Below are 57,671 nucleotides of genomic sequence, written 5' to 3' on the forward strand. Positions count from 1 at the left end.
CGTTTTCCGCATCGACAATGGTCTGCATACGCTCTACAATCGCTTGATTGGTAATTGGCTTAAAATCAAAGCGCTGACAGCGAGAAATAATGGTAAGTGGAATCTTATGCGGTTCTGTTGTTGCCAAAATAAAAACAACATGCTTTGGAGGCTCTTCCAATGTCTTTAATAATGCATTAAATGCATTAACAGAAATCATATGCACCTCGTCAATAATATACACCTTATAAGGTACAACACTGGATGCATATTTGACATTATCACGAATCTCACGAATGTCATCTACACTTGTATTAGAAGCAGCATCTATTTCAATAACATCTGATATCGTACCATCCTGTATACCACGGCAAGCTGCACATTCATTACATGGTTCTTTTACAGGAGCATGCTCACAATTAATTGTCTTGGCAAAAATTTTGGCAGCACTCGTTTTCCCTGTTCCTCGGGGACCAGAAAATAAATAAGCATGTGAAAATTTTTGTTGGACAATGGCATTTTGTAATGTTCGAGTAATATGACTTTGTCCTACTACATCCTGAAAAGTTTGCGGACGCCATACGCGATACAATGCTTGATAGCTCATAATGGAATTCCCCTCTTTAATATCTATTTAATTATACCGATTTTACAGGTTAATGTGAATGATAATGAAAAAAAGAATGAAAAGAATGATGAATAGTTCCATACGAATGAAAAGAAGATGAATTGTATGGAGGTTATAAGACGAGGTACAACAAAACCTCTTGTAGGACACAAGAGGTTTATCGCTATTATGTATGCCGTGCACCCACCGTCGATGAAGTAACCCCATGCGTTACTCAAGTTCATGGCTCGGTTTAGGTGACCCTGCGGCACACAGAAATGACCACTTACTGCTGCTTCCTTCCGGACCTGACAGGGTTCGTGGGTTTCTATTGCGCAGGACCTAAACGTCAACACCAATTCCTTGAGGCAGACCACACGGTCACCCACCTCGTGATGGGAATTCGGCCTCGCTATAGCGGATTGCGAGTACAGGGCACCGCTACCTCCCCGCTTAGCACGGTAATATTCATTATAACACGATGCTAAAAAAAATCAAAGAGCATGACGGTGAGATATTTTGGAAGAACTACTGTTTTTTTCTCGTTCGTAGCTCCTTAAAAAAATTCGAAAGTAATGAACTACACTTCTCCTCTAATACACCTCTTGTAACCGCCACCTGATGATTAAATCGTTTTTCATCCAACAAGTTCATAAGGGTTCCCGCACATCCTGCCTTTGGATCAGAGGCACCAAATACGACTCGTTTTATTCTAGATTGAACAATGGCTCCTGCACACATCGGACAAGGTTCCAATGTCACATATAAGGTACAATCCTCTAGTCTCCAGCTTCCTACTTTTTTATTTGCTTCACGAATAGCAATCAACTCCGCATGGGATAATGTTTCCTGCGAGGTTTCACGGATATTGAATCCAGTAGCGATTACTTCATCCTGAAAAACAATAATCGCACCGATAGGAACTTCATTCCTTTGAGATGCCTTTTCAGCTTCATTAATTGCCAATTGCATATAATACGCATCGTTCATTTTTTCCAGCTCACTTTAACTTTGGGATTTTCTATTTTTTAATACGATTCACGATTTATAAGCCTTCTTTGGGGTTATCTTAGGCGGATCATCGTATAAAGGATACCATGGTTGTTTTGTTTTAATTAATGATTCTATTTTTATGAAGGGGATAGTTATTGGCACATACGGAAGAGATTATATTTACTATTATCAAGTTTCTTATTGTTAATAAACACAAAAAGTATAGGAATGATGATTACCGACTTTGATCTGACCCCAATCATTATTAATGATAATAATCATATGGTGGAAAAGCTAAGAACCATATAAGATGACTACTTTCTCATTAAACCATAGCATTCTGCTCTTTTTCAAATTCCTTTAATAATCCCTTTACACAATCTAGAAGTAATACACATTATCTGCTGGGTTTTCAGGGGATAGTTGTGTTTTATTGACTGCAAAGGATGTATATGTGTGAAATTACGATGCATACCCTAAAAACTGTACAGCCTTAAGAGAAGAAGGATGTTGGTTGGCATACTCTTATCTTCTGCATTCCTAGATGAAAGTAACAATTGACCCAATCTAGACATAACGTACATGCCCCTCTTCATAAAGTTTTATATAGATAGACATATAGTGTTCAGGTAATCTGACGGACTTTAAGGAGGGAGTTTATGCAAATCCACGTTGTCGTACAGGGTGATTCTTTATTTTCTATTGCCAATAGATATGGCACAACCATAGATGCTCTTACAAATGCAAATGAGCTAGATGCCCCTAGTCAATTGGTGGTAGGGCAAGCATTAGTGATACCAATTGTAGGACAGTTTTATTTTGTTCGGCCCGGTGATACGTTATTTTCGATTGCGCAACGATTTGGTATTAGCTATCAGGAGTTAGCTAGGATTAATAATATTTCTGTTAATGCAACGCTTCAAACTGGATTTCGATTATATATTCCACAACAACCAAAACGAGATATCCTCGTTAATGCTTATGTAGAGCCTACGGGGGGCACTGTTTCCCAAACCCTAGAAAATGCCACTAGAGATACCGCTCCATATTTATCCTATCTTGCTCCATTTAGTTACCAAGTGAATCGAGATGGAAGTTTAACAGCCCCACCACTTAATAACTTCAAGGAAATTGCCGATGCCAATAACGCTAATTTAATGCTAGTAGTTACCACCCTTGAAGAGGGAGCTTTTAGTACGGAGCTTGGACATATCATCTTAACCGTTCAGGCCGTACAAAATAAATTGCTGGATAATATAATCAACACAGCACAGCAAGTTGGTTTTACCGATGTTCACTTTGATTTTGAGTATTTACCACCAGAAGATCGGGATGCTTATAACACCTTTTTACGAAAGGCAAAAGATCGACTGTCACAGGAAGGGTTACTTTTGTCAACAGCTCTCGCTCCAAAGGTAAGTGCAGAACAGCAAGGTGGGTTGTATGGAGCTCACGACTATCGTGCACATGGTGAAATAGTTGATTTAGTTGTATTAATGACATATGAATGGGGCTATAGTGGTGGACCTCCTATGGCTGTTTCACCGATTGATCAAGTACGACGAGTAGTGGATTATGCTCTGACAGTAATACCAGCCAATAAAATTTTATTAGGTCAAAATTTATACGGTTATGATTGGACATTACCATTTGTTCAAGGAGGACCATTAGCAAAGGCAGTAAGTCCACAGCAAGCAATAACACTTGCTAGAGAGCATAATGTAGCAATCCAATATGATATAACTGCACAAGCACCATTTTTCCGTTACAGGGATGCTCAAGGTAAGGACCATGAGGTCTGGTTTGAAGATGCCCGCTCCATCCAGGCAAAGTTTGATTTAATTAAAGAAAAAAGTCTTCGAGGAATCAGTTATTGGAAGCTAGGACTATCCTTCCCGCAGAATTGGTTGTTGCTGAGGGATAACTTTAATATTGTGAAGTTTGGATGAGTTGGGTTTGGCTTTGGATTCAAAATGTTATATTTGACGCTTTTGAGCTAAGGGGGCCTATGGAAGGGAGCTATAGGACTATAAGGGCTTGGATTTTGGGTTAGCTGGCTATTAGGGTGGTGCTATTGGACTGAAAGTACCTAATTTCCGCATTAACTGTCTATTAGAGCAGTTCTATTAGACTAAAATGCATGATTTCTGTGTTAACTGTCTATTAGAACTGTTCTATTGGACTGAAAGTGACTAATTTCTGCGTGAACTGTCTATTAACGCAGTTCTATTAGACTAAAATGCATGATTTCTGTGTTAACTGTCTATTAACGCAGTTCTATTAGACTGAAAGTACCTAATTTCCGCATTCACTGTCTATTAGCGCAGTTCTATTGGACTGAAACTGCCTAATTTCTGCGTGAACTGTCTATTAGAGCAGTTCTATTAGACTAAAATGCATGATTTCTGCATTAACTGTCTATTAGAACTGTTCTATTGGACTGACAGTGCATGATTTCTGCGTGAACTGTCTATTAGAGTGGTTCTATTAGACTGAAAGTACCTAATTTCTGCATTAACTGTCTATTAGAACCATTCTATTGGACTAAAATGCATGATTCCCACGTTAACTGTCTATTAGAGCAGTTCTATTAGACTGAGAATGTTGGATTTCGAGTTAGCTGTCTATTAGAGTGGCTCTATTGCACGATGAAGGACCAATTCCAGGTTACTTGTCAAATAGAGCATATTCGATTGACTACAGAAGCATGAACTATATGAGGAACACGTCTATCAAAGCAGTTTTACTCATCAAAGAATACGCAAGTAAAGTTCTTTATTAAAAATCCCCCTCCAGCACTCACACAACACTGGAGGGGGGTTCTTATTATTCTTCTAATGTTGAGGTGTCACCAGTCGGTAGTCCAAGCTCCCAAGATTTCAAAAGGCGACGCATGATTTTGCCGCTTCTTGTTTTTGGAATTGAGTCACGCACCTCTATTTCACGTGGTGCAGCGTGTGCGGCTAACTCTGTTTTAACGAATTTTCGTATGTCTTCCAGTAGCTCTGATGATTCCTCGTAGCCAGGATTCAAGGTAATAAATGCCTTGATGATTTCTCCGCGCTGTGGATCTGGTTTACCAATGACACCGGCTTCTGCAACTGCAGGGTGTTCGATTAATTTACTCTCGACCTCAAATGGACCCACGCGTTCTCCAGATGTATTGATGACATCATCTAGGCGGCCTTGAAACCAGAAATAACCATCTTCATCTCGGTAGGCGCTGTCACCTGAGACATACCACCCATTAATAAAATAGCTTTCGTATTTACCTGGGTTATTCCAAATCTGACGCATCATAGATGGCCAGCCTGCTTTAATTGCAAGATTTCCCATTTGGTTCGGTGGGATTTCATTTCCTTCATTATCAACTATCGTTGCTTCAATACCTGGTATTGGTTTGCCCATAGAACCTGGACGGATTTCCTCTGACGGTAGGTTGACAATTAACTGAGCGCCTGTTTCAGTCATCCACCATGTATCGTGAATTCGTAGATCAAATGCCTTTAATCCCCATGTGATGACCTCCGGATTTAAGGGTTCACCAACACTCATAATATGACGAAGTGAAGATAGGTCGAACGTTTTCACTAGGTCCTCTCCTGCACTCACTAGCATCCGTAATGCGGTTGGTGCAGTATACCAGACCGTTACCTTATTTTTGGCTAAGGTTTCATACCAATCTTCTGGTGTGAAGCGTCCACCACGAATGACATTGGTTACACCATGTAGCCACGGAGCAAAAATTCCATAGCTTGTTCCAGTCACCCAGCCTGGGTCAGCAGTACACCAATAGATATCATCCTCTTTTAAATCTAGGACCCATTCACCTGTTGCATAATGTTGGATCATGGCATTATGGACATGGTACACACCCTTAGGTTTACCCGTGGACCCAGAGGTGTAATGGAGAAGCATACCATCCTCTAAGTCAACCCATTCGATATCAAAGGCATCACTTGCATCAGCCATTTCCTTTGTAAAATCAATATATTTACCGGAATCCTCTAGATTCCCACCAACAAGTACAATTTTTTCTAAATTAGGTAATTCATCTTGTGGAACCCGTTCTAATAATTCTGGAGTAGTGATAAGCATTCTAGCTTCACTATCCTGCAAGCGATCACGTACTGCTTGCTCCATAAATGCTTCAAACAATGGACCTGCAATGGCACCAGTTTTTAATATACCGAAGAAGGTAACATAAAACTCTGGACTTCTTGGCATAAATAAAAAAACGCGGTCTCCCTTATTCACTCCATACTTTTTCAATACATTAGCAAATTGATTACTTTGTTTACTAATTTCCTCAAAAGTCAGTGTTTCTTCTCTTCCAGGTGCAGAGTATAATAGAGCAATTTGATCCTTTTTCAACGGATTTTCCGCATGACGATCAATAGCTTCATAGGCAATGTTTACCTTTCCCGTTTCATTCCAGGAAAATTTTTGATGAATATCCTCCCACTTAAAGCTAGCCCGCATTTCCTCATACTGTCTTAAATTGTGATTCCCTTTTCTTGCTGGAATTCGTTGCATGTCCATCGTATCACCTCATACATCAAGATTTTGAAACCGATTACATTTCTTAATTGTGAAATATTTAAGTATTATTTTAAAACATTTTATGACAATTTAAAAGAGTTTATTACTAATTTAATAGAATGTTTTATCAATTAGCTTTATTTAACAAAAAAATCCTCTCTAGTAAAATACTAAAGAGGTGTAATACGTTTTCCATTTAATTGATGATTAAAATAGCAATTTGCTGATAGCTCATCTGTGAATTTAGTAGATATGTACCGGGACGGATGATTGTTTGAAAATTATGTTCCCCTAAATAATCATTAAAGGCTTCGGCATCATCAACAATGCCATATTTATAAAGAATGTCAGCTACTTCTTGTGAAATCATTCCTTTTTCAATAACGAGTTTATATTCTTTTATGGTCTCTTTTTGGTTGTTTCCAGTTTGTTTATTGTCCTCTTGACTTTCCCCTGATTTAGCCGATTCATCCGGTGTATTGGACTCTACCTTATTATCTTTTTTAATAACCTCATAATCTTGCTTTTGTAAATAAGTGATTGCATCTTCTATTGTGTATTCCTTTTCTACTACATTTGTCTTTGGGGAATTTGTGTAATAGGCATATGCTAGTATTCCTGTAGCAAATAAAACGCCTATGGAGATACCACGTAATAAATCTCTCATTCTTCATACTCCACTAATAATTCTTCTTCCAAAGCCTTTAGCCGCTTATTTATTTTATAAAATTCTACGGTTTGACTCGTACTTAATTCTTCATAGCTTGCTTCCGCATCAAACTTTTTAACTCTAAACGATACTAGGAATACAAGAATCGCAAAAACGATTAAACAAATGATTGCTATTGTCATGTACACACCTCAATTTTCCCATAATAAAAAGCACCGAATTCGAACCACTCCGGTGCTTTTAGTATACAACAATTATTCGTGAGGGTATAAAGGATTTTGAATCGTTAACTAATCTTATTGAATTATAATGTACTCTCGGCTGCATTCAAATCTATGATACACGGTTAAACGGAAGGATTAAAATGAACAATTCTCTTCTTTATGGACAGGATTTAAACAGTATTCTTATCGTGTAGAGAAAAAGCCTAACCCATTTTTTGTTAGTTCTTAAATGGACTGATACAATAAGTAATAAACGAGGTATCTATTGACAAAATGATTAACCTAAATTAATAGATGAAAGAGAGATGTGAAAAGTATCTCTTTGTAAGAAGGATTTCAAAACAGATAAGTCAGAGATATTTAATACTGTGTTTTCTAGTTGTTATATGTTTGGTATATGATATCTACAGTCGAGGAGGGAAAAAGTGAACGAACGTATACTCATTATTGAAGACGAAGTAGGACTAATTAAAATGCTAAAACGGTTGTTAGATAAGGAAGGATTTCAAGAGATATACCAGGCTGAGTCCGGTGCTGAAGCATTGAGAACGGTACAGGAGAAAAAGATTGATCTGATATTGCTCGATGTCATGCTGCCAGATACAAACGGTTTTGATTTGTGTCAACAAATTAGAGAAATATCAGACGTACCCATTATCTTTTTGACAGCGCGAACGACGGATATTGACAAATTAACCGGCTTTTCTATGGGTGGCGATGACTATATAACAAAACCTTTTAATCCCCTCGAAGTAGCTGCCCGAATCAAAGCCATTCTACATCGTCAAAGGAAAGCAATAAAAGAGATCCCTCAGCTATTTGAAACAGAGCGTTTCGTGTTGCATTATGACCAAGCAAGGTTGATTGTGGAAGGAAAAGAGGTAAATTGCCCAGCTAAGGAGTTCCAATTACTAAAATTTATGTGCCAACATCCCAATCAAGTTTTTAGTGTAGACCATTTATATGAAAGAGTTTGGGGAGATTATAGTATTGTGGGGAAAGAAAATACGGTCATGGTCCATATTAGTCGCCTACGCCAAAAAATCGAACAGGATCCTAAACATCCAGAGTATTTAAAAAATGTGAGAGGATTGGGCTACATGCTAAGTAATGAAAATCAAAGGAGTCTCCAATGAAATTAGAAACCAAGATTTCATTGATATTAATTATCATTTTTTTAACCACTGGTGTTATTTTTTTTATTACCGGTTTTTCAGTCCTTTCACTATTGAATATCCCTTTAGGAATGAATGGATTGGTGACATATATTTTATTCCCAATACTATTGATTGGAATACTTATTCTGATCGGTCTGATTATCGACCGTCAAATCAGAAAGCCTCTTTTCTTTTTTATACGCTGGATTGATCAATTATCCCTTGGGATCTTTAAAAAGCCTGATACGATTAAGAATTTTTCTTTAAACAAGATAAGGTTTCGTCCATTTTTGGAACTTACATCAAAGCTCGATGGTCTAACACAACAACTCAATGCAGCAGAGAAAGAACGACAAGAACTTGAGGAAACAAGGAAGAACTGGACCTCTGGAGTGACACATGACTTAAAAACGCCGTTATCCTACATTAAAGGTTATGCAGCTATGCTCCGCTCCGAGCATAAATGGAGTGAAGAAGAAATGAAGGATTTTGCTAAAATTATTGAAGAAAAATCATTATATATGGAACAGTTAATTGATGATTTAAGTGTTATGTATGAGTTTGATAAAATGCAAATCCCATTAGATTTTCGTACTATCAATCTAGCTACTTTTATAAAAAATGTCTTGGACGATCTTCGTCAGTACCCAATGGCTATTGACTATCCTATTCATTTAAATGTTAAGGATGAAGACGATATTTTATTATCTATTGATCAGACATTATTAAAAAGAGCATTAGAAAATTTCATTATGAATGCTATTTATCATAATCCCCGTGAAACAACGATTACTGTCTCTATAGAAAAATTAGAAGGATCAACTTTAATAGAAATTAAAGACGATGGCATCGGTATGGATGATAAAACAATCCAACAATTATTTAATCAATATTACCGAGGGACAAGGACAGACAAGTCCCATCTCGGGTCAGGGTTGGGAATGTCCATTGCTAAACAGTTTATTGAAAAACAAGGAGGGCATATTAAAGTCGAAAGTGAGCGCAATAAAGGAACGAAGATAAAGATATCATTTCCTTTCAAAAATTAAGATTCTGTTAAGACACCATTTCAATGGTGTTTATTTTTTTGTTCTATATTACGTATAGAAACGAATTATTCGTGACGAGCCATCCATTACTGAGTTGAAAGGAATGAACCAAATGAAGAAAGACTTATTTAGTCAAAAAATGAAAGACTTGAATCAAACGGTCAAAGTAATGTTTACTATGCTAGCAATTGACGTCAAATTTGATGGGTGGTGCAAATGTTAATTGAAGCTCAAGATATTACAGTAGCAATTGGTGGGCGCCTTGTACTTGATGGTGAGTCGGTTCATTGTAAGCCCGGTACCATCACTGCACTCGTGGGCGCGAGTGGGTCGGGAAAAACTACACTCCTTCACTCCCTAGGATTATTGCTCCCAGTAAATAAGGGCAGCATACGAATTAATGGGAACGATGTCACAAGGTATAGCACCACCGCACGACGTCGATTTTGGCGAGATCATGCGGCCTTCGTACTTCAGGATTATGGCATTATGGATGAGGAGTCAGTTGCCTTCAATGTCACTATGCAGGCGAGCATCATTGGAAGGCGTGTCTCTGGAAATAAAGAACAGTTGATACAATCACTTGAAGAAACGGGTCTTACAGGTAGAGAAAATGAGTTGGCCGGACATCTAAGTGGAGGCGAGAAGCAGCGGCTTGCCCTGGCCCGTGCTATTTACAAGGATGCTGATGTCCTGTTTGTTGATGAGCCAACTGCTTCGCTTGATGCCGGTAATCGGCGGATGGTCATCAAACTGCTTACGGACTTCGCTCTGCGTGGTCAGACAGTCATTGTGTCAACACATGATTCCGAGATGATTGATGCGTGCAATGTTTTGCATCAGGTCGGTTCCAAAGCTCGTTTCATTAAAGAAGACAAGGAGGATAATTATGAAAACAACTTCTAAAATTATTATCGGTATTGGTTTAGTACTGGTAGTAGGATCCTTTTCTTTTCTTAACGGTTGGATACCGGTAGCGCCAAAGGACACGCATCCGCCATGTGACCAACTGCCGACCGTTGCAGAGGTAATGGCTGCTTTGGACAATCACGAAAAGCTCGCCAAAGAAATAGAAAATCTAGGAGATGGGATTAAAGTAGAATTGGGTAAGCCTTGTCCAAATAATCCGGAACGGGGACTCGTCTTGGTTAGCTACAATTCAAAATCGGAGCGTGATGCCATAGACAAACTGTTCTCCACCAGTGAAGGATTTGGGGCTCCGGTTCTTTTGGAGAAACGCTAACCCTAGCTTCAACTAGTTAGCCTTAACCTTAAACATTTTCTCTCGCATGGAAAAAGAAAAGGGGGAAAGAGAGATGAATATGTACAAACGTATCATAGTAGCCGTTTCGGCAGCGTTGTTTACTTTACTTGCACTGCTGGCTGCAATCATTACCGACCTATATGATCGAGAATTTCCACAAGCTATTGGGAGCGACAGTAGGCTAACTATTAGCTTCAAGGAATCAAGTTTCTCTATCTCTGAAGCATTTTTAAAGCTAGAAGAACTCGATACACGGCTAAAGCTTGGACTAGTCAAGGTTGCCCCAGATCTGGCCAAGGAGGGAGATGGCAAGATTTTTGCAATGCTTAACGATGGAACTTTGCCTGATGCGTTTACTTGGTTCAACGGTAACGATACAGGTCAAATTGTTGGCAAAGATCAGCTTGCCAATTCCTACCCTGATGGGTTATATCTCGTGACTGGCAGTACAGATCGTTTGGGTGAACTTGAGGACACTCTGAGGGATGCGGGTGTAGATGTTAGCCGCAGGGATGCCTCAATCTTGGATAGTCTTGTATTCGTGGTGCAGGAAAAGGGATTTACAACCGTAATTCTTGCCTCGCTTGTGCTGATTTCATCACTAGCACTGTTTTGGCTGTCAGTGAGGGCGCGAGGACGTGCACTTCGGGTTCTGGGTGGGTCTCCAACTAAACGAATTCTGATGCAGGACCTTACAGCGTTTGGTGGGGCATTATTTATTTCCGCTGGGACTGTAGCTATAGTTGCAGCAGGCTATGTGGGTGTTTTTCATGGCTGGATGTACGTTAGCGTCTTCCTCAAAGTACTGATTAGTCTGCAAGTCATAGTTATTGCCATTTCCCTATTTGTTGCATTTATTATGTCTGCATCGACATGGCCAAGTGCTGTCATGCTCGCTACTAGACAACCAACTGTTAAAAGCCTCCGTTCGATGGCGATTCTGATCCAGGCTCTAACATTCGTTTTAGTGGTAGCTACGGTGACCCCTGCTTGGTCTGCATATCAACACTCATCTGCTAAGGCGGCTGAAATGGCACAGTGGAAGAGACTGGCAGACCAAGTATCGATTGTGTTCGCAACAGACAATGACGAAATGGATCACATGGAAGCAATGATTGGCAACATGGTAAAGGATGCCGAATCTATTCAATCAGTGGCACTTTCTTATACTTTCACGAAGGAAATGTGGCCATCCGTTGATTTCGGTGAGTACTCCGCCGTCTCTTTCGTAAACCAGCGTTGGCTTGACTTAGTTACTTTAGGTGAGAAACAACCGATTGTAGCGCCTATTTCGCACCACAACATTTCAGAAGATCTTGTTCATGAAGTCCAAGAACAGATTAATATTTTATCGCGAGAAGATCATCCCACAAATCTATTGGAACAATTAATATTCCTCCATCCGGTCAAGGAATCCCAACTTCCAGTGGCACAAGGGGGAGGGGGGGGAAGTCTCTACTTTGGAGATGATGTCCTATTCGCTGTCGTTCCCTCACTGTATGAAACCTTTAATGATTCTACCTTAACATCCATGATCTCAAGTAACAACATCGTGTTCACTGGTGTAACAGCTACGCAACATTTATTAGAACGACACAGCCTTGATGCACAGGCGCTACGCAATCGCGGCATTAAAGGAGAACTGGAGGTTGTTTATATTGCTGAAGAGGGAATACTACATGCACAGTTTGCCGCATACCTTGTGTGGTTACAGTTCCTTTCTCTGCTTGTACTGGCGGTTGCTTTCAGTGTTGCTACTGCAATCCGTGCATTGATCACTGCAACATTACAGGCGAAGCGTGACTTCCCATTGCGGTTGGCAGGACAGTCGTGGATGCGAATCCTACAGAGTCGCGTGATCAAGGAACTGCTTGTAGGGATAATACTCGTAATGATCGTCGTCGCCCTACAAAAACCTGACGCAATAGGAATTCTTCTTGTGACTACAGCATATGGATTGCTTCTTGTTCTACTGTCCCATCTGTTTGCCGTCCAATGGTGTTTCCATGGAGTCAGTAAGCGGAGGATTTGATTGAAGATGAGCATAATTTCCATGGATTTCCCTACGTAGGAAACACTATCATCACTTTTCATGCTCTACTTTAGAAGGAAAAGCCATAGAACCTATTGGTCTATCCGAAAAAGGGATTAACCACTGCATAAAAATAAGTAGTAATTATCTGTTAGGGCATCTCCTTTATGAAAATGGGCTAAATATAAAACATTTAGGAAAAGTTAAGAAAAGCAAGAAATATCACATGTCCTATTCGTATTTTCGAAATTCAAGAGGAATTAGATTATGTTAAACGAATTAAAAGTAAAATAAAAGATTTTTCTCCGAAAAATAAAGGGAGTGGCTAGTTGACATGAAGAAGTCTATTTTTTTCTCTGGAATTGGTATGCTAGCTATTAGTGGGATTTTGTTCACCTTCGAAAGGTTTTATCAATTTTGGTGTTTGCGATTTATAGTTTTGATGAGCGGAAAAGTGAGTTTCCAATAGAACCTGCTATGCCTGGGATTTTTGATAACTTTTATGTGTGGTTTTTCTTGATAATTGGGCTCGTCTTCGTTTTGTTCTCTTTTTCTGTTAGACTTAAAGAAAGATAAATATAATATATTAGTAAGATTAACACGTATAACAGGACGTGTTTTTCTTTTTATAGATGCATATCCCAAGACAAGCTTCTTGTAAAGGAAAAAGGGTCTTTTTATACTTATAAACAAAATGAATTCTAAATGTTTCAATAACCTTTTTAAGTATTAATTGGTCCCGATTAATAGAAAGTCTAATTTTACTTACAAAATAAAACAAAAAACCTTGCCACAGCAAGGTTTTCATAATGCCCTCGGCAGGATTCGAACCTGCGACACACGGTTTAGGAAACCGATGCTCTATCCCCTGAGCTACGAAGGCATAAAATAAAAGGACATAAATCATTATACAGAACCTGTAAAATAAATTCAAAAATAAAATATTCTCTAGAATGAATACCAAATATTACTGCCTGGCCTTTTCAATACGATATAGAAGACTTTTGTCGATTATGATAAAATTATAAGATATTATATGCTGTAAGTAGTATTTTGATTGGGGGAACTAGGATGGCTGAGGTGCCATTTATCGCCATTGAAGGACCAATTGGGATTGGTAAAACATCATTAGCAAATAAGCTATCAGATCATTTTAATTTTCATTTATTACGAGAAATTGTAGAGGAGAACCCATTTCTTGGGAAGTTCTATGATGATATTGACGAGTGGAGCTTTCAAACAGAAATGTTTTTTCTTTGTAATCGATTCAAGCAGCTGGAGGATATAGAAAAGAAGTATTTAAAACAAAATAAGGCTGTGATATCCGATTATCATATTTCTAAAAATATGATTTTCGCAAGACGTACACTTCAAAAAGATAAGTTTGATAAATATGAACAAATTTATCACATTTTAACACAAGATATGCCTGTACCAAATATGATGATATATTTACATGCCAGTCTTGATACCATTTTAAAACGGATTAAGATGCGGGGTAGGGAAATTGAGCAAAATATAAAACCATCATACTTAGCTCAGCTCGCTCAAGATTATGAGTCATATATGAATGAATTTGAAATTATGCACCCGGAAATACCAGTAATTCGTATTAATGGGGATGAAATAGATTTTGTGAAGTATCAAAATGATTTAGATGCTATTATTTCACAGGTTCAAAATCAGCTAAATCATTTTACTACCATATCTAAATAGTACTGTTCTTATAAGTAACTAACTCTTAAAGGAGATTAAGGATGAATTTACGAGAAAAATATAATATTCCTAATGATGCTGTTATCACAATTGCTGGTACTGTTGGGGTTGGTAAATCAACCATGACGAAAGCATTAGCAGATGCTTTAAATTTTAAGACTTCCTTTGAAAAGGTGGATACAAACCCATATCTTGAAAAATTCTATGCAGATTTTGAGCGCTGGAGCTTTCATTTGCAAATTTACTTCCTTGCAGAGCGATTCAAAGAACAGAAGAGAATTTTCGAATATGGTGGCGGATTTATTCAAGACCGCTCTATTTATGAAGATACCGGTATTTTTGCAAAGATGCATTATGAAAAAGGCACCATGTCACCTACCGATTATGAAACCTATACAAGTTTATTCGAATCGATGGTCATGACACCTTATTTTCCACATCCTGATTTATTAATTTACTTAGAGGGTTCATTTGAAGAAGTACTCAAACGGATTCAAGAACGTGGCCGTGAAATGGAGAAAAGCACACCAATTTCCTATTGGGAAGAAATGTTTAAACGCTACGAAAACTGGATTAATAACTTTAATGCATGCCCTATCCTAAGAATTAACATCTCCGATTATGATCTTATGGACGAGGAAACATCCATCGAACCGATCTTACAAAAAATTGGACACTTCATTCAGCAGTCCAGACGCTGGGAAACGAGAGAATTAATAAAATAAGAGAAAGATGATATATCATTTTGGTATATCATCTTTTTATTTTAGCTCTATTTAAAGGTGAATATTGATAATTGATACATGATGAAAAGCTTTATACGAAAAAGATTCACAGTTCACTATTTATGATTGAATATCATTATGCTCTAGACTTATTTCAAACTGAGCATCCTAGCCAAAATGATGCTTAGAACACCACTATGTTTCATTTCACTTCGTATTCCAATCCAAAATGACGTTAAGAACTCGCCTAAGTTTCATTTCATTCCGTATTCCAATCCAAAATGACGCCTAGAACACCTCTACACTTTATTTCATTCCGCATTCCAATCCAAAATGATGCCTAGAACACCTCTACACTTCATTTCATTCTGTAATTCCATTCAAAATGACGTTTAGGGCACCTCTATGCTTCATTTCATTCTACATTCCAATCCAAAATGACGTTTAGAACACCTCTATGCTTCATTTCATTCTGCAATTCCATTCAAAATGACGTTTAGACCACCTCTATGCTTCATTTCACTCCACATTCCAATCCAAAATGACGCCTAGAACACCTCTATGCTTCATTTCATTTCCACATTCCATTTCAAAATGACGTTTACAGCACCTCTATGCTTCATTCCACTCCACATTCCAATCCAAAATGACGTTTAGACCACCTCTATGCTTCATTTCACTCTGCAATCCAATCCAAAATGACGCCTAGAGCACCTCTATGCTTCATTTCATTCTGCAATCCAATCCAAAATGACGCTTATAACTATAATTCAATTTACAGCCCTAAAAATCTCCATAAATCTAATTCCAAATAAAAAAACCGCTACTAAAGTAACGGTCTTTCATATCTCCAATATTTATGCGCTTTTAATGGAGGAGGTAGAGGGATTCGAACCCCCGCGCGGTTTGACCCGCCTGTCGGTTTTCAAGACCGATCCCTTCAGCCAGACTTGGGTATACCTCCATCACAACAAATAATAATATACAGGAATTAAATTTCATTGTCAATGAGATTTGCCCACTTTTTTCGCCAAATAAAAATAAAAAATTGTTTCGATAATTTTTAAAATAGAGAGGGGAAAACCCCCCTCTATTATTGAATGACTTCTTTACCACCCATATAAGGAATTAATACTTCTGGTACCTTGACACTTCCGTCTTCCTGTTGGTAATTTTCTAGAATTGCTGCCACTGTACGACCAATTGCTAATCCTGATCCATTTAGGGTATGAACAAATTCAGGCTTACCATTTGCTTCTCTTCTAAAGCGAATACCAGCACGTCTTGCTTGGAAGGCTTCAAAATTAGAGCAAGAGGAAATTTCACGGTACGTGTTTTGACTAGGAATCCAAACCTCAATATCATACTTTTTAGCTGCTGTGAAGCCTAAATCACCTGTGCACATGCTCATGACACGATATGGTAATTTTAATAGCTGTAATACCTTCTCTGCATGTCCTGTTAGCTCTTCCAACACTTGGTAAGAGTCCTCAGGCTTAACAAATTGTACAAGCTCTACTTTATTAAATTGATGCTGTCTAATTAACCCACGAGTGTCACGTCCAGCAGAACCAGCCTCTGAACGGAAGCTACCGCTAAATGCTACATATTTAGTTGGGAGATCTTCAGCATTTAGAATCTCATCGCGATGGTAGTTCGTTACCGGTACTTCTGCTGTCGGAACCATAAAGTAGTCCCAATCCTCTAATTTGAATGCATCCTCTTCAAACTTTGGTAGCTGTCCTGTTCCAGTCATGCTAGTACGATTAACTATCGTTGGTGGTAGCATCTCGACATAACCATGCTCTTCGGAATGAAGATCCATCATAAAGCTCCATAGTGCACGTTCTAGTCTTGCTCCAAGGCCTTTATAGAACACAAATCTGCTACCTGTTACCTTTCCAGCTCTTTCAAAATCAAGAATATCTAAATTAGTGGCAATATCCCAGTGTGCCTGAGCATCAAAGCTAAAGCTAGGAACCTCTCCCCATTTCCTTGCTTCGATATTATCCTCTTCATCCTCACCAACTGGAACGCTTTCGTGTGGAATGTTAGGAATAGATAGCATGACTGTTTCTAACGTAGCTTCAATATCTCGTAACTCATCATCATATTCCTTAATCTTGTCACCAACCTCACGCATTTCCTTAATAGCCGCATCAGCATCCTTCTTTTCCTTCTTCAGCTGGGAAATTTGTTTGGTTACTTCATTTCGCTGAGCCTTTAAAGCTTCTGTCTTCGTAATTAACTCCCTGCGTCTTTCATCCAGTTCACCGAATCGATCAAGCTCTGATAAATCTTCACCACGATGAGTTAATTTCGCTTTAACCTCTGCAAAATTATTACGTAAATACTTCATGTCTAACATGATCATTTCCTCCTTTAAATTATTACAAAATAACAAAAAAACCCTCATCCCAAAATAGGGACGAGAGTTTATATTCCCGCGTTGCCACCCTTGTTGAAGAGAAATCTCTTCCGGCTCTATTCGTGTTAACGGTACGAATCCGGGTTTACTTACTATGGTTCGGTAAACCAGTTCAAGGATGGATTCATAGTATACCTACATCGATTTTCACCAACCATCGACTCTCTTTTGGTAAGCAACACTATTACTATTTCCTATCATAACTTTTATTTCATTTTGATTAAGATATATCATAGCTAATTTTTTGCTAAGATGCAAGTTTTCATACGAAAATTTTAATAATTAGGAGAACCAACCTTTTACTGTGTCCACGATGCTTGAGAAGATTCCACTAAAGAAATCACCGATTGCACCCAGTGTAAGCATAAACCAGTTTGATTTCTCCACTGACTCATCTGCAACTAAATCTACTGATAAATGATCACTATTAAAGATATAACCGTAATCACTATCACCAGTGTACACGAGTTCAGCAGTACCAATTTTCTCACCTTTTTTAACTGGTGCCACGACTTGTCCATCTTTATTTAGCTTATCTTTATTTATTTTATATTCAACTTTATAGAGCTCTTCATCCCCATTATTAATCGGTAAGGAGAATCCCTCTTTAAGTGAAATATTTACTGTTTTTTCCTTGCCCTTCGCTACTGGAAGTGTCTCTTGCTTTTTCAATTGGTAACCAGCAGGGAAAAGCTCCTTATTTGTAAATTGACCAAAGCCATAATCCATTAGCTTTGCAGTTTGTTCAAAACGAGCTGCTTTACTATCTGTACGCATAACAACAGAGATTAAACGTGTTCCATTGCGTTCAGCAGTTCCTGTAAATGTATAGCCAGCTAAACCTGTATAGCCTGTCTTCAATCCATCCATGCCTTCATAATAAAATTGTTTGAGATAGGTTGCCTTATGCGGAAGCATCCAGTTTAAATTCTCTACTTTATAGCCTTCAAAATCATCCTCAATTCTACTTGAAATATCAAGTGCATGTGGAAAATCGTTAATTAAATTGTAGGCTAGAAGCGCAAGTGATCTTGCTGATAAAAGATCTGTTCCATTCGGATCTGTACCTTCTGGATGGTTTTCACCAAGGGAGCTATTATCTAGTCCCGTGGAATTTACAAATTTATAATCTGGAAGGCCCATTTCTTCAGCCTTCTTATTCATGCGCTTAACAAATTCTCCCTCAGAACCGGAAACTAATTCAGCAAGTGCGATCGTTGTCCCATTATCAGAGAAAATAGCCATCGCTTCATATAGTTCTTTTACGCTATAGTTTTTGTCCTGCGTTAATCCGATTCCGGAAAACTCTGGATTAGCAGAAATGCTATACGCATAATCACTAATTTGGGTTGTGGTTTCCCAAGTAATTTCCCCATTTTCAATTGCTTCCAACACAAGGTATTCTGACATCATCTTTGTCATACTTGCTGGTGGAAGGGCGATATCAGGGTCTTTCGCATATAAGACCTTCCCCGTTTTTGCATCAACTAAAATGGCTGACTCAGCATCTAATTCTAATTCAGCTGCTTGTGTAAGTATTGGTTGTCTAATTAACGATGCTGTTGTGACTAGTACAACAAGTAACGCCATAAATAATTTTGAATAGATCTGTTTCACCTTTTTTAAACCTCCACCCCTGTATTTACATTCATTATGTCTGTTTTTAGAACACCTTTAGTATTTTATCATAGATTAGTATAAAAAAATAGACGGGCAAATTGCCCATCCTTATAGAATTATTTGGTAAATTTAGCTTTCTATGGAGTAGTTCGGTGCTTCTTTCGTTATTTGTACGTCATGTGGATGACTTTCTCTTAATCCAGCATTTGTAATACGGATAAATTGTGCTTCTGTACGTAGTGCCTCAATTGTCGGTGCTCCGCAATACCCCATTCCTGAGCGTAAGCCTCCAATTAATTGATGAACCGTATCTGCTAATGGTCCCTTATAGGCAACTCTTCCTTCAATTCCTTCAGGTACTAGCTTCTTCGTATCCTCAGCATCTTGGAAATAGCGATCCTTTGATCCAGCTTTCATTGCTGCTACAGATCCCATTCCCCGATATACCTTGTAACGTCTTCCTTGGAAAATCTCTGTTTCGCCTGGGCTTTCCGATACCCCAGCAAAAAGACTTCCTAGCATAACAGCATGTGCTCCTGCAGCAATTGCCTTCGTAATATCTCCAGAATACTTAATACCACCATCAGCGATTACTGGTACACCATATTCCTTCGCAGCAATTGCACAATCATAAATGGCTGTTATTTGCGGTACACCAACTCCAGCGACAACACGGGTTGTACAAATCGACCCTGGACCAATTCCGACCTTAACAATGGTTGCTCCAGCTTCGATTAATGCCTTTGTAGCCTCAGCGGTAGCTACATTCCCAGCTATAATATCTAGTTCTGGATATGCAGCTCGTACCTTTTTAACCTGCTCTATTACACCCTGTGAATGACCATGTGCTGTATCAATGACAATTACGTCTACACCAGCAGTTACTAATGCTTCTATTCGTTTCATCGAATCTCCTGTCACACCAACAGCTGCGCCAACAAGTAGACGTCCTTGTGCATCCTTTGCTGCATTTGGAAATTCAATCACCTTTTCAATATCTTTTATCGTAATTAAGCCTTTTAAAACACCTTTTTCATTTACTAAAGGTAGCTTTTCAATTTTATACTTTTGTAAGATTTTCTCTGCTTCTTCCAGTGTCGTTCCAACTGGTGCTGTTACAAGATCTTCACTTGTCATCACATCTGCAATAGCAATCGAATAATCCTGGATAAAGCGTAAATCCCGATTCGTAATAATTCCTACTAGCTTTTTCTCATCCTCATTGTTCACAATAGGAACACCAGAAATGCGATATTTTCCCATTAAATGCTCTGCAGCAAATACTTGATGCTCTGGTGTTAAAAAGAATGGATTGGTAATTACGCCACTTTCTGAGCGTTTTACCCGATCAACCTGCTCTGCCTGTTCTTCAATGGACATATTTTTATGAATAATACCTAGGCCACCCTGTCTTGCCATAGCAATAGCCATTGTCGCTTCTGTCACAGTATCCATTCCAGCACTTATTATAGGCGCATTCAGCTTTAAATTCGGACTTAAAATAGTGCTAACACTTACTTCACGAGGTAAAACTTCTGACTTCGCTGGTAATAGTAATACATCATCAAAGGTTAACCCTTCTTTTGCAAACTTATCTGTTCTCATTTTATATCCTCCTTTATTGTGATCGTAGGTAACAGTTACAGAATAATTCTTTTCTAGATGGAAAAGCTATAAGTCATATCTATTGTTTTCTACAATACGCCAACCTATTAAGTATTTCAATAAGGGATAATTGAAAAAATGAAGTTGTTATTTTCTAATTTTTCGGTAAAAGAGAAGGGTTATTTTATGTTCGTTAACGATGATATTGCTTCCATCTATACTTATTTGCAATCACAGCAGACAGCACAAAATTATTTGTATCAATGCTATCAAAAAATCAATCCAATGGATGCAGAAAAAAAAAGCTATGAGAATTGTAATGTATTTATGTATTGCCTCGATCATGGATTAAGATATTATGCGGCTGGTGAAAAATTAGATCCGGTCCTACAGCCTGTCATGTTTTTTTATGGGATGACACATTTATTAAAAGCTTTGCTACTAACGAAACGACCAAATTACCCAGAGTCAACGACTGTTTTAGCACATGGTGTATCAGCAAGAAAGCGAAAGAAAAAGAATTATAGCTTTCTGGAGGATGAAGTTAAAATCCAACATAATGGCTTATTTCCCTATTTTTCTGAGCACCTTTTTCAGATTAAAAAAATTCCCTTTGAAAAAGTATCAATGAAGTCACTTCTTAGCCTAATTCCTGAGCTTACCCAATATTTTCATTTTGAGAAGATCATTAATCTAACGAAAATAGGTACAACAGAGAGTGCCATATTACGGTTACCCAAAAATATATGTGATGCCTATCATCTAACAGAGAATGCACTGATTACTAAATTAGCTAAATACTTGCCTACCATTATTCATACAAAATTCACCCCGGAACAAATCATTATTGAGCTGAAAGAACCGTTAACAGGACGATCAGGACCATTTCAAATTGGTATGGATAACGCTATCTTCCTACCAACAGACCGTAACCTTTTCTTTCCAATATCCGAAGTAATGGTTCATTATTTAATTTTATATAATCTCAGTATGCTATCCCGTTATGAAGCAGAATGGTGGGGAGAACTACTTACCACCAAACCGGATATTGATTTTCCTTTTATAACCGGCTTTTTAACGATTACCCAAAGAAAAATACCTTCTATCATTGGTACACATTTACTAAAAGGATGATATGTAAAGTTATGGTTAGAAGGTATATAGAAAAAGAGTCCAATTCCTTGCTGCTATACAGCATCCTTACAAGGAATTAAACCCTATTACAAAATTTCACTGATAAACAATGAAAGACTATTGCTTAATGTAATAATTTCATCATTCTCCAGTCTTACAATTGGCCTTGTAGGGTTATTTTGTTCAATAAAGACAATTTCCCCCACCTGGTTATTCGATAATAAAACCTTCGTGCCAATGGAAAAGTTAGCTATTGCATCAACGAATACTTGTACAACCCTAGGATCAATTTTACTAAACTGCTCCTTTTGAAGCTCTTCGATAACTTTGAAAGGAGACTGCTTTTTTCGATAGCTACGTTCACACGTCATCGCATGATAAATATCACTAACAGCTATAATTCTAGCATATCGGTGAATTTTTTCATTGGAAAGACCTAGTGGGTATCCGCTTCCATCCATGCGCTCATGATGCTGTAATACAGCTAGTTTAACGGAATATGGGATCGATGCAATATGTTCAACCATTCGATACGAAAAGGTTGGATGATTTCTAATTTCCAGTTTTTCCTCATCTGTTAGCTGCCCTTCTTTGTAAAAAGCAAAGTCCCCCAGTTTAGCCATTCCTACATCACTTAGTAATCCCGCTAACCCAATTTGGTACCATTCGCCTTTTGAATAGCCCATTTTTTTACCTAAATAGGCACTTAAAATAGAGACGGATACACTATGATGGTAAAAATAATCCTGTTTATTTGCAAAGTGATGAAGTGTATACACTGCAGATGCAATGTCTTCCATACGATCAATTAATGGCAGGATTAAATTTCGAACAGCAAAATTATTTATCGGTAAATTACGCTTCCAAGAATCAAATAGTTTTTTATACTCTTCCACCACATATAAATAATGGTCCTTGAACGGTAGTATCGAAACTAACGTATTGGCTTCTATTTCTTTTTCTTCTAATGGTTCACTTTCTATTCTTTCTTCTGGCTTATACATGCTACCATTTTCCAATCGCTCTGAAACCTCTACCTGATCTACTAGAAATTTATCAAGGATGAAAATATGTTCTTCGGTTAACACTGTCTTATGTGGGATAATTGGTCGATTTGTCTTCCCTATAACATCACGTAAAAGGATACAGCCTGGTACTAATTGTGATGGTGATACACGCATTTTCTACCCCTCCGTTTAAGAAATAGCAGCTGAGACATAAAAACGATTAACTAAAGAAGCGAATAATCTTCTGTTAGCGGATGAAAAATAGGTAGACTCCTTGATAAAAACTTTTTCTCTCGAAAGTGAAATCGCTATCAATGTAGTCCTTGATTTTCGGTAGAACAGGTATCAGTAAAACCGCGAAGTGAAGCCTTGCTTCTACCGAGTAAGCAATAAGTTGCGAGGTGTAAAACTTCCCTGAAGTAATTTGCAGCACGACAAGCATACAGCACGAGGAGGCTCACCAATCGTCCAGCGGTAAAGCAGACACGACGATGATCCTCTCGAGCAGATATTGCCCCTATACTGGAAGTAAAAGCATAGTATTTTTCCAGAGTGGGTTTTGCTCCAAGTTAATTGTTCGGATTATTGATTAGTACTACCCCGTTTGTTCCAGCCATTTTATTATTTCTCAATACTCTATTCGATTTCTTCTGTATCCGTTTCAACGGATTCATAAGCAATCTCTTCTACATCAGCAGATTCTTCTTCATCCTTTTCACGCTCAATTTTTGCAACAGTCGCCACTTCTTCATCATCTTGAAGACGAATTAAGCGAACACCACGAGTATTTCTACCAGTTTGCGAAATACCTTCTACAGGAATTCGAATTAGTACACCGGCTGCTGTAATTAGCATGATATCTTCTTCTCCAGTTACTGCTTTAACGGCTACAATATGACCTGTCTCTTCTGAGAGCTTGGCTGTAAATATTCCCTTACCTCCACGATTCGTAATTCGATATTGATCCTCTGGTGAGCGTTTTCCAATACCTTTATTCGTTACATGAAGGATTTGTAAGCCTTCCTCGAGAATTTCCATAGAAACTACTTCATCATCGCCACGTAAGGAAATACCACGAACACCCGCAGCAGTTCTCCCCATCAATCTAACCTGCTCTTCAGGGAAACGAATCAAATAGCCATTCTTTGTTGCAATCATAATATCTTTTGTACCGTCTGTTAATCGTACAGAAATTAGTTCATCATCATCACGTAATCCAAGTGCGATTAATCCACCTTTACGAATGTTAGCGAATTGAGAAAGGGAAGTACGTTTAGAAATTCCTCTTCTTGTTGTAAAGAAGAAATTCCAATCCTCTCTAAACTCGTTAACAGAAATTACTGCATTAATCCACTCTTCTTTTTCAATTTGTAATAGATTAATGATTGGAAGACCTTTCGCCGTACGGCTATATTCTGGTATTTCATAGCCCTTCACCTTGTAAACTTTTCCTTTGTTCGTAAAGAATAAAATCGTATCGTGAGTAGAGGTCGAAACGAGATGTTCTACAAAGTCATCCTCATGTGTACCCATTCCCTGAATTCCACGTCCACCACGCTTTTGTACACGGTATGTTGATGAAGGTAGTCGTTTAATATAGCCCTTATGTGTAAGCGAAATGATAATATTCTCTTCTGGGATTAAATCCTCATCTTCAAATAAATCGGCTCCACCAATCGTTATTTCAGTTCTTCTTTCATCTCCGTATTTTTCTTTAATCTCTGTTAGTTCTTCACGGATGATTTCTAGAACCTTTTCTTCATCAGCTAGAATAGCTTTTAATTCTTCAATTAGCTGTAAAAGCTCATTGTATTCATTTTCAATCTTCTCACGTTCTAATCCAGTTAAGCGCTGTAGTCTCATGTCCAAAATAGCCTGTGCCTGCTTTTCTGATAAATTAAAGCGCGTCATTAGACCGTCACGGGCAATATCTGCCGTTTTCGAATTACGGATTAGTGAAATAACCTCGTCCAAATGATCAAGGGCAATTCGTAATCCCTCTAAAATATGAGCACGGGCTTCTGCTTTTCTTAATTCAAAGGCTGTGCGTCGCTTAATAATCACCTTTTGGTGATCTAAGTAATGAATTAGACATTCTTTTATATTTAATACCCTTGGTACGCCATCAACTAGTGCTAAGGTATTAACTCCGAATGTTGTTTGTAATGCTGTATATTTATAAAGGTTATTCAATAGGACATTCGCATTAACATCACGGCGTAATTCCATGACAATTCGCATACCATTACGATCTGATTCATCTCGTAAATCAGTTATACCCTCAATCCGCTTATCACGAACTAGCTCAGCAATTTTTTCTATTAGCTTTGCTTTATTGACCTGATAAGGAAGCTCTGTCACAAGTATGGTAGACTTTCCATTGGCATGCTCTTCAATTTCAACCTTTGCACGAATGGTAATGGATCCTTTACCAGTTTCATATGCTCTGCGAATACCGCTTCGACCTAGAATAATTCCAGCTGTAGGAAAATCTGGTCCAGGTAAATAATCTTCCATAATCTCATCAATTGTAATATCTGGATCCTTACTTACTGCAAGAACAGCATCAATTGTTTCTCCAAGATTATGTGGTGGAATATTCGTAGCCATCCCAACAGCAATCCCTGAAGCTCCATTTACGAGTAAATTCGGAAAGCGAGATGGAAATACAACTGGTTCGCGTTCTGAACCATCATAGTTATCCTGGTAATCGATCGTGTCCTTATTAATATCACGTAGAAGCTCCATTGAAAGTTTTGACATTCTCGCCTCTGTATAACGCATCGCTGCTGCTGAATCACCATCTACAGAACCGAAGTTACCATGTCCATCAACTAAAGGATTTCGATAACTGAAATCCTGTGCCATACGTACCATCGCCTCGTAAACCGCTGAATCACCGTGTGGGTGATATTTACCAATTACTTCTCCAACGATACGAGCTGACTTTTTGTAGGCTTTATCCGAATGCATACCAAGGTCATTCATTGCATATAATATTCTTCGATGTACAGGCTTCATCCCATCTCTTACATCTGGTAACGCACGAGAGACAATTACACTCATTGCATAGTCAAGGAAGGATGTACGTACTTCCTGACTGATATTTATTTCTTGTACACTTTGACGTTCCTGATCCGCCATAGATATAAAACCTCCTGATCATGTCGTTACCATCAAAGACGAAGATAACGACATCTAAGAAAAACAAGTTTGTATTTCTGCTATTCGTTTATTTGTTAAATATCTAAATTCTTTACATATTGGGCATTTTCTTCAATAAATAGTCGACGTGGCTCTACTTTATCACCCATTAGCATATCGAATACATGATCTGCATCGATTGCATCAGTAAGCTCAACTTGAAGTAATGTCCGATTACTAGGGTCCATTGTTGTTTCCCAAAGCTGTTCAGCATTCATTTCTCCAAGACCTTTGTAACGCTGTAGGCCTGGCTTTGGAGCTTGTGGTAAACTTGCTAATATTTTTTCAAGCTCTTTATCATCATACGCATAATAGATTGCTTTCCCCTGCTGCACCTTATAAAGCGGTGGTTGTGCAATATAAACATAGCCATGCTCGATTAATGGACGCATAAATCGATAGAAGAAGGTTAAAAGTAATGTCCGAATATGGGCTCCATCCACATCAGCATCTGTCATAATAACAATTTTATGGTATCTTGCTTTTGTAATGTCGAAATCATCACCAATACCTGCTCCTAGTGCAGTTATCATAGAACGCACTTCATTATTGGATAAAATTCGATCGAGTCGGGCTTTTTCCACGTTTAAAATCTTACCACGCAATGGTAAGATTGCTTGGAAATGACGATCCCTACCTTGCTTCGCTGATCCACCCGCTGAGTCACCCTCTACGATATAAAGTTCACTAATTTCAGCATCCTTGGAAGAGCAATCAGCTAATTTCCCTGGTAGATTAGAAATTTCAAGTGCACTTTTTCTTCTTGTTAGGTCACGTGCTTTTTTTGCTGCTGCACGTGCACGTGATGCCATCATCCCTTTTTCTACAATCGTTTTACCGATAGAAGGGTTTTCAAGTAGAAATTTCAAGAATAATTCACTAAAAATGGAATCTGTTATCGCACGAACTTCACTATTTCCTAGCTTTGTTTTCGTTTGTCCCTCAAATTGTGGGTTTGGATGTTTGACAGAGACAATTGCGGTAATTCCCTCTCGAACATCATCACCAGTTAAATTGGCTTCATTTTCTTTCATTAACCCATTCTTACGTGCATAATCATTGATGACACGAGTTAATCCTGTCTTAAACCCAGACTCATGTGTTCCACCTTCATACGTATGGATATTATTAGCAAACGAATAAATATTGTAATTAAATCCATCGTTATATTGAATGGCAACCTCCACAGAGATTCCTTGATCTTGTCCTTCAGCATAGAAAGGCTCGTGTAAGACTTCTTTATTGCGGTTAATATATTCCACATACTCACTTATTCCACCTTCGTAGTGGAACGATTGAGGTTCTTCATTCGTACGCTTATCCTCAATACTAATGCGAATTCCTTTATTTAAAAATGCTAGTTCACGAACACGCTGTACTAACGTATCTAAATCAAATGTTGTGGTTTCTGTAAAAATCTCTGGGTCTGGCTTAAAGTGGATGGTTGTACCAGTACGATCTGTCTCACCAATTACCTCTAGTTCCTTAACGGGTACACCTCGTTCAAACCCTATAAAATGCACCTTGCCATCAAGGTGAACATAGACCTCTAGATTCGTTGATAGTGCGTTAACGACAGAAGCTCCAACACCGTGCAATCCACCAGAAACCTTATAGCCTCCGCCACCAAATTTACCACCAGCATGTAGTACAGTCATAATAACTTCAACTGCTGGTTTACCGGTCTTTTTCTGAATACCAACAGGTATCCCACGACCATTATCCTTAACGGTAATACTATTATCTTCCTCGACAATTATTTCAATATGATCACAATATCCTGCTAATGCTTCATCAATACTATTGTCTACGATTTCCCAAACTAAGTGATGGAGACCCTTTTCACTTGTTGAACCAATATACATACCAGGTCTTTTGCGAACTGCTTCTAAGCCCTCAAGAACTTGTATCTGATCGGCATTATATTCTTGTTCTACTTTTACATTTTCTTCCATTGCCATTATTCCACCTACAATCTACCTAAAGTATTTACTCAAACAAATCGCTCGAATAATCTTCAAGTTTACTTATTGTTGAAATCATGCTTGCGCGTTTTTTTAATGTAGCAACTGATAGTGTGCTCACATATAATTGGTTATCTGTTATTACAACTGATTTTGCATCCTCCCGAGGTCCTATTATTCCTGTAGAATTTTTCATCATCTCCTCCATAATGGTAGAGGATGAAACAATATGATAGTCAATGATGGAAACAATATCCTTTGACCGTATGACGTTACCATTTCCAATATGAATAAACAAAATATCTCCCCACATTCCAAAAGACTCGGGTCAGCTTCATCTATTAAAGGAAAACAGTCCCATTAGTAACACGGAAAATTTCTGCCTTTTTTAAAGTTTCATGATGAATACCATCTACACTAGTTGTTGATACAAAGGTTTGAACCTTTCCTTGAATTGTATTTAACAAATGAGACTGTCTGTAATCATCTAACTCACTCAAGACATCATCCAAAAGTAAAATTGGATATTCGCCTACTTCATTGAAGATAAGGTCAATTTCAGCAAGCTTAATAGATAAGGCTGTTGTTCGTTGCTGGCCCTGAGACCCATAGGTTTGTACATCCTTACCGTTAACATAAAAAAGAATGTCATCTCGATGTGGTCCAATTAAGGTAGTGCCACGTTCCATTTCTTTATCTTGTATTTGCTTAAATTTTTCCAAAAAGCTACTTTCTATTTTTTCCTTACTAGCACCTTCTAATACTTCTATCGTTGGTGAGTATACGATTTCAAGGTCTTCTAGCTCATGGCTTATACCATGATGAATTGGTTTTGCCCATTTCCGTAATAACTCTAGAAAAACAAACCGCCGCTCTAAAATGGTGCTTGCATGTTCAACTAACTGCTCTGTTAGAATATGCAGCATAACAAGGTTTTTATTTTGCTCTCGTTGCATTTGCTTTAATAAATGATTACGCTGCTTTAGTATTTTTTGGAACTGTCCGAGGTGATAAATATAGCGTGGTTGTATTTGACCAAGTTCCATATCGATAAATCTTCTCCGGATCTGCGGTGGACCCTTTACTAATGTCAAATCCTCAGGGGCAAACATGACAACATTTAATACACCAATATAATCACTTAATTTTCGCTGTTCTAAATGATTTAACCTAGCTTTTTTTCCTTTGTTAGATATTACTATTTCAAGCGGTATAGAGGTTGCACGCTTTTTAATCCTACCTTCTATTTTAGCATAATCCTCATCCCAGCGGATTAATTCTTTTTCCTTGGAGGTTCGATGTGACTTCGTAAACGCTAGTAAATAGATTGCTTCCATGAGGTTTGTTTTTCCTTGCGCATTCTCTCCAATGATGACATTTACTTTATCATCAAACGGAATATCTAGTTTTTGGTAGTTACGATAATTCGTTAATTTTAATTCTTCAATATGCATTTTTTATTCCTCATTTAGGAATTAATCCTTTTTGGTTACCAAGAAAGAGCCAGCTCCTTCAATTTCAACAATATCTCCTGGGTACAGCTTTCTTCCGCGTCGTTGCTCTAATTCACCGTTCACTAACGCACCTTGCTCTTGTAAAAATGCCTTTACCATTCCACCAGATTCCAAAATATTAGCTAGCTTTAAAAATTGACCTAATGGAATATAGTCCGTACTTATTTCGATTGATGTATGCAATGTTATCACCATTTTTCCATCGTTTATTTTAAATAATTCCATATAACCATTTTACTAAAGTTTTTGCTTAAAGGGAAGGTATGACCCTCGAAATACACTTAAAACGTTTCTATGTGTCTAAAAATGCGTTTTATAGGTATAAAAAAAGACTTTTATTACTTAGACAGCAGATAAAAGTCTTTTTTAAAATTAGATTTTAATATGTTCTTACTGGAAGAATTAATTGTAGCATCGCTGGATTGTCCACAGGGCGGATAACGAATGGACGCATAGCACCTGTAAAGTCAATTTTTACTTCATCCACTTCCATTACCTTTAGTGCATCTAGCATATACTTTGAACTAAAGGATATTTTTAATTCTTCTCCTTCAATAGATTGAACTGATAATTCCTCCGATACATGGCCAATTTCAGGAGAATTACTAGTTATTTCTAATATATTTCCATCCTTTGTGGTTAATTTCACAACGTTATTACGTTCTTCTCTTGCAAGTAGGGAAGCACGATCAATACTACTAATTAAATCTCTTGTTTTTACATGAAGTACTGTTTTACTTTGTTCTGGTATTAATCTTGACGTTTCAGGATAGTTACCATCCAAAATACGCGATAAGAAATTTAAGTGCTTTGTACGGAATAAAATTTGATTATTGGTAACACTAATTTCAACTGTTTCTTCCGTATCATCAAGAATTTTATTTAATTCATTTAAGCTTTTTCCAGGAACAACTATGCTCGAAAATTGAACACTAGATGAGCTTACTGGAACTTCCCTAGAAGCTAGTCGGTGACTATCTGTCGCGGTGAATGTTAATTTACTTTCAGATAAAGATAGATTAACCCCAGTCAAGATTGGTCTAGTTTCCATGGAAGAGACAGCAAATACAGTTTGTTTAATTAAGCTTTTCAGAATATCAGTAGGGATCTCAAAGCTATCATCGGTTTGTAATTTCGGTAGCTGTGGATATTCTTCTGCATCCTGTCCATTTAAACTAAATTCTGCTTTTCCAGAACGAATGGTCACTTTTAAGTTCTCATCTGCAGTAATCTCAACATGTTGCTCAGGTAGCTTACGTACAATATCAGGAAAATATTTCGCTTGCAGTACAATACTACCTTCCTCAATATCCTCTACATTTACGATTCCATCTTCTTCTGCTGGAATATACGATTCGATGGAAATATCAGAATCACTACCTGTTAACGTAATACCGTGTTGTCTTGCTTCTATTTTCATACCAGTTAATATCGGAATAGCTGTTCTTGATGAGATTGCTTTCATGACATCTTGGACACTATCGATTAATAAATCACGTTGAATAGTAAATTTCATTGAAAAAATCCTCCCAAAGGATGTTCTATTTATTTATTATTTTTTATAAAAAATATAGTAATAATAGTAATAGGGCCTGTGAATATGTGGATAACCCCCTTCAGAGTAAATGGAACCTAGTTATCCACATGTGAATAAAGTGTTTATAAAGGTGTATTCGTTATCCACATTGTTAACATACAGTTATTAGGATAGCGATTTTAATTGTTGCTTAAGTTCATCTATTTCTTTTGCTAAAATGGTATCATTTTCTACCATCTTGGTGATTTTTTCATGCGCATGGATAACGGTTGTGTGATCTCTTCCACCAAATTCTTCCCCAATCTTTGGTAACGATAAATCTGTTAATTCTCGAGATAAGTACATTGCAATCTGGCGTGGAAATGCTATCGACTTTGTGCGTTTCTTTGCAAAAAAGTCTTCTGTCTTCACATTATATTTCTCACCAACAACTTCAATAATTGCAGGAATAGTAATGATTTTAGGTCTGCTATTCGGAATAATATCCTTCAAAGCATCAGCTGCTAATCCAGCATCAATATCTTGATTTACTAGTGAAGAATATGCAACGACGCGGATTAAAGCGCCCTCTAGTTCACGAATATTGGTATCGATTTGATTGGCAATGTAATGCATAACTTCTATTGGTATATCTAGTCCTTCTGCTTTTGCTTTTTTTGTTAGAATCGCAATTCTAGTTTCTAAGTCGGGAGGGGTTATATCTGTTATTAATCCCCACTCGAAGCGGGAACGTAGACGATCCTCCAATGTTGGTATTTCTTTAGGTGGTCGATCACTAGAAATGATAATTTGTTTATTTTCTTCGTGTAAGGCATTAAAGGTATGGAAAAATTCCTCCTGGGTAGATTCCTTACCAGCAATAAACTGAATATCATCTATTAGTAAAACATCAACATTTCGATATTTATTTCGGAAATTAATTGCCTTATTATCCATAATGGCATTAATGAATTCATTCGTGAATTTTTCAGAAGATAGATAAACCACATTTGCATTTTTATTATGCTCTAATACATAATGGCCAATTGCATGCATTAAGTGAGTTTTGCCTAACCCAACTCCTCCATAGATGAATAGGGGGTTATAGGCTTTTGCCGGTGCTTCAGCTACTGCCAGTGATGCAGCATGGGCGAAACGATTGCCTGATCCAATAACGAATGTATCAAATGTATATTTAGGGTTTAACATCGTTTTTCCATCATGAGCTTCATTGTCCTGATGAATTGGTTTTGGTTGAGGCTTTATTTCTTCCTCTATAGCGGTATCTTGAACAATAAGCTTTATTACTAATTTTGCACCAGTCACCTCTAATAAGATGTTGGAAATTAATTGGGAATACTGCTCTTCTAACCAATCTCTAGCAAATTCATTTGGGGCAGAGACGGTTAATGTACTGCCTTCTAATGATTCTGCTTTTGTATCCTTTAACCATGTATCAAAGCTTGGTTTACTAATTTTTTCTTCTATTTTTTCTAAAGCTACCTTCCATAGGTCATGAATATTTTCCAAATCATTCCCCCCTTTCAATGAACGATAATAGATTTTCCATTTTTAGAATAAAAAACCTCTCTCTATCTTTTTATTGCATATTTTTCGTGTGCATGCATAAAGATGGAAAGGTAAGGATTCTATTATATTTAATTTAACTATGCAAAAATAGTTAACAATGAATGTGGATAATAAAAGCTATGAAATTAAAACATTTAATAGAGTTATTCGCAGATTAAATAAAACTGTGGATAAGGTTACAGACAGCACTGTGAATAAATGTCCACAGGATATCCACAAATTGTGAATAAGTATAATAGGGAATTTGGTTATTGACATGTTAAAACACATTAATGATAACAAAAAAAAGCAGACTCTGCAATGACTTTTCGACACTTATCCACATATTCCACCTATTGTAGACAAAAATTATTCACACCACTATATTTTGTGCTTAACCTGTCGACAAATGCTGTGGATAATCAAAAATCTTGAAAAAGGTATGAACATAGCGTGTGGATAAACGAGGGTCGAATTGGAAGTTGACGATAGTCCATTTTTTCTGTATAATTACAAAGACTGTCTAAGGTTTAGATTGTTTTGGAGAAATTAGATCCCTCGGGGAGGTGCAGTATAAATGAAAAGAACGTTTCAACCAAATAACCGTAAACGTAAAAAAGTACATGGCTTTCGTGCGCGTATGAGTACTAAAAATGGTCGTAAAGTTTTAGCTCGTCGTCGTCGTAAAGGAAGAAAAGTATTGTCTGCATAGGCCACTGAAAATGTCAGTGGTCTTTTTTCGCAGTTAAAATCGAAGAATCAGGTTATAAATAGAATAATACGAAAAGCAGTGGTACAGAATGGTAAAAGGTCCTGCTGCTTTTTTATTACATAGGATGACATTTGCAACTTAGCATTAGGTGATGAACATGAAAAAGGAATTTCGAGTGAAGGATAATAGAGATTTTCAAGTAATTTTTAAAAAGGGTAAGTCTTTTGCCAATCGTCAACTAGTTCTTTATTATATGAAGAAGCCTGATCAGGAACATTTTAGAATTGGTTTATCCGTTGGGAAAAAAATAGGAAATGCAGTAACAAGAAATCGAATTAAACGATATTTACGACAGGCATTTCATGAGCTGGAGTCCGATATTTTAGCAAACTATGATTTTGTCATTATTGCCCGACAGCCAACAAAAAACATGCAATTTTTTGAAGTGAAAAAGAGCCTAATGCATTTATTGTCGAAGGAAAAGCTATTAAAAAAATAAAGTAACTAGAGATTTAAATAGAATCTATTTATGCTTTATTGTAAAATATGTGATACATAGTATTTTTATCGAATTGAAAGCGATTTTTTTGTTTTAGACTAGTTAGGAGGAGCAGAATTTGCGTAAGAAGTTATTAATGATAGCGATGTTAATTGGTTTAATAGTATTCCTATCTGGGTGTAGCCAGATTAATGAACCAATTACTCCGGAAAGTGAAGGAATTTGGAATTCATATTTTGTCTATCCATTATCATGGTTGATACAGTATTTTGCTAATTTATTTAATGAGAATTATGGACTAGCGATTATCCTAGTAACGGTAATTATCCGTACAGCATTACTTCCATTAAATATAAAGCAATTAAAGAGTACAAAAGCAATGCAGGATATCCAACCGGAATTAAAAGAGCTACAGCAAAAATATAGCTCAAAGGATGCGAATACACAGCAGAAATTACAGCAAGAAACAATGGCGTTATTCCAAAAGCATGGGGTAAATCCGTTGGCAGGATGTTTACCAATCTTTGTGCAAATGCCAATTCTACTTGCAATTTATCACGCAATCATGCGTACAGAGGAAATTGGCCACCATACATTTTTATGGTTCCCATTAGATGAGAAGGATTTAATTCTTCCATTTATAGCTGGTATAACAACATTTTTACAGCAAAAGTTAATGATGGCAGGAAGCGCTGGGGCTAATAATCCACAAATGACGGTAATGCTTTATATGATGCCGATCATGATTACAGTATTTGCGTTTATGTTCCCATCAGCTCTAGCACTTTATTGGATTATCGGTAATCTATTTATGATTGCACAAACCATTTTCATTCGTAAGCCTATGATGAGGGATACGAATACTGGGGGAGACAAAAAGTGAGAGAAATAACTGCTACCGGGCAAACAGTTGATGAAGCGGTCCAATCAGCTTTAGAGCAGTTAAATACAACAAGGGACCAGGTTGATATTACGATTATTGATGAAGGTAAAAAAGGAATTCTTGGTGTGTTTGGAGCAAAACGCGCGATTGTAAAAGTGGTGCTTGCGAAGAATCCAATTCAAGAGGCAGAGAAATTTATCCTTGATGTTGTAAGTAAAATGGGTGTTGATTCTGAAATATCAACCTCAATAGATGGGAATCATGTAACATTTGATTTACGTGGTGAAAAAATTGCTCTCTTAATTGGCAAACGTGGACAGACCTTGAATGCACTGCAATATTTAGTTCATCTGGTCGTGAATAAAGAAGGAAATCAATACTATACAGTTACTTTAGATGCAGAAGGCTATCGTGAGCGACGTAAAGAGACCTTGGAAGTACTCGCAGTACGGATGGCTGATAAAGCGAAGCGCATTAACAAAAAGGTCGCATTAGAACCAATGCCTGCATTTGAACGTAAAATTATTCACAGTAAGCTTCAAGAATTGGAAGATATATCTACTTATTCTGATGGAGTAGAGCCACATCGACATATTGTTATTAAGCCTTCATAAAATGATGGAAAAAACCTCTGGAGATCCAGGGGTTTTTTTGTATGGTTTTACACATTGGTTCCATACTAATAAGAAGTGTAATATCTTAGTTGATTTAACATAATGGTTACGAAAGGAAGATAAAATGTCTAAGAATAAAAAGGATATACAACAATCAAATGAGGTTGCTGAGAAGTATTATGATGCTTCTGGCTATCAAAGCAGTAATCAAACGGAAAAAGGCTTAGCCATTACCCATGAGCAGGCAACCGATGCATATACAGAAGGAACTGTTGATGGGAAAATCGATATGTTAGATGAACAAGGTGAATTGAAGGAATATAGAGGTAAGGATTTGGAGTGAGTTAAATATATAGCTCAATACGTAGGAAGAAGAGTCTTAACTAATTTAGGACTCTTTTTTTGTGCATAACTAATTATTTTTCCTTTAGCAAACTTATCCACATGTTAATAAGTGCACACATGAAAAATATAAATATTATTTGTGGATAAGTTTATTTTTGATTAGGAATGTGTTATTCTATTAAGTTAGTGACGTAAAAATATGTTGCTACTAAGAATTAGTAATAAATGTATGTTAAATAGATAAAAAAGTAGTGGAGGTGAAGAAAATGTTTGAGACTGATACAATTGCTGCAATTTCTACGCCAATAGGTGAAGGAGCGATTTCGATTGTTCGATTGAGCGGCTCCGAGGCTGTAGATATAATAACCAACATCTTTCAAGGTAAAGATTTAAAAGAAGTGGAATCCCATACGATTCATTATGGGAAGATTATCGATCCGGAAACAAATGAAGTAGCTGAAGAAGTGATGGTTACAATCATGCGTGCGCCAAAAACATTTACTCGAGAAGATGTAGTGGAAATCAATTGTCATGGTGGACTTGTTTCCGTAAATCGTGTGTTGGAAATAGCTTTACATGAAGGTGCTCGATTGGCAGAGCCAGGTGAATTTACGAAACGTGCTTTCTTAAATGGCAGAATCGACTTATCACAGGCAGAGGCCGTCATGGATTTGATTCGTGCAAAAACAGATAAGGCAATGAATATCGCGTTAAAACAGATGGATGGACGCCTGTCCTCTCTAATTAAAAAGTATCGTCAGTCATTACTTGAGACGGTTGCTCATGTAGAAGTAAATATTGACTATCCAGAATATGATGATGTGGAAGAAATGTCACATGAGATGATGCGGAAAAAGACAAGAGAGGTCCATGCAGAAATCGAAGAGTTATTAAGTGTGGCAAAACAAGGGAAGATTTTAAGAGAAGGAATTGCAACGGCAATTATCGGCCGACCAAACGTTGGAAAGTCCTCCCTTTTAAATGCCTTAGTCCAAGAGAATAAAGCAATTGTTACGGACATTCCTGGTACAACACGAGATATTATTGAGGAATATGTTAATGTACGTGGTATTCCTTTACGATTGGTGGATACTGCGGGAATTCGGGAAACGGAAGATATTGTTGAACGTATTGGTGTTGAAAGATCTAGACAAGCCTTAAAAGAAGCGGATTTAATTTTGTTTGTCTTGAATAATAATGAAAAGCTAACGGAAGAGGATATTCGATTATTTGAAGCAGTAAGAGGACTAGAATTTATTGTCATTATTAATAAAACAGATTTAGAACAGAAATTAGATATGGAACAGGTACTGGAATTAGTAGGGGATAAGAAAATTGTCTCGACCTCCCTATTAAATGAAGAGGGTATTAATGAATTAGAGGCAGCTATTGCCGACTCCTTCTTCTCTGGTGATATAGATTCTGGCGACCTAACGTATGTTTCAAACGTTCGACATATTCAACTTCTTAAGCAGGCGAAGAAAGCCTTAGAAGACGCCATGGATTCCTTGGAGATGGGAATGCCACTTGATATTGTTCAAATTGATGTTACTAGAACGTGGGAATTTCTAGGAGAGATTATTGGTGATACAGCTAGTGATAGTTTAATTGACCAGTTATTCTCACAGTTTTGTTTAGGGAAATAATAATAAGGAAAGGAAGAAAAGTTATGGTATATGATGCAGGGCATTACGATACGATTGTCATCGGAGCTGGTCATGCAGGTGTAGAGGCAGGTCTTGCTGCTGCAAGAATGGGTGCTAAAACACTAATGCTGACCCTAAACCTAGATATGATCGCATTTATGCCATGTAATCCATCTATTGGTGGTCCTGCAAAAGGGATCGTTGTCCGAGAAATTGACGCCTTAGGTGGAGAAATGGCAAAAACAATTGATAAAGCCTATATTCAAATGCGTATGCTAAACACAGGTAAAGGCCCTGCTGTTCAAGCACTCCGGGCCCAAGCTGACAAACCGGTTTATATAAAGGAAATGAAACAGATCTTGGAGAGTCAAGATAATCTTACGCTTCGTCAAGGAATGGTAGATCGTCTTATTATTGAAGATGGTATATGTAAAGGTGTTATCACGGAAACTGGAGCAGCATACCACTCAGAAACAGTGATTATTACAACAGGGACCTTTATGCGCGGTAAAGTGCTTATGGGAGACTTGGAATATGAAAGTGGACCAAACAACCAACGACCATCCATTAAGCTTTCTGAAAACCTAGAAGAGCTAGGAATTGAGCTCGTTCGTTTTAAAACTGGGACACCACCACGTGTTAATAGTAAAACAATTGATTATTCCAAGACGGAAATTCAACCGGGTGATGATAAGCCACAAGGCTTCTCCTATGAAACAACGGAATATATTTTGGACCAAATTCCTTGTTGGTTAACGTATACAAATGAATTTACTCACCAAATTATTAACGATAATTTAGGACTTTCTGCTATGTATTCTGGTGCAAAGCGTGGAACAGGTCCACGTTATTGTCCATCTATTGAGGATAAGATTGTTCGTTTCCATGATAAACCTCGTCATCAAATATTCTTGGAGCCAGAAGGTAGAGATACAGAAGAAGTTTATGTTCAAGGTTTATCCACTTCTTTACCAGAGTCCGTACAACATGAAATTATTCATTCTGTACCAGGGTTAGAAAATGCTGAAATGATGCGCCCAGGATATGCAATTGAGTATGATGCAATTGTACCGACTCAACTTTGGCCAACACTTGAGCTTAAACAAATCCCAGGATTATTTACTGCTGGTCAAATTAATGGTACATCAGGCTATGAAGAAGCAGCAGCACAAGGGATTATGGCAGGTATTAACGCAGCGGCTAAAGTACTAGGGAAAGACCCGGTTATTTTAGATCGTTCACAAGCCTATATTGGTGTATTAATTGACGATTTAGTTACGAAGGGAACAAAAGAACCTTATCGGTTATTAACTTCACGTGCAGAATATCGTTTATTATTACGTCATGATAATGCAGATCTTCGTTTAACCGAAATTGGCTATCAATTAGGGTTAATTTCAGAAGAACGTTATCAACAATTTGAAACGAAGAAACAAATGGTTCAAGATGAGAAGGATCGTTTACGTACGATTACAATCAAACCAACACCAGATGTTCAAGAAATGCTAAATAAGGCAAATGCTACACCATTAAAAGAAGCGATAAAAGCATATGACCTATTAAAGCGACCAGAATTAACGTATGAATTAATCTCTGAAGTAATTGACTCAGCTGAAGCTTTACCAGCAGACGTTAAGGAGCAAGTCGAGATTCAAATTAAGTATGAGGGCTATATTAAAAAAGCAAATGAACAGGTTGATCGTATGAAAAAAATGGAGGACAAAAAAATCCCAGATGATATTGATTACGATGCTATCGGTGGCATTGCAACAGAGGCAAAGGAAAAGCTTAAAACAGTAAGACCGCTATCTGTTGGGCAGGCTTCTAGAATATCTGGCGTTAATCCTGCAGATATCTCTATATTGCTTGTTTATATTGAACACGGTAAAATTGCTAAGATAGCAAACTAAAGAGGGGGAAACCCCTCTTAGTACATAAATGAATAAGGGGGTTTTGTAATGAATGCCATTCAATTTGCAGATGAACTTGAGAAACAAGGTATCATGTTATCTGAGCGGCAAATAGAACAATTTCGTATCTACTACAAAACATTAGTAGAATGGAATGAAAAAATTAATTTAACTGCATTAACAGATGAAGAGGATGTTTATTTAAAGCATTTTTATGATTCTGTTTCGGCAGCCTTTTATCATGACTTTACAAAGGAACAGCGCATTTGTGATGTGGGTGCTGGAGCAGGGTTTCCTAGTTTGCCAATCAAAATTTGCTTCCCTCATATTAAGGTAACGATTGTTGATTCACTTCAAAAACGAATTGGTTTCTTAAATCATCTAGCAACACAACTCGAATTAAATAATGTCGCTTTTTATCATGACCGTGCAGAAACCTTTGGTAAAAATTCTACGTTTCGTGAGTCCTTTGACACTGTTATGGCTAGAGCTGTTGCTAGAATGTCAGTACTTAGTGAGTTATGCCTCCCACTAGTTAAAAAGAATGGCACGTTCATTGCTATGAAGGGCTCACAGGCAAAAGAAGAGGTAGATGAAGCTAAATCAGCTATTGAGGTATTAGGAGGAAAAGTATCATCCTTCCATACCTTTAGTTTACCAGAGGAAAATAGTGAGCGTTCTATTATTTTGATTGCAAAAAACAGGCAAACACCGAAGAAATACCCGCGAAAACCTGGAACACCAAATAAAGAGCCGATTCAATAAGAAGCTTATACAGGAAAAGTGATGCTTTTCCTGTTTTTTTACTGATTGAGGACTAGTAATTGTTAGTCAATTTATCAGAAACCCCTCGAATAGATTGACAATAATTCTATTGAAAAGCTTATCTATGTCCTGATGATTATGATAGAATAGGCGTAGAGATAATTCTGTGGTAAACTATAATAGAACTCATTTGTACTTGTTTTTAAGAAATGTTTCACGTGAAACATTTTACTAGATACGAAGGTTAGTAGAGAAAAATATTATGAAATCTATCTATTTTTATAAAGGTGGTGTCTGATGGTGGTAAGTCCATTTAACCGTATTTTCGGAATTGGAGAAAAAGAAAACAACGAAATCGTTGAGGAAGAATCCTATCACCCAGATGAAGTTATACAGCTTCCGGTTCATCAAATCGAGCCAAATAGGTATCAGCCAAGATCTATTTTCAATGAAGAGAAAATTGCTGAGCTTGCAAAGACAATTAATACCCACGGCATTATTCAACCAATAGTTGTCCGTAAAATTGACAAGGATAGATATGAAATCATAGCTGGAGAGCGGCGTTGGCGTGCTGTACAATCTCTCGGATGGGAGAATGTATCCGCAATTATTCGTGATATGAATGAAACTCAAACAGCATCTGTAGCCTTAATTGAGAACCTTCAGCGAGAGGAATTAACGGTGATTGAAGAAGCTGTTGCTTATGCGAAGCTATTGGAGCTACAAAACTTAACCCAAGAGGCTCTAGCACAACGCTTAGGGAAAAACCAGTCAACGATAGCGAATAAGCTTCGTCTGCTGAAGCTTCCAGAGCAAGTCCAGCAAGCATTATTGAGTAAACAAATTACGGAGAGACATGCACGGGCATTGATTAAGGTGAAGGATGAAGCTGTCCAATTAAAACTTCTTCAAGACATCATCGAATATGAACTAAATGTGAAACAGACAGAAGAACGCATAGATAACCTTAATACCGCTAAAGAAAAACCAAAACGTAAAAAACCGAAGCTAAAAGGAATTAATAAAGATATTCGAATAGCGATGAATACTATTAGACAATCTTTAACTATGGTGTCTGATACCGGTATAGACATACAATCAGAGGAGCAGGATTTAGAGGATTATTACCAAATTACTATTAAAATTCCGAAAAAGAAATAAACATTCCCCCATCTTTTGATGGGGGAATGTTTTGTGCTTTATGACAAGTAATTCCTAATTTGGGATTACAAGACTATTTCTAAGGATATTTTTTTATTAAAAATATCAAATATAATAGGTTTAAATGCAAAAAAGTGATAGAATAAATAGTATATTGTTTTAGGTAGGTGAAATCATGGGGAAGATAATGTCCATTGCCAACCAAAAAGGTGGCGTGGGAAAAACAACTTCATCCGTAAACTTAAGTGCATGTCTTGCATACTTAGGAAATAAAGTATTATTAGTTGATATAGATCCACAAGGAAATGCTACTAGTGGGGTTGGAATAAATAAAGCTGACATGAATCAATGTATTTATAATGTACTAGTTGAAGATCTTCCTGCCGCGGAGGTTTGTGTTCCAACAAGTGTTGAAAATTTAGATATAATACCTGCAACGATACAGCTTGCTGGGGCAGAAATAGAATTAGTCCCAACAATTTCGAGGGAGATTCGTTTAAAAAAGGCATTGGACGAAGTCCGTGATCGGTATGATTACATCATTATTGACTGTCCGCCATCTCTAGGGTTATTAACATTAAATGCTTTAACATCTTCTGATTCGGTATTAATTCCAGTACAATGTGAATATTACGCGCTTGAAGGACTAAGCCAATTATTAAATACAATCCGTCTTGTTCAAAAACATTTGAATAGAGATTTAATGATTGAAGGGGTCTTACTAACTATGCTTGATGCTAGAACGAATCTAGGTATTCAAGTAATAGAAGAGGTTAAAAAGTACTTCCAGGACAAAGTCTATAATTCTATCATTCCAAGAAATGTTCGATTGGGAGAAGCGCCAAGTTACGGACAACCAATCATCACATATGATCCAAAATCAAAAGGTGCAGAAGTTTATCTAGAATTAGCGAAGGAAGTGATGGCTAATGGCACGAGGGTTGGGTAAAGGCTTAGATGCATTTTTTCCGGAAATAAAGGAAAAAGAGGATGATGTCGTCCAACAAATACCAATTAAGGACTGTCGCCCAAATCCATATCAACCTAGAAAGACATTCCATATAGATGCAATAGAAGAACTAAAGGAATCTATTTTAGAATTTGGTATTATTCAACCGTTAATTGTACGTAAGAGCATTAAAGGCTATGAAATTGTTGTAGGTGAAAGACGTTTCCGAGCAGCAAAGGAAGCTGGATTAACCGAAGTGCCAGCTGTTGTAAAGGAATTGTCAGACGAAAAAATGATGGAGTTAGCATTATTGGAAAACCTTCAACGAGAGGATTTAACACCTATTGAAGAAGGTCAAGCATATGCTAACTTAATGAAAGAGCTTAATATTACGCAAGAGGAATTGTCTAGAAGGTTAGGGAAGAGTCGATCCCATATTGCTAACCTGGTTAGACTTTTAGGTTTGCCGGAGCAGATTGTTGCTTATATTAATAATGGTGAACTTTCGATGGGGCATGGTAGAGCACTATTAGGCTTAAAGGACAAGGAAAAAATATCTCCTCTAGTTGCAAAGATTAGACAAGAAAAGTTGAATGTAAGGCAGGTTGAGAAGCTAATTATCCAATTAAATGAAAAACCGATTAAAAAGAAGGTTAAAGCAAAGAAAGATATCTTTTTACTAGAGAGAGAATCGGTTTTACGTGATAAATTAGGAACTGCTGTTACCATTCAACGTGGAAAACGAAAAGGAAAAATTGAAATAGAGTTTTATACAGATGATGATCTGGAACGGATTATCGAAGTGTTAGAAGGCTGAGAATAATTTGGTAGAAGGACTGGGAGAAGTTGACTCTCTCCAGTCTTTTTTTATATAAACAGGAGATTCAGAATTCAAAATGTTTCACGTGAAACATTCCAGAGAAAAGTATCGTAGAGGCTAATAGATAGAGAGGGTAGGGGCATGGTTTTATTCGGCACACTAGTTAACGGGGCATTTATACTTATTGGTAGTTTATTAGGATTATTATTTACAAGAATTCCCGAGCGTTTTAAAGAAACCGTCATGCATGGCATCGCCCTAGCAATCGTGTTAATCGGGTTACAAATGGCATTCTCAACGGAAGCAATCATAGTAGTACTGCTTAGCTTGTTAACTGGAGCAATTATAGGCGAATTACTAAATATAGAAAACAAGCTAAATCAATTCGGTAACTGGATTGGTAGTAAATTTAAGACATCAACGAAAGAAAGTACTGTATCACAGGGATTTGTAACAGCTTCCTTAATATTTGTCGTTGGTGCAATGGCTATCATCGGTGCACTTGATAGTGGACTGAGAGGTGACCATGAGATACTAATTACGAAAGGAATATTAGATGGTTTCGTTGCGCTGGTGCTAACGACTACTTTAGGCGCTGGTGTAGCACTTTCGGTTGTACCAGTAGTATTATATCAAGGGACAATTGCATTACTTGCAACACAAATTGAAAACTGGATCCCTGATGTGTTTCTTAATGGGCTTATTGTAGAATTGACTGCTGTTGGAGGGCTGTTAATTGTGGCAATCGGTTTAAATATGTTAAAGGTTGTCCAAATTAGAATTGGGAATCTATTACCGTCAATTTTAACGGTAGGATTAGTCTATTATATTTATCAGCTCTTCTAATTACATAATCAAAATATGCAACACGGTAGAAATTTGTCGAATAATGTAGCATCAAGCAAATAATAGCAATAAAAGGCGAGTAAAGCTAACACTCGCCTTTTATTATATCGGTTTTTTTCTAGTATTAGGCATAATCACAGCAGGTGTTACATAGCTAGCTGTTAATTGTTGATCTACTAAATCTAACACATCTGCAATTTTTTTTGCCATTTCTACAACAATAGAGAGTCGGGTGTTTTGTAATACAGAGTATTCCATAAAACCACTGATATTAACGACCCCAGTAATATGTATATCACCAATAGGCGGAAGCGCCTTGTTTAAAGCTGCACCAGGCTTTAAGGATCCCTCGCAAGCGATAATTTGACCAACAGAACTAGTTTTCCCTAGACAAGCGTCTATAGCGATTATAAAAGCATTTTTATGCTGACGTTCAATAAGCTGAATATAGTCTTTTAGATTGGTTGCATGAACTGGGTCTTGTAATGTGCCATAAACAGTCATATGACGTAGCCTTTTTTCCATTAAATAAGTCCCAGTAAGTGGCCCCAATGCATCTCCGGTTGATCGGTCTGTCCCTACACAAACAATGATATATTCTTTTGGAATTCTTGGTAACCATGAAACAATACTGTCACTCATGGTATCACATAGATTTGGGTCAGTATGTGCAATACGAATTGCTTCATTTTTCATCGTCAACCGACTCTTTAGATTCATAGGTTCTCCTCCACTAACATATTGATATAAGTATACGGAGAAAAAGCTCTTTTTATACATGCATAAAATGGGGGAGACGAAATGTGGAGATCGGGGTTCAGATGGATGTTTCTCATCATCGGGACAACCATAGGTGCAGGGTATGCATCAGGTCGGGAATTGTGGGAGTTTTTTGGTCATGGAAGTGGACTAGCTATAGTATTATTCGTTGTATTTTTTTCGTTTTCTTGCTTGGTAATCATGTCCATTAGCTATCGAAAAAAATCAACCGAATACCGACCTGTGCTAAAAGAAATTGTCGGGGAAAAGCTATCACCTATTTATGACTTTATGATTTTTTTATACTTATTTACGACAACCGTAGTCATGCTATCTGGTAGTGGTGCTACAGGACAGGCATTTAATATTTCCTACTGGTGGGGAGTAGGATTTATTGTTATCATGCTAGTCTTACTATTTTTGAGGGATATTGGCGGATTATTGTCTATTAATCAGTTGATATTACCTGTTTTAATTATAGGAATGCTATATGTATTATTGAGGTTTACGGTAGATCATCATCTCAACTTATTTTCACATTGGCGGGAACAGCATAATTGGCCTGCAGCTTTTCCGTTTACCGCATTAAATATATTGCCAATGATTGCGGTTCTTGGGGCAGTGGGAAATAAAATGTCGTCAAAAAAGGAAATTTGGATAGCTAGTCTTGGAAGTGGACTGATTTTAGGTGTTCTAACTTTTATTTATAATAATAGCTTAATTCAAATTGCCGAGGAGATTTTCCTATATGAAATTCCTTTATTTGCGATATTAAGTAATTACCCATTTTACATGGTATTGTTTATGACGATTCTCTTATGGTTTGCAATTTTCACGACTGCTGCATCGGGAATTATGGGGCTAACAACGAGGTTAGAGAGCTACTTCAGCATTCCTTTTTGGTTGCTTGTTCTCATTATTTTAGCTACAATGATACCATTAACAACAGTAGGGTTCTCAACCCTAATCGGTGTGCTTTATCCGCTATATGGATTACTTAATTTATATGTTTTAACACGTTTATTGTTATTCCCCCTATGGAATAAAAGAGAAAAATAATATAATTTTCTAATATTATAATGAACAATAAGGAGAACTCTAAATGGTGGAAAAAGAATTTGAATTAAATGATATTGTTCAAATGAAAAAACCCCATCCTTGTGGGGAAAATAAGTGGAAGATTATCCGTATGGGTATGGATGTACGGATAAAATGTATGGGCTGTGACCATAGTGTCATGATTCCTCGAAAAGAATTTAGTAAAAAGCTAAAAAAAGTACTAGAAAAGGCCTCAAATTAATACATTAGTATGGACGATATTGCTAAAAAATGGTAATATTAGTCATAGATAGATAGAGAAATATAAAAATGATAGGGTAAGAACGCAAAAATAGGCTCCAAATCTGGGGCCTGTTTTTGTGTTTTGCTTGCTTGTCTTTTCGTTGGTCAAAATCTATAATTGAACTATCGAGCGTATTAAGATGAATGGAATCCTTAAGGAGTGGAAAGTATGGCTTTAACAGCAGGAATCGTCGGACTTCCAAATGTAGGTAAATCGACATTATTTAATGCAATAACACAAGCTGGGGCTGAGGCTGCAAACTATCCTTTTGCAACGATTGATCCCAATGTAGGCATGGTGGAAGTACCAGATGAACGTTTAAATAAATTAACAGAGCTAGTAAAACCGAAAAAGACAGTGCCAACAACCTTTGAATTTACGGATATAGCAGGTATTGTTAAGGGAGCTAGTAAGGGGGAAGGATTAGGAAACCAATTCTTATCCCATATTCGTCAAGTAGACGCAATTTGTCAGGTAGTCCGCTGTTTTGTTGATGAAAACATTACACATGTTGCTGGACGTGTTGACCCAATTGATGATATTGAAATAATAAATTTGGAATTAATTCTAGCAGACTTAGAATCCGTAAACAAACGCCATCAGCGTGTTGAAAAATTAGCGAGACAAAAGGATAAAGATGCTGTTGTAGAATTTGAGGTATTAGCGAAATTAAAAGCAGGCTTAGAGGAAGAAAAACCGGTTCGTGCAATTGAATTTACCGATGAGCAGCAGAAGATTGTGAAAGGATTACATTTATTAACCAGTAAGCCAATGCTATATGTAGCGAATGTTGGTGAGGATGAGGTGAGTGATCCAGATAACAATCCAAATGTTCAAAAGGTAAAGGAATTCGCTGCCAATGAGGGTGCAGAGGTAATTGTAATCTGCGCGAAGATTGAAGAAGAAATTTCTGAGTTAGACCAAGAAGAAAAAGAAATGTTTTTAGAGGAACTGGGAATTGCCGAATCTGGACTGGATAAGTTAATCAAAGCCTCTTATAGCCTTTTAGGACTTGCAACTTATTTTACAGCTGGAGAACAAGAGGTACGTGCGTGGACGTTCCGTAAAGGAATTAAAGCACCACAAGCAGCAGGTATTATTCATAGTGATTTTGAACGAGGCTTTATTCGTGCAGAAACAGTATCCTATGATGACTTAATGGAAGCAGGCTCCATGGTGCATGCTCGTGAAAAAGGGAAGGTACGTTTAGAAGGAAAAGAATATATCGTTCAGGATGGAGATATTATTCATTTCCGTTTTAATGTGTAAAAACCCGCTAACAACAACTCCAATTTTTAAATAAAGCGTAATGGTAACGTAAAAGGATCTCTCGAAGACTTGTTATTTAAAGCAAACTTTGTTATAATACACTATTGTGAGTAATAATTTAATTTAATTACTCCTTGCTCTTATTGCGATGTATTTCTAAAGATAAGGGCCGCTAAGACCAAAAGGAGGTGTAACGGATGAGAAAATATGAAATCATGTATATCATCCGCCCAGACATGGAGGAAGACGCACAAAAGGCAGTAATTGAGCGTTTCAACGGTATCTTAACTGATAACGGGGCGGAGATTGAAAAAGTTGATGAAAAAGGTAAAAAACGCCTTGCATATGAAATCAATGACTATCGTGACGGATACTATGTTGTGATTAACTTCTCTGGCGATGAAAAAGCAGTTAATGAATTTGATCGTTTAGCTAAGTTCTCTGAAGACATTATTCGTCACATTGCAGTTCGAGAAGATGAATAATAATAAGGAGTGGTTCTGATGTTAAATCGTGTCGTACTTGTCGGCAGGTTAACGAAGGATCCTGATTTACGTTATACGCCAAATGGAGTTGCAGTAGCCAATTTTACAGTTGCAGTCAATCGCCCGTTTTCGAACCAACAAGGAAATCGGGAAGCTGACTTTATTAACTGTGTGATTTGGAGAAGACCTGCAGAAAACCTTGCCAATTTCATGAAAAAAGGCGGTTTGATCGGTGTCGATGGACGCATTCAAACACGTTCCTATGAAGGCCAGGATGGAAAAATGGTTTATATAACTGAGGTTGTTGCAGACAGTGTACAATTCTTAGAGTCTAAAGGATCATCACAAGGACGTTCCGGACAAGACGCATATTCACCAGGATTCCAGCAAAATCAGAACCAAAATCCAAATCATAATCAAAATCAATTTGATGATGATCCATTCAAGGATAATGGGGAACCAATTGATATTTCTGATGATGATTTACCATTTTAAATGAAATGACCTGAAATATATTAATAATCTATCAGGGAGGGATAACAATGGCAGCAGCTCGTCGTGGACGCGGTGGAAAACGCCGTAAAGTGTGTTATTTTACAGCGAACGGAATTACACATATTGACTACAAAGACGTTGAGCTTCTAAAGCGTTTCATTTCTGAACGTGGAAAAATTCTTCCTCGTCGTGTAACTGGAACTTCTGCGAAATATCAACGTAAGCTTACAATCGCAATTAAACGTGCTCGTCAAATGGCATTATTGCCATACGTTGCAGAATAAGAATAAGAAAAAAGGCATTGCATGGATATATCCTTGCAGTGCCTTTTTTTGTTTGAAAATTTATGTTTAAATCACCATTACAACTTCAATTTGTTATTTTAGTATGACAATGGCTTGTAATAAGGGTCTGTGATTCGGTGTAAATTACCATTCATTTTGCCACTATCAGCTATTAATTAGGAACTAGTTCTGTCAATTTTGTTTTCATATATGATAAAATACGTATAACATTTTGAATATTACGTGCTATAACTAAAAAAGCAGGTCAATTTAATAATCGGAAGGAAGAAAGGTATGTAGAAAGGGAACTATTCGATATACCAGGTAAAAAGAAGGAGCGGAGCGATGAGTAAATCATTTATTGAACAAGTACATTATATTAGAATTCCCGTTAAGGATTTAGAGCAGTCTGCACACTGGTATAGAGATGTATTAGGGCTCCAGTTATTAAACATTACTGAGGAACTTGCAATATTAAAAGTAAATGAAGGACCTTTCTTACTTATCTTAGTTCCTACCGAAGATGAAACATTTGTCCATTTTACAATTAATAATGAACAAGAATTTAGTATTGGCTTTACAAGTCCAGAATTATCTAAGTTTCATCAGCACTTAATGGCTAATCAAGTTAAGGTCGAGGATATACAAGAAGATAATGGTCATGCCTTTTTCCACTTTTATGACCCAAATGGTAATAAACTTCAAGTACACTGGTAAGCTCACTTGAAACGAAGGGTGCTAGGGTAATATTAGATAGTATAGGGGGATTTTTAGGCGAGTGAATTTACTAACCGAATTTGAAAATAAACTAAAAAGAGACAAAGTTGATAGTGCCCTTGTCCAGCTAGATAACAATGTGATAGTTGAATATTATCGAAATAAAAAAATGAAGGAAAAGCAACATAAAATATATTCTGTCACCAAAAGCATTTTATCCATACTAATCGGGATAGCGATAGAAAAAGGGTATATCGAACATATTAACACACCGATAAGTACGTACTTTCCAGAAATTAATAATGATTCAGAGAAACAGAAAATCACAATCAAACACCTACTGACAATGACCTCAGGCTTACACTTTCCAGGAAATAATGGGATGATACCTAGTAAAAATTGGGTTAATTTTGTACTTAATCAGGACATGGAGAATCCCCCTGGAACGGATATGAGCTATAGCTGTGGTTCTTCCCAGTTATTAAGTGCAATAATCCAAAAGACTACTGGGTTAAATACAGAAGTCTTCGCTAGGAAACATTTATTTACACCTCTTGGGATAACAGATTATAAGTGGAACCATGATGCCCAAGGTATAGCAATTGGTGGATTTGGATTAACAATGAAAACAAGTGATATGTTAAAAATTGGTACGCTATATGCAAATAAAGGAAAATGGAAATCCAAACAAATTGTACCGTTTCATTGGATTGAAGAATCTACAACCCCCAAAGTCAAAAGTAATGATACTTTTTCATATGCATATCATTGGTGGAATTTAACATCCTATAATCAAATAGGTAGGATTTATTTTGCGTATGGACTTGAAGGACAATATATTATTGTCGCACCCGATTACCAATTAGTAACGGTTTTCACAAGTAGCATGAAAGAGGATGAACTTAGCCCTTTAAATTATTTCAAGGACTATCTACTTCCTTATGTAATTAATTCGAATAACCTTTAGATAAGTATCGTTATGTTCAATCAGCCATTTGTATGTTTCTTAACATTGTTACCAATAATTTCATAGAGTTCTGAACCTAATTCGTGAAGCACTAACATTGTGAGGCAATTGTTTGGAAAAATGGGTGCTTTCGTAACACAAGGAGATAGAGAACTTCATCTCATCTTTATTATATGTAGCTTAGTAATAGAAAAAGAGGTTATCAATTAAGATAGCCTCTATTTTGTAATTTGAATGAAGTTATTTTCTTTTTGGATATACAGCGATAATTTTAAATTGTAAAAGTGTTGTATAGACGATGGAAATTAACAGATATTTATCTGATATAGGATAAATAAGGTCAATGATTGTATAAAGAATAAATGGGATTGTTGTTGTGTACGCAACCATTTTCCACATAAGCTGTAATTTTAGTTTCCGATGCATTAGTTTTGCAACCCATGTAAACATATATGCTATAGCAGTAATTAGCAAGAAGACCATAATGGTTAAGATTAAATAATAAAACATAAAAAAATAGATTAACTGAAATACAATGTTCATATTCGCGCCTAATCCAGTAGTTTCTGTTAGTTGATCAACTAATGAAGGAATAGAAACGATAAACAATAGAATAAACATATAAAATACAGTAATATCCATCGCAATACGATTTAATTGAAATACCGCTTGCTTCTTAGGAAGCTGTATACTAAATAGAAATGTTTTCCAAAAAACCATTTTTTTCAATCCTTTAATTATTTCTTCCTTTATATTATAATGTAGATTACCATATAAAGCTTAAACGAAGTCTCTGACAAGCTATCTTCCATTTTCACTTCTTTCACTAAAATGCTCCTCATCGATATATCAATCTGACAACCAACCATATTCATTCTAACTATCAAATAACAATTAAATCATGTTATCATATAAAAATAAGGTTTTTTAGCAAATTGGTATCTTACTGTTATTCAAGGATACCTCTAGCTATAATTTGATGAGGTGCATAGGTTATGAATAATTCAAAGCAACTAATAGATGGAGCACTATTTATCGCAATTTATATGGTCTTGGTCTTCATATCGCTGTTTGTCCCGTTTATCTCTATGATAACGATATTGCTGGTAGCAGTTCCATTTATTATTTATAGTACAAGATATGGTCTACGGCCATCGCTAATTATGCTTATAGGAGCATCTCTATTAACGATGCTATTTGCTACATTTGTAGCATTGCCACTCCCGATTATAGCAGGGCTTGGTGGTATTATGATAGGTTTAGCAATAAAACAGGAAGCATCACCATATGAGACATGGGCAAGAGGAACAATTGGATTTGTTGCGGGAATCTTATTTGCTTTTGTATTTAGTTTAATGGTGCTTCATATAAATGTGATAGAAGAATTTAATCAGCAAATGGATGAAATCATGGCATTGTCCAAGAACATACTAACGGAAATAGGTATGGGGAAAGAAGTCGATCAACAGTTTAATTTATTGGAACAACAACTAGCGTTATATAAACAGTTGGTACCCTTTGGAGTAGTTGCAGTTTCCATCTTGCTGGCATTAGTAAATCAATGGGTAAGCTATAAATTTTTAAACCGTCTGGAGAATAAGCATTTACGTTTTCCTAAGTTCCGAAATTTGCGCTTTTCGACTTCGATTATTTGGATATATCTATTAGCAATGGTCGTATCTGTATTTCAAAAGGATCCTAATGGAACCGTGTTTATTGCAGCGCAAAATATTATCATGCTTGTAGGGTTATTTTTGATCATACAAGGATTTTCCTTTATTTTCTTTTATGCACATCAAAAAAATCTATCCAAGGCAATACCAGTAATTGCTATCGTCGTAACTGTTCTTTTTGCACCAATTCTAATTACATTCATTCGATTGTTAGGTATAATTGATATTGGGTTTGGACTACGAGATAGAATGGTAAAGCGCCACTAATTATAAGGTGAGGCTACGCTAGGATGCACGATTAAGAGCCTTTATGATAGTGCCTGAGCATTAGGAGCTGAAAATTAATGACGGATTTAAATAGACCAAGGTTAAGTAAACACTTATGGCTAATGTATGCTGTATCAATTGTTTTGCTTGGCTTTATTTGGTATTTTGAATGGATTCTAGGAATAGTGATGACTGTTCTCTTAGTTTTATCCTTCTACTATACCATCCGTATTGAAAAGAAATTAACAGATGAAACAGAGAGATACATTTCAACCTTATCCTATCGTGTCAAGAAGGTAGGAGAAGAAGCGCTTCTGGAAATGCCAATTGGCATTATTTTGTATAATGATGATTTTATAGTAGAGTGGTCAAATCATTACATGAATCAATTTGCCGAAGAGGAAACGATTGTTGGGGAGTCCTTAAATGTCATTTCCGAAGAGCTAATTCCTATGATTAAGGAAAATAATGAGGAGTTTCGTATTGAAATTGATGATTATGCATTCCAGACAATTATTCGTAAAGAGGAACGATTAATTTATCTCTTCGATCAGACAGAGCAATCAGAATTAGAGACACTCTACACGAATGAACAAACGGTTTTATCGATTATTTTCTTGGATAACTATGATGAAATCACTCAGAACATGGATGATACCATTAAAAGCCAATTGAATTCAGAGGTTACTTCATTTTTGAATCATTGGGCACATGATAATGGCTTATACTTGAAGCGAACCTCTCAGGATCGCTTTTTGGCAGTTGGTACAAGAGAGATATTAAATAAATTGGAGCGGACAAAATTTAATATATTGGATGAAATGCATGAACTAAATTCGGAGCTTGATATCCCAATAACACTAAGTATTGGCGTAGGCGTTGGCAATGCAGGTCTTCCGGAGCTAGGTGAACTAGCGCAATCAAGCTTGGATCTTGCCCTAGGCCGGGGTGGAGATCAAGTAGCAATTAAGGATGATTCAGGGAAAGTGCGTTTCTATGGTGGAAAAACCAATCCAATGGAAAAACGTACACGTGTAAGAGCTAGGGTTATCTCACATGCGTTACGTGATCTAGTGAAGGCAAGTGACCGCGTAATTATTATGGGACATCAAGCCCCAGATATGGATTCTATCGGTTCTGCTATTGGTATTTTAAATATTGCTCAAACCAATGGCGTAGATGGGTACATCGTTTTTGACCCGGATGATATTAGTATTGGTGTTAAACGATTGGTAGAGGCAATTAAGGTTGATTCAGATCTTTGGCAGCATTTTATTGATCCTGACAATGCTGAAGATCTGATAACTAGCCGTAGTTTAATTGTTGTGGTTGATACACATAAGCCTTCCATGGTTGTTAGTAAGCGATTGTTAGGAAAAACGGATTATCGTGTTGTCATTGACCATCATAGAAGGGCCGAGGAGTTTATTGAAAACCCAACCCTTGTATACATGGAGCCTTATGCATCCTCAACCTCTGAATTAGTTACGGAGCTATTAGAATATCAGCCTAAGGGTAAGAAGCTAAAAATGCTAGAAGCAACTGCCTTACTAGCGGGAATTACAGTGGATACGAAAAGCTTCACATTAAGAACGGGCTCGAGAACCTTCGATGCTGCCTCATACTTACGTGCAAAAGGTGCTGATACCGTATTAGTACAGCAATTCTTGAAGGAAGATTTAAACTTATATATTAAACGAAGCAAAATGATAGAACGTTGCCAAATTTACCGAAATTCCATTGCTATTACCAAGGCAGATCCTGGTGATGTCTGTAGTCCAGTACTTATCGCACAAACAGCAGATACCCTACTAACAATGACAGGAATCTCTGCCTCATTTGTTATAGCGGAGCGAAGTGATGGTAAAATCGGTATTAGTGCTAGATCTCTAGGAGAAATAAATGTACAAATCATTATGGAAAAAATGAATGGCGGTGGTCATTTAACCAATGCTGCAACACAAATTGAGGACACCACCATTGATGATGTAGAATTATTATTAAAAGAAATACTGGACGAATATTATGAGGGGAGAGAAGCAGAATGAGAGTAATTTTCTTACAGGATGTTAAAGGAAAAGGGAAAAAAGGTGAAGTAAAAAATGTTTCAGATGGCTATGCTAGAAACTATTTATTGAAGAATAAATTAGCTGAAGAGGCTACTGCTGGAAATATGAAAGCATTAGAAGCACAGCAACGTAAAAATAAACAACTTGAAGAACAAGAAAAAGAAGAAGCAGTACAGCTGAAGAATAGATTAGAGAAACTAGAGGTTACATTAAAAGCAAAATCTGGTGATGGTGGCAGACTATTTGGCTCTATTACTAGTAAGCAAATTGCAGATGCCCTAAATAAAGAACATGGTATTAAAATTGATAAGCGTAAGATTGAGCTAACACAGCCAATACGTTCATTAGGCTATACCAATGTACCGGTTAAATTGCATTTAGAAGTTACAGGGACAATAAAGGTACATGTTGTTGAACAATAATCCGATACTTCGGGTTATAGGAGGAAACAGATCATGAGTGAATGGAATGACAGAACTCCGCCACATAATATAGAAGCTGAGCAGGCTGTAATAGGAGCTATTTTTCTAGAGCCAGAAGCATTTTCAACAGCTTCTGAGCTACTGGAGCCAGGTGACTTTTACCGTGCTAGCCATCAACGTATTTTTGAAACGATGTTAAGGCTTGCCGATCGTGGGGAGCCAATCGATTTAGTAACGGTAACTACAGCCTTATCCGATAGTAAGCATCTAGAGGAAGCTGGTGGAGTATCCTATTTAACACAGCTTGCAGAAAGTGTTCCGACCGCAGCAAATATCGACTACTATAGTAAGATTGTTGAAGAAAAGGCAATTCTTCGTCGCCTGATTCGGACAGCAACGGATATTGTCACGAACACATTTGCCCGTGAGGACGAAGTGGAAGATGTACTCAATGATGCAGAGAAGAGCATACTAGATGTTTCCGGACGAAAGAACACTGGTAGCTTTAAGGCAATTAAAGATGTATTGATTGATGTCTATGACAAAATTGAAATGCTTCATCGAAGTAGTGGGGATGTAACGGGAGTTCCGACTGGCTACCGTGATTTAGATAAGATTACATCTGGTTTTCAGCCGAATGATTTAATTATAATAGCTGCCAGGCCTTCTGTTGGTAAGACTGCATTTGCTTTAAATATTGCACAAAATGTTGCCGTTAATACGAGTGAGAATGTAGCAATATTTAGTCTGGAGATGGGTGCAGACCAGCTTGTACAACGTATTCTCTGTGCAGAAGGAAACATCGATGCACAGCGTCTTCGAAGTGGTAAGCTTGAACCAGATGATTGGAGTAAGCTTACCATGGCAATGGGAAGCCTGTCTAATGCAGGAATATATATCGACGATACTCCTGGAATTCGCGTTAGTGAAATCCGCTCTAAATGTCGTAGACTAAAGCAAGAGCATGGTTTAGGAATGATTCTTATTGATTATCTACAATTAATACAAGGTAGCGGTAAACCAGGCGAGAATCGTCAGCAAGAGGTTTCGGAGATTTCAAGGTCGTTAAAAGGACTAGCACGTGAATTAAATGTACCACTTATTGCATTATCACAGCTTTCCCGTGGTGTAGAGCAACGCCAGGATAAACGTCCGATGATGTCTGACCTTCGTGAATCAGGAAGTATTGAGCAGGATGCGGATATTGTTGGCTTCCTGTATCGCGATGATTACTATGATAAAGAATCAGAGAAACAAAATATAATTGAAATTATCATCTCAAAACAACGTAACGGCCCTGTTGGAACCGTTGAGCTAGCGTTTGTTAAAGAATATAATAAATTCGTGGATCTGGACCATCGTTATCAAGCAAGCGATATCCCACCAGAACCAATTCACGCATAAAATAGCCGTTCTTGGAGTAACTGCACCTCCAATTGTTAGATACAAGCTAACAATTGGAGGTGCTTTTATTTTGGCAAAGTTTTTAGTTGAAAGAAATAAAAGCTGTAGCGTGCATTTTCCGAAGAATCACGGATGTAAATAATCGCATGAAATAACAAGTATAGGAAATAACTAAATAAGAAATTCACATCTAAAAATTAATAAAGAAATTTTTCATTAATGGCTGGCGTTTTTAGATTCAAAAGAATTATATACGAATGACGTGAAATAAATGAAACAAAAATACAAAGGAAACGAATCGTGGGAGGTGCACAATGTCCTCAGTAGTAGTTGTTGGAACCCAATGGGGTGATGAAGGAAAGGGAAAGATAACCGACTTCCTTTCACAAAAAGCGGAAGTAGTTGCTCGTTTTCAAGGTGGAAATAATGCAGGCCACACGATTAAATTCGATGGTGTTACGTACAAGCTTCATTTAATTCCTTCGGGGATATTTTATAAGGAGAAGATTTGTGTGTTAGGAAATGGAATGGTAATCGATCCAAAAGCCTTTGTGGAAGAGCTAGCTTATTTACATGAGCACAATATCTCGACAGATAATTTACGAATTAGTAACCGGGCACATGTAATATTACCCTACCATTTAAAATTAGATATGCTCCAAGAGGAAGAAAAGGGTGACGATAAAATCGGCACGACGAAAAAAGGGATTGGCCCCGCATATATGGACAAGGCAGCCAGAATTGGGATCCGCGTGGCAGATCTTCTAGAAAAAGAAGTCTTTCGTGCTAAATTAGAACAAAATCTCAAGGAAAAAAATCGTTTGTTTGAAAAGCTATATGAGGTAGAACCATTATCTGTAGAAGAGATTGTAGAAGAATATTACCAATATGGGCAAGCGATGGCGCAATATGTCTGTGATACATCCGTTGTATTAAATGACGCACTAGACGAGGGAAGGCGGGTGCTATTTGAGGGTGCCCAAGGTGTGATGTTGGATATTGACCAAGGTACATACCCATTTGTAACCTCATCAAATCCAACTGCTGGCGGTGTAACGATTGGTAGTGGAGTTGGACCTACGAAAATAAAGCATGTCGTAGGCGTATCGAAAGCATATACAACCCGGGTAGGTGATGGGCCGTTTCCAACCGAGCTCGAAAATGAGATTGGCAATCAAATACGAGAGGTCGGTCGTGAATACGGTACAACGACAGGAAGACCTCGTCGGGTTGGTTGGTTTGATAGTGTTGTTGTACGGCATGCTAGAAGGGTTAGCGGAATAACAGATTTATCCTTGAATTCTTTAGACGTCCTGACTGGAATCGAAACAGTAAAGATTTGTGTTGCCTATAAGTATAAAGGAGAAATAATAAATGAATACCCAGCAAGTCTTCAAATTCTAGAAGCGTGCGAACCAGTCTATGAGGAAATGCCTGGTTGGACAGAAGATATCACCAATGTAAAAAACCTAGATGAACTACCTGCTAATGCCAGGCATTATGTCAATAGGGTTTCACAGCTGACACACATCCCATTAACCACATTTTCCGTTGGACCGGATCGAGCACAGACAAATATTATTCGAGATGTTTACGAGAATGTTTAATTTGTGAGGATTGGAGCAGCATTTGCTGCTCTTTTTTTGTTACAAAAATGTAAAATATATGTATATTTTTGGTAAAAATCACGCTCAAACTACAATTTTTATAGAAATTAGTATGAAAATCGTCATTATTGCGGAAAAAATGTTACATTTTATACATTTTGTTTACAAAACCACGTATTGTGTTCCTACCCTATCAAAATTATGGTAGATTAATAGAGGACTTAAATAGGTCTTTTAAACTA

General features: G+C 37.2%; 52 protein-coding genes, 2 tRNA genes, 1 other RNA gene and 1 other annotated feature (1 of these 56 only partly in view). Of the genes, 34 read left to right on the forward strand and 21 right to left on the reverse strand.

All coding sequences use genetic code 11. The annotated features are described in order from the left end of the window. The 3 genes from dnaX to tadA all read right to left on the reverse strand — a co-directional run. Nucleotides 1-586, reverse strand: the 5' portion of a protein-coding gene (gene dnaX, locus KI338_RS14085) for a DNA polymerase III subunit gamma/tau (protein ID WP_212921657.1). 1,100 nt of this gene lie to the left of the window's left edge; the window shows 586 of its 1,686 coding nt (coding positions 1-586); it begins with the start codon at nucleotides 584-586; its stop codon lies beyond the left edge, outside the window. A 196-nt stretch (nucleotides 587-782) separates the two neighbouring features. Then, an RNA gene (gene ffs, locus KI338_RS14090) (signal recognition particle sRNA large type) lies at nucleotides 783-1,048 on the reverse strand. Between the two features lie 66 nt (nucleotides 1,049-1,114). Then, a complete protein-coding gene (gene tadA, locus KI338_RS14095; RefSeq protein WP_373306346.1) occupies nucleotides 1,115-1,576 on the reverse strand; it encodes a tRNA adenosine(34) deaminase TadA in 462 nt (153 codons plus the stop codon). Nucleotides 1,577-2,238: 662 nt separating this feature from the next. On the opposite strand from tadA, the gene KI338_RS14100 reads away from it, so the two are divergent. After that, on the forward strand, nucleotides 2,239-3,528 hold the full coding sequence (locus tag KI338_RS14100) for a glycoside hydrolase family 18 protein (RefSeq protein WP_212921658.1): 1,290 nt from the start codon (nucleotides 2,239-2,241) through the stop codon (nucleotides 3,526-3,528). An 877-nt stretch (nucleotides 3,529-4,405) separates the two neighbouring features. Here the strand turns inward: KI338_RS14100 and acsA are convergent. The 3 genes from acsA to KI338_RS14115 all read right to left on the reverse strand — a co-directional run bounded on the left by acsA (nucleotide 4,406) and on the right by KI338_RS14115 (nucleotide 6,973). Beyond that, nucleotides 4,406-6,121, reverse strand: a complete 1,716-nt coding sequence (acsA, locus tag KI338_RS14105; RefSeq protein ID WP_212921659.1) for an acetate--CoA ligase — start codon at nucleotides 6,119-6,121, stop codon at nucleotides 4,406-4,408. Between the two features lie 196 nt (nucleotides 6,122-6,317). Beyond that, nucleotides 6,318-6,788: a hypothetical protein gene (locus KI338_RS14110; RefSeq protein WP_212921660.1), complete on the reverse strand. Its 471-nt coding sequence runs from the start codon at nucleotides 6,786-6,788 to the stop codon at nucleotides 6,318-6,320. Then, nucleotides 6,785-6,973 (reverse strand): hypothetical protein, encoded by a 189-nt coding sequence (locus KI338_RS14115; protein ID WP_212921661.1) that lies wholly within the window; start codon nucleotides 6,971-6,973, stop codon nucleotides 6,785-6,787. The genes KI338_RS14110 and KI338_RS14115 overlap by 4 nt, the downstream gene beginning before the upstream one ends. 467 nt (nucleotides 6,974-7,440) lie before the next feature. Here KI338_RS14115 and KI338_RS14120 point away from each other — a divergent pair, with 467 nt between their 5' ends. The 5 genes from KI338_RS14120 (at nucleotide 7,441) to KI338_RS14140 (ending at nucleotide 12,517) form a co-directional block, all read left to right on the forward strand. Next, nucleotides 7,441-8,151, forward strand: a complete 711-nt coding sequence (locus tag KI338_RS14120; RefSeq protein ID WP_280530759.1) for a response regulator transcription factor — start codon at nucleotides 7,441-7,443, stop codon at nucleotides 8,149-8,151. Beyond that, nucleotides 8,148-9,221, forward strand: coding sequence for a sensor histidine kinase (locus KI338_RS14125; protein ID WP_212921662.1), 1,074 nt, complete (start codon nucleotides 8,148-8,150; stop codon nucleotides 9,219-9,221). Before KI338_RS14120 ends, KI338_RS14125 begins: the two co-directional genes overlap by 4 nt. Before the next feature lie 216 nt (nucleotides 9,222-9,437). Continuing rightward, on the forward strand, nucleotides 9,438-10,127 hold the full coding sequence (locus KI338_RS14130; protein WP_212921663.1) for an ABC transporter ATP-binding protein: 690 nt from the start codon (nucleotides 9,438-9,440) through the stop codon (nucleotides 10,125-10,127). Beyond that, nucleotides 10,111-10,464, forward strand: coding sequence for a hypothetical protein (locus tag KI338_RS14135; RefSeq protein WP_212921664.1), 354 nt, complete (start codon nucleotides 10,111-10,113; stop codon nucleotides 10,462-10,464). Before KI338_RS14130 ends, KI338_RS14135 begins: the two co-directional genes overlap by 17 nt. A 73-nt stretch (nucleotides 10,465-10,537) precedes the next feature. After that, the gene (locus tag KI338_RS14140) at nucleotides 10,538-12,517 is read left to right on the forward strand and encodes a bacteriocin-associated integral membrane family protein (protein WP_244853631.1); all 1,980 of its coding nucleotides are present in this window, start codon (nucleotides 10,538-10,540) and stop codon (nucleotides 12,515-12,517) included. Nucleotides 12,518-13,327: 810 nt separating this feature from the next. On the opposite strand, the gene KI338_RS14145 is transcribed toward KI338_RS14140, so the two are convergent. Beyond that, a tRNA-Arg gene (locus KI338_RS14145) sits at nucleotides 13,328-13,400 on the reverse strand. A gap of 188 nt (nucleotides 13,401-13,588) precedes the next feature. On the opposite strand from KI338_RS14145, the gene KI338_RS14150 reads away from it, so the two are divergent. Together KI338_RS14150 and KI338_RS14155 are read left to right on the forward strand one after the other, a co-directional pair. Beyond that, a complete protein-coding gene (locus KI338_RS14150; RefSeq protein WP_212921665.1) occupies nucleotides 13,589-14,233 on the forward strand; it encodes a deoxynucleoside kinase in 645 nt (214 codons plus the stop codon). A gap of 41 nt (nucleotides 14,234-14,274) precedes the next feature. Continuing rightward, nucleotides 14,275-14,958, forward strand: a complete 684-nt coding sequence (locus KI338_RS14155; protein WP_212921666.1) for a deoxynucleoside kinase — start codon at nucleotides 14,275-14,277, stop codon at nucleotides 14,956-14,958. Between the two features lie 871 nt (nucleotides 14,959-15,829). Here the strand turns inward: KI338_RS14155 and KI338_RS14160 are convergent. The 4 genes from KI338_RS14160 to guaB all read right to left on the reverse strand — a co-directional run bounded on the left by KI338_RS14160 (nucleotide 15,830) and on the right by guaB (nucleotide 20,611). Beyond that, nucleotides 15,830-15,922 (reverse strand) — tRNA-Ser (locus tag KI338_RS14160). 129 nt (nucleotides 15,923-16,051) lie between these two features. Next, on the reverse strand, nucleotides 16,052-17,326 hold the full coding sequence (gene serS, locus KI338_RS14165) for a serine--tRNA ligase (RefSeq protein WP_212921667.1): 1,275 nt from the start codon (nucleotides 17,324-17,326) through the stop codon (nucleotides 16,052-16,054). A gap of 53 nt (nucleotides 17,327-17,379) precedes the next feature. Further along, nucleotides 17,380-17,596: a binding site (T-box leader), on the reverse strand. Nucleotides 17,597-17,668: 72 nt separating this feature from the next. Further along, a complete protein-coding gene (locus tag KI338_RS14170; protein ID WP_244853633.1) occupies nucleotides 17,669-19,003 on the reverse strand; it encodes a D-alanyl-D-alanine carboxypeptidase family protein in 1,335 nt (444 codons plus the stop codon). Nucleotides 19,004-19,135: 132 nt separating this feature from the next. Then, nucleotides 19,136-20,611: an IMP dehydrogenase gene (gene guaB, locus KI338_RS14175; RefSeq protein WP_212921668.1), complete on the reverse strand. Its 1,476-nt coding sequence runs from the start codon at nucleotides 20,609-20,611 to the stop codon at nucleotides 19,136-19,138. Between the two features lie 186 nt (nucleotides 20,612-20,797). On the opposite strand from guaB, the gene KI338_RS14180 reads away from it, so the two are divergent. Further along, nucleotides 20,798-21,745, forward strand: coding sequence for a YaaC family protein (locus KI338_RS14180; protein ID WP_212921669.1), 948 nt, complete (start codon nucleotides 20,798-20,800; stop codon nucleotides 21,743-21,745). Nucleotides 21,746-21,831: 86 nt separating this feature from the next. Here KI338_RS14180 and KI338_RS14185 read toward each other — a convergent pair whose 3' ends face one another. From KI338_RS14185 to dnaA, 8 genes are all read right to left on the reverse strand, one after another. After that, entirely contained in the window at nucleotides 21,832-22,926 is a 1,095-nt protein-coding gene (locus KI338_RS14185; RefSeq protein WP_212921670.1) for an HD-GYP domain-containing protein, read from the reverse strand. Between the two features lie 462 nt (nucleotides 22,927-23,388). Further along, on the reverse strand, nucleotides 23,389-25,896 hold the full coding sequence (gene gyrA / locus KI338_RS14190; RefSeq protein WP_212921671.1) for a DNA gyrase subunit A: 2,508 nt from the start codon (nucleotides 25,894-25,896) through the stop codon (nucleotides 23,389-23,391). 95 nt (nucleotides 25,897-25,991) lie between these two features. Further along, nucleotides 25,992-27,911, reverse strand: coding sequence for a DNA topoisomerase (ATP-hydrolyzing) subunit B (gyrB, locus tag KI338_RS14195; protein WP_373306350.1), 1,920 nt, complete (start codon nucleotides 27,909-27,911; stop codon nucleotides 25,992-25,994). Between the two features lie 34 nt (nucleotides 27,912-27,945). Further along, nucleotides 27,946-28,218 (reverse strand): extracellular matrix regulator RemB, encoded by a 273-nt coding sequence (remB, locus tag KI338_RS14200; protein ID WP_212921673.1) that lies wholly within the window; start codon nucleotides 28,216-28,218, stop codon nucleotides 27,946-27,948. A 43-nt stretch (nucleotides 28,219-28,261) separates the two neighbouring features. Beyond that, the gene (gene recF, locus KI338_RS14205; RefSeq protein ID WP_212921674.1) at nucleotides 28,262-29,374 is read right to left on the reverse strand and encodes a DNA replication/repair protein RecF; all 1,113 of its coding nucleotides are present in this window, start codon (nucleotides 29,372-29,374) and stop codon (nucleotides 28,262-28,264) included. A gap of 21 nt (nucleotides 29,375-29,395) precedes the next feature. Then, the gene (gene yaaA / locus KI338_RS14210; RefSeq protein WP_212921845.1) at nucleotides 29,396-29,617 is read right to left on the reverse strand and encodes a S4 domain-containing protein YaaA; all 222 of its coding nucleotides are present in this window, start codon (nucleotides 29,615-29,617) and stop codon (nucleotides 29,396-29,398) included. A 196-nt stretch (nucleotides 29,618-29,813) separates the two neighbouring features. Beyond that, nucleotides 29,814-30,950: a DNA polymerase III subunit beta gene (dnaN, locus tag KI338_RS14215; RefSeq protein WP_212921675.1), complete on the reverse strand. Its 1,137-nt coding sequence runs from the start codon at nucleotides 30,948-30,950 to the stop codon at nucleotides 29,814-29,816. A gap of 186 nt (nucleotides 30,951-31,136) precedes the next feature. Further along, entirely contained in the window at nucleotides 31,137-32,480 is a 1,344-nt protein-coding gene (dnaA, locus tag KI338_RS14220) for a chromosomal replication initiator protein DnaA (protein WP_212921676.1), read from the reverse strand. A gap of 616 nt (nucleotides 32,481-33,096) precedes the next feature. Here dnaA and rpmH point away from each other — a divergent pair. The 12 genes from rpmH (at nucleotide 33,097) to KI338_RS14280 (ending at nucleotide 43,669) form a co-directional block, all read left to right on the forward strand. Next, complete coding sequence (gene rpmH / locus KI338_RS14225) at nucleotides 33,097-33,231, forward strand: 50S ribosomal protein L34 (RefSeq protein WP_010094630.1); 135 nt, start codon at nucleotides 33,097-33,099, stop codon at nucleotides 33,229-33,231. A gap of 157 nt (nucleotides 33,232-33,388) precedes the next feature. Then, the gene (gene rnpA / locus KI338_RS14230; RefSeq protein ID WP_212921677.1) at nucleotides 33,389-33,730 is read left to right on the forward strand and encodes a ribonuclease P protein component; all 342 of its coding nucleotides are present in this window, start codon (nucleotides 33,389-33,391) and stop codon (nucleotides 33,728-33,730) included. Between the two features lie 136 nt (nucleotides 33,731-33,866). Next, on the forward strand, nucleotides 33,867-34,613 hold the full coding sequence (spoIIIJ, locus tag KI338_RS14235; RefSeq protein ID WP_373306351.1) for a YidC family membrane integrase SpoIIIJ: 747 nt from the start codon (nucleotides 33,867-33,869) through the stop codon (nucleotides 34,611-34,613). Beyond that, the gene (gene jag, locus KI338_RS14240) at nucleotides 34,610-35,227 is read left to right on the forward strand and encodes an RNA-binding cell elongation regulator Jag/EloR (RefSeq protein WP_212921679.1); all 618 of its coding nucleotides are present in this window, start codon (nucleotides 34,610-34,612) and stop codon (nucleotides 35,225-35,227) included. The genes spoIIIJ and jag overlap by 4 nt, the downstream gene beginning before the upstream one ends. Before the next feature lie 124 nt (nucleotides 35,228-35,351). Next, nucleotides 35,352-35,570, forward strand: coding sequence for a YozQ family protein (locus tag KI338_RS14245; protein ID WP_212921680.1), 219 nt, complete (start codon nucleotides 35,352-35,354; stop codon nucleotides 35,568-35,570). Nucleotides 35,571-35,838: 268 nt separating this feature from the next. After that, the gene (gene mnmE / locus KI338_RS14250) at nucleotides 35,839-37,218 is read left to right on the forward strand and encodes a tRNA uridine-5-carboxymethylaminomethyl(34) synthesis GTPase MnmE (RefSeq protein WP_212921681.1); all 1,380 of its coding nucleotides are present in this window, start codon (nucleotides 35,839-35,841) and stop codon (nucleotides 37,216-37,218) included. 23 nt (nucleotides 37,219-37,241) lie between these two features. Beyond that, nucleotides 37,242-39,128, forward strand: coding sequence for a tRNA uridine-5-carboxymethylaminomethyl(34) synthesis enzyme MnmG (mnmG, locus tag KI338_RS14255; RefSeq protein WP_212921682.1), 1,887 nt, complete (start codon nucleotides 37,242-37,244; stop codon nucleotides 39,126-39,128). A 48-nt stretch (nucleotides 39,129-39,176) separates the two neighbouring features. Then, nucleotides 39,177-39,893 carry a 16S rRNA (guanine(527)-N(7))-methyltransferase RsmG gene (rsmG, locus tag KI338_RS14260; RefSeq protein ID WP_212921683.1) on the forward strand — a complete coding sequence of 239 codons (717 nt, stop codon included), beginning with the start codon at nucleotides 39,177-39,179 and terminating at the stop codon, nucleotides 39,891-39,893. A 300-nt stretch (nucleotides 39,894-40,193) separates the two neighbouring features. Beyond that, complete coding sequence (noc, locus tag KI338_RS14265; protein WP_212921846.1) at nucleotides 40,194-41,054, forward strand: nucleoid occlusion protein; 861 nt, start codon at nucleotides 40,194-40,196, stop codon at nucleotides 41,052-41,054. 175 nt (nucleotides 41,055-41,229) lie between these two features. Continuing rightward, nucleotides 41,230-42,003, forward strand: a complete 774-nt coding sequence (locus KI338_RS14270) for a ParA family protein (RefSeq protein ID WP_212921684.1) — start codon at nucleotides 41,230-41,232, stop codon at nucleotides 42,001-42,003. After that, entirely contained in the window at nucleotides 41,984-42,820 is an 837-nt protein-coding gene (locus KI338_RS14275) for a ParB/RepB/Spo0J family partition protein (RefSeq protein WP_212921685.1), read from the forward strand. The genes KI338_RS14270 and KI338_RS14275 overlap by 20 nt, the downstream gene beginning before the upstream one ends. Before the next feature lie 144 nt (nucleotides 42,821-42,964). Then, nucleotides 42,965-43,669 (forward strand): DUF554 domain-containing protein, encoded by a 705-nt coding sequence (locus tag KI338_RS14280; protein WP_212921686.1) that lies wholly within the window; start codon nucleotides 42,965-42,967, stop codon nucleotides 43,667-43,669. A 102-nt stretch (nucleotides 43,670-43,771) separates the two neighbouring features. On the opposite strand, the gene yyaC is transcribed toward KI338_RS14280, so the two are convergent. Beyond that, nucleotides 43,772-44,389, reverse strand: coding sequence for a spore protease YyaC (gene yyaC / locus KI338_RS14285; RefSeq protein ID WP_212921687.1), 618 nt, complete (start codon nucleotides 44,387-44,389; stop codon nucleotides 43,772-43,774). An 81-nt stretch (nucleotides 44,390-44,470) separates the two neighbouring features. Here yyaC and KI338_RS14290 point away from each other — a divergent pair, with 81 nt between their 5' ends. The 8 genes from KI338_RS14290 (at nucleotide 44,471) to KI338_RS14325 (ending at nucleotide 49,987) form a co-directional block, all read left to right on the forward strand. Further along, nucleotides 44,471-45,487, forward strand: coding sequence for a YkvI family membrane protein (locus KI338_RS14290; protein ID WP_212921688.1), 1,017 nt, complete (start codon nucleotides 44,471-44,473; stop codon nucleotides 45,485-45,487). 43 nt (nucleotides 45,488-45,530) lie between these two features. Next, nucleotides 45,531-45,728 (forward strand): DUF951 domain-containing protein, encoded by a 198-nt coding sequence (locus tag KI338_RS14295; RefSeq protein ID WP_212921689.1) that lies wholly within the window; start codon nucleotides 45,531-45,533, stop codon nucleotides 45,726-45,728. A gap of 210 nt (nucleotides 45,729-45,938) precedes the next feature. Next, nucleotides 45,939-47,039 (forward strand): redox-regulated ATPase YchF, encoded by a 1,101-nt coding sequence (gene ychF, locus KI338_RS14300; RefSeq protein WP_212921690.1) that lies wholly within the window; start codon nucleotides 45,939-45,941, stop codon nucleotides 47,037-47,039. Nucleotides 47,040-47,236: 197 nt separating this feature from the next. Next, nucleotides 47,237-47,524, forward strand: a complete 288-nt coding sequence (rpsF, locus tag KI338_RS14305; RefSeq protein ID WP_212921691.1) for a 30S ribosomal protein S6 — start codon at nucleotides 47,237-47,239, stop codon at nucleotides 47,522-47,524. Nucleotides 47,525-47,542: 18 nt separating this feature from the next. Beyond that, entirely contained in the window at nucleotides 47,543-48,019 is a 477-nt protein-coding gene (gene ssb / locus KI338_RS14310) for a single-stranded DNA-binding protein (protein ID WP_212921692.1), read from the forward strand. Between the two features lie 47 nt (nucleotides 48,020-48,066). After that, nucleotides 48,067-48,303 (forward strand): 30S ribosomal protein S18, encoded by a 237-nt coding sequence (rpsR, locus tag KI338_RS14315; RefSeq protein ID WP_212921693.1) that lies wholly within the window; start codon nucleotides 48,067-48,069, stop codon nucleotides 48,301-48,303. Between the two features lie 345 nt (nucleotides 48,304-48,648). After that, on the forward strand, nucleotides 48,649-49,020 hold the full coding sequence (locus KI338_RS14320; protein WP_212921694.1) for a VOC family protein: 372 nt from the start codon (nucleotides 48,649-48,651) through the stop codon (nucleotides 49,018-49,020). Nucleotides 49,021-49,081: 61 nt separating this feature from the next. Next, nucleotides 49,082-49,987: a serine hydrolase domain-containing protein gene (locus KI338_RS14325; protein ID WP_212921695.1), complete on the forward strand. Its 906-nt coding sequence runs from the start codon at nucleotides 49,082-49,084 to the stop codon at nucleotides 49,985-49,987. Between the two features lie 240 nt (nucleotides 49,988-50,227). On the opposite strand, the gene KI338_RS14330 is transcribed toward KI338_RS14325, so the two are convergent. After that, nucleotides 50,228-50,707, reverse strand: coding sequence for a DUF1189 family protein (locus KI338_RS14330; protein ID WP_212921696.1), 480 nt, complete (start codon nucleotides 50,705-50,707; stop codon nucleotides 50,228-50,230). 275 nt (nucleotides 50,708-50,982) lie between these two features. On the opposite strand from KI338_RS14330, the gene KI338_RS14335 reads away from it, so the two are divergent. From KI338_RS14335 to KI338_RS14355, 5 genes are all read left to right on the forward strand, one after another. Next, entirely contained in the window at nucleotides 50,983-51,927 is a 945-nt protein-coding gene (locus KI338_RS14335; RefSeq protein WP_212921697.1) for a YybS family protein, read from the forward strand. Between the two features lie 77 nt (nucleotides 51,928-52,004). Next, nucleotides 52,005-53,975, forward strand: a complete 1,971-nt coding sequence (locus KI338_RS14340) for a DHH family phosphoesterase (protein WP_212921698.1) — start codon at nucleotides 52,005-52,007, stop codon at nucleotides 53,973-53,975. Next, nucleotides 53,972-54,418 carry a 50S ribosomal protein L9 gene (gene rplI, locus KI338_RS14345; protein WP_212921699.1) on the forward strand — a complete coding sequence of 149 codons (447 nt, stop codon included), beginning with the start codon at nucleotides 53,972-53,974 and terminating at the stop codon, nucleotides 54,416-54,418. Before KI338_RS14340 ends, rplI begins: the two co-directional genes overlap by 4 nt. A gap of 33 nt (nucleotides 54,419-54,451) precedes the next feature. Continuing rightward, entirely contained in the window at nucleotides 54,452-55,822 is a 1,371-nt protein-coding gene (gene dnaB, locus KI338_RS14350) for a replicative DNA helicase (protein WP_212921700.1), read from the forward strand. Nucleotides 55,823-56,136: 314 nt separating this feature from the next. Then, nucleotides 56,137-57,429 (forward strand): adenylosuccinate synthase, encoded by a 1,293-nt coding sequence (locus tag KI338_RS14355; RefSeq protein ID WP_212921701.1) that lies wholly within the window; start codon nucleotides 56,137-56,139, stop codon nucleotides 57,427-57,429. Nucleotides 57,430-57,671 lie beyond the last annotated feature (242 nt).

It is taken from the genome of Ornithinibacillus bavariensis, assembly GCF_018333235.1.
Taxonomy (GTDB): Bacteria; Bacillota; Bacilli; order Bacillales; family Amphibacillaceae; genus Ornithinibacillus; species Ornithinibacillus bavariensis.

Bases quoted from the DNA above. Each gene is read 5' to 3' on its own strand.
- dnaN (WP_212921675.1), bottom strand. From the start codon at position 30,950: ATGAAATTTACTATTCAACGTGATTTATTAATCGATAGTGTCCAAGAT.
- tadA (WP_373306346.1), bottom strand. From the start codon at position 1,576: ATGAACGATGCGTATTATATGCAATTGGCAATTAATGAAGCTGAAAAG.
- dnaB (WP_212921700.1), top strand. From the start codon at position 54,452: ATGAGTGAATGGAATGACAGAACTCCGCCACATAATATAGAAGCTGAG.
- rplI (WP_212921699.1), top strand. From the start codon at position 53,972: ATGAGAGTAATTTTCTTACAGGATGTTAAAGGAAAAGGGAAAAAAGGT.
- recF (WP_212921674.1), bottom strand. From the start codon at position 29,374: ATGCATATTGAAGAATTAAAATTAACGAATTATCGTAACTACCAAAAA.
- KI338_RS14140 (WP_244853631.1), top strand. From the start codon at position 10,538: ATGAATATGTACAAACGTATCATAGTAGCCGTTTCGGCAGCGTTGTTT.
- KI338_RS14330 (WP_212921696.1), bottom strand. From the start codon at position 50,707: ATGGTTTTTTGGAAAACATTTCTATTTAGTATACAGCTTCCTAAGAAG.
- KI338_RS14295 (WP_212921689.1), top strand. From the start codon at position 45,531: ATGGTGGAAAAAGAATTTGAATTAAATGATATTGTTCAAATGAAAAAA.
- ssb (WP_212921692.1), top strand. From the start codon at position 47,543: ATGTTAAATCGTGTCGTACTTGTCGGCAGGTTAACGAAGGATCCTGAT.
- rpsR (WP_212921693.1), top strand. From the start codon at position 48,067: ATGGCAGCAGCTCGTCGTGGACGCGGTGGAAAACGCCGTAAAGTGTGT.
- KI338_RS14150 (WP_212921665.1), top strand. From the start codon at position 13,589: ATGGCTGAGGTGCCATTTATCGCCATTGAAGGACCAATTGGGATTGGT.
- KI338_RS14180 (WP_212921669.1), top strand. From the start codon at position 20,798: ATGTTCGTTAACGATGATATTGCTTCCATCTATACTTATTTGCAATCA.
- KI338_RS14335 (WP_212921697.1), top strand. From the start codon at position 50,983: ATGAATAATTCAAAGCAACTAATAGATGGAGCACTATTTATCGCAATT.
- spoIIIJ (WP_373306351.1), top strand. From the start codon at position 33,867: ATGATAGCGATGTTAATTGGTTTAATAGTATTCCTATCTGGGTGTAGC.
- KI338_RS14340 (WP_212921698.1), top strand. From the start codon at position 52,005: ATGACGGATTTAAATAGACCAAGGTTAAGTAAACACTTATGGCTAATG.
- acsA (WP_212921659.1), bottom strand. From the start codon at position 6,121: ATGGACATGCAACGAATTCCAGCAAGAAAAGGGAATCACAATTTAAGA.
- mnmE (WP_212921681.1), top strand. From the start codon at position 35,839: ATGTTTGAGACTGATACAATTGCTGCAATTTCTACGCCAATAGGTGAA.
- KI338_RS14155 (WP_212921666.1), top strand. From the start codon at position 14,275: ATGAATTTACGAGAAAAATATAATATTCCTAATGATGCTGTTATCACA.
- ychF (WP_212921690.1), top strand. From the start codon at position 45,939: ATGGCTTTAACAGCAGGAATCGTCGGACTTCCAAATGTAGGTAAATCG.
- KI338_RS14135 (WP_212921664.1), top strand. From the start codon at position 10,111: ATGAAAACAACTTCTAAAATTATTATCGGTATTGGTTTAGTACTGGTA.
- gyrA (WP_212921671.1), bottom strand. From the start codon at position 25,896: ATGGCGGATCAGGAACGTCAAAGTGTACAAGAAATAAATATCAGTCAG.
- KI338_RS14355 (WP_212921701.1), top strand. From the start codon at position 56,137: ATGTCCTCAGTAGTAGTTGTTGGAACCCAATGGGGTGATGAAGGAAAG.
- KI338_RS14130 (WP_212921663.1), top strand. From the start codon at position 9,438: ATGTTAATTGAAGCTCAAGATATTACAGTAGCAATTGGTGGGCGCCTT.
- rnpA (WP_212921677.1), top strand. From the start codon at position 33,389: ATGAAAAAGGAATTTCGAGTGAAGGATAATAGAGATTTTCAAGTAATT.
- rsmG (WP_212921683.1), top strand. From the start codon at position 39,177: ATGAATGCCATTCAATTTGCAGATGAACTTGAGAAACAAGGTATCATG.
- KI338_RS14320 (WP_212921694.1), top strand. From the start codon at position 48,649: ATGAGTAAATCATTTATTGAACAAGTACATTATATTAGAATTCCCGTT.
- guaB (WP_212921668.1), bottom strand. From the start codon at position 20,611: ATGAGAACAGATAAGTTTGCAAAAGAAGGGTTAACCTTTGATGATGTA.
- KI338_RS14100 (WP_212921658.1), top strand. From the start codon at position 2,239: ATGCAAATCCACGTTGTCGTACAGGGTGATTCTTTATTTTCTATTGCC.
- KI338_RS14125 (WP_212921662.1), top strand. From the start codon at position 8,148: ATGAAATTAGAAACCAAGATTTCATTGATATTAATTATCATTTTTTTA.
- KI338_RS14110 (WP_212921660.1), bottom strand. From the start codon at position 6,788: ATGAGAGATTTATTACGTGGTATCTCCATAGGCGTTTTATTTGCTACA.
- serS (WP_212921667.1), bottom strand. From the start codon at position 17,326: ATGTTAGACATGAAGTATTTACGTAATAATTTTGCAGAGGTTAAAGCG.
- mnmG (WP_212921682.1), top strand. From the start codon at position 37,242: ATGGTATATGATGCAGGGCATTACGATACGATTGTCATCGGAGCTGGT.
- KI338_RS14290 (WP_212921688.1), top strand. From the start codon at position 44,471: ATGTGGAGATCGGGGTTCAGATGGATGTTTCTCATCATCGGGACAACC.
- rpsF (WP_212921691.1), top strand. From the start codon at position 47,237: ATGAGAAAATATGAAATCATGTATATCATCCGCCCAGACATGGAGGAA.
- KI338_RS14280 (WP_212921686.1), top strand. From the start codon at position 42,965: ATGGTTTTATTCGGCACACTAGTTAACGGGGCATTTATACTTATTGGT.
- rpmH (WP_010094630.1), top strand. From the start codon at position 33,097: ATGAAAAGAACGTTTCAACCAAATAACCGTAAACGTAAAAAAGTACAT.
- KI338_RS14245 (WP_212921680.1), top strand. From the start codon at position 35,352: ATGTCTAAGAATAAAAAGGATATACAACAATCAAATGAGGTTGCTGAG.
- KI338_RS14115 (WP_212921661.1), bottom strand. From the start codon at position 6,973: ATGACAATAGCAATCATTTGTTTAATCGTTTTTGCGATTCTTGTATTC.
- KI338_RS14275 (WP_212921685.1), top strand. From the start codon at position 41,984: ATGGCACGAGGGTTGGGTAAAGGCTTAGATGCATTTTTTCCGGAAATA.
- gyrB (WP_373306350.1), bottom strand. From the start codon at position 27,911: ATGGAAGAAAATGTAAAAGTAGAACAAGAATATAATGCCGATCAGATA.
- yyaC (WP_212921687.1), bottom strand. From the start codon at position 44,389: ATGAATCTAAAGAGTCGGTTGACGATGAAAAATGAAGCAATTCGTATT.
- KI338_RS14270 (WP_212921684.1), top strand. From the start codon at position 41,230: ATGGGGAAGATAATGTCCATTGCCAACCAAAAAGGTGGCGTGGGAAAA.
- KI338_RS14185 (WP_212921670.1), bottom strand. From the start codon at position 22,926: ATGCGTGTATCACCATCACAATTAGTACCAGGCTGTATCCTTTTACGT.